Raw genomic sequence first — 55,812 nt, 5'->3', positions numbered from 1 at the left:
ACCGCAACCTGATGCTGCGCAGCGCGGTCATCGCCTCCATCCGGCGGCGGATGATCGAGCAGGGCTTCACCGAATTCCAGACCCCGATCCTGACGGCGTCGAGCCCGGAGGGCGCGCGGGACTTCCTGGTGCCGGCGCGCAACCATCCGGGCAAGTTCTACGCGCTGCCGCAGGCCCCGCAGCAGTTCAAGCAGCTCTGCATGGTGGCGGGCTTCGACCGCTACTTCCAGATCGCCCCCTGCTTCCGCGACGAGGCCAGCCGCGCCGACCGCAGCCCCGGCGAGTTCTACCAGCTCGACTTCGAGATGAGCTTCGTCACGCAGGAGGACGTCTTCGCCGCGATCGAGCCGGTGCTGGCCGGCGTGTTCGAGGAATTCGCCGACTTCTCCGGCACGCGCCGGTCCGTCACCCCCGCGCCCTTCCCCCGCATCCCCTTCGACCGGGCGATGCTGGAATTCGGCTCCGACAAGCCGGACCTGCGCAACCCGATCCGCATCGCCGACGTGACGCAGCACTTCGCGGGCGGCAGCTTCGGGCTGTTCGCGCGGATCGCGGCCTCGGGCGGGGTGGTGCGCGCCATCCCCGCGCCGGGCGCGGGCGCCAACCCGCGCAGCTTCTTCGACAAGATGAACGAATGGGCGCGTGAGGCGGGGGCGGGCGGGCTCGGCTACATCACCTTCCAGAAGGGTGAGGCCGGCGGCCCGATCGCGAAGAACCTGGAGCCGGACCGGGTGGCGGCGCTGCGGGCGGCCTGCGGGCTCGGCCCCGACGACGCGGTGTTCTTCGCCGCGGGCAAGGTGGAGGAGGCCGCGAAGCTCGCCGGCCAGGCGCGCACCCGGCTCGGCAACGAATTGGGCCTGGTCGAGAAGGACGCCTACCGCTTCTGCTGGGTGACCGACTTCCCGATGTACGAGCGCAACGAGGAGACCGGGCAGATCGACTTCAGCCACAACCCCTTCAGCATGCCGCAGGGCGAGCTGGAGGCGCTGAACACGATGGACCCGCTCGACATCAAGGCATACCAGTACGACATCGTCTGCAACGGGATCGAGCTGTCGTCGGGCGCCATCCGCAACCACCGCCCGGACATCATGCTCCGCGCCTTCGAGATCGCGGGCTATGGCGCGGATGTGGTGGAGCAGCGCTTCGGCGGCATGCTGAACGCCTTCCGCTACGGCGCGCCGCCGCATGGCGGCTCGGCGCCCGGGATCGACCGCATCGTGATGCTGCTGGCGGACGAGCCGAACATCCGGGAAGTGATCCTGTTCCCGATGAACCAGCAGGCCGAGGACCTGATGATGGGCGCCCCCGCCCCGGTGGAGCCCGCCCGCCTGAAGGAACTTTCGATCAGGCTCGATCTTCCGCCCGCCAAGGGTGCCGCGGCGGCGAAGGCGCCCTAAGTTACGCGGGCCGCCGCCGCGGCCGCAGGGCCGGGGCGGGACCGGCCCTGCCCTGTCCCGCCCCGTCGGAGAACCCGGACGACCATGCCGATCGCCCCCCCCACCCGCCGGCTGCTCGGCACCGTTGCGCTGCTCGCCCTCATGGCCGCCCCGGCGGCATCGCAGACCACGCCCGCCGCGCCGCAGCACGGGGTGGCGGCGGAGGCGATCGCCGCCGGCATCGGCCGCATGGCGGCCCACCGCGCCGCCTACCGGCTCGACCTCGGCGAGGCGCGGGGCTCCGGCATCAGCTCGGTCCGCGGCGCCATGATGTTCGAGGTGCAGGATGCCTGCGAGGGCTGGGCCACCCGCCAGCGCATGACGATGACCGTGGTGGACCGCGACGGGCAGGAGGTGGAGACAGTGTCTGACTACGCCACCTACGAGGCGAAGGACGGGTCGCGCCTGCGCTTCTCCCTCACCCAGACCAGCCAGGGCGCGGTCAGCCAGCGCGTCTCGGGCGAGGCGGAGCTGAAGCCGGACGGGTCCGGCCGCGTCCGCTACGCCGACCCGGCGGGGCGGGAGGAGGAGCTGCCCGCCGGCACCCTGCTGCCGATGCGCCACACCGTGCTGGCGGTGGAGGCGGCGCGCGCGGGCCGGCGGCTGCTGGCGGCGCCGCTGTTCGACGGCACGTCCGACGAAGGCGCGCAGGACACCACCACCATCGTCTCGGGCTGGGGCGCCACGCCGGGCCAGCCGCGCTTCCCCCTGCTGGCCGACCAGGCCTCCGGCCGCATGCGCATCGCCTTCTTCGAGCGCGGCGCGGCGACGACGGGCGCGAGCCAGCCGGAATACGAGGTGGGCCTGCGCTACTTCGAGAACGGCGTGGCGGACGAGCTGGCGATGGATTTCGGCGAATTCTCGGTCACTGGCCGGATGCTGGAACTCGCGCCCCTCCCGGGTGGCTGCTGAGGGAGGCGGCCGGCGCGGTCAGCGGACCGCGTCCCACATCCCGCCTTCGGGCGACCAGTCGCGCTTCGGCGGCGCGGCCCGCCGCTCCGGCGTCGGCAGGCGCCAGCCCGGCTGCGCCAGGCGCTTCTCCACCCGGCGCGCCAGGCGGCGCGACGGCGATTCCACCAGCAGGTTCATCGCCACCCCGGCCACCAGCGCCGCCCCCACGCCCAGCGCCGCGACCGCGACCGGGTGCAGGCTGTCGTGGAGCAGGTGCAGGCAGGCCACCAGCACCGGCACATGCACGAGGTAGAGGCTGTAGGAGATGCGGCCGAGCCCGGCCAGCAGCGGCACCCGCAGCGCCGTGCGGAAGCGGCCGGGCTGGCGCGCCAGCAGGATCAGCAGCACCGCGCCCCCGTAGACCGCGATGTCGGACGCCATCGAGAACAGCGCGAAGCAGGCGATGGCGGCGGCGAGGGTCTGCATCCGGTCGAGCCGCGGCAGTTCCGCCGGGAAGGCGAGCGCGAGCGCGACGCCCGCGCCGATGCCGCCCGCGAAATACATCGTCGCCATCACCGTGCTGTGGAACTGCGTGCCGAGCAGCACGCGGTTCTCCGCAGCCCCGCCCATGATGCCGAGCACGCTGACGGCCAGCACCAGCGCCAGGAACAGCGCGACGCGCCCGCGGAAGACCAGCAGCAGGGGCAGCAGCACCGTCAGGCGCCATTCGTGCACCAGCGACCACAGCACGATGTTCAGCCGCATCGTGTCGTTGTTCGCCACCAGCAGCGCGTTGGTCACCACCTGCTCCAGCGTCGGCGGCACCAGCCAGGTGAACAGGCTGTAAGGACGCCAGGCCTCCGGCAGGTCGGGGTCGGCGACCAGCCAGTAGAGCAGCACCGAGAGCAGGACGGAGACGACGACCGGCAGCCCCAGCCGGATGGTGCGCTGCGCCGCGAAGGCGGCGAGCCCCGGCGACCCGCTGGCCAGCAGCGCGCGCATCAGCACGTAGCCGGACAGCACGAAGAAGAACAGCACCGCGGGGCGGCCCACCTCCAGCATCCGCAGCGGCGTCAGGTTCAGCAGCGTGTAGCGCAGGAAGCCGATGCCCGGGATGTCCGGATGGGCGATCGGCGGCACCAGCTGGTGCGCGTGCTGGAGCAGCACCGCGAAGGCGGCAAGCCCGCGCAGCGCGTCGAGTTCGGTCAGGCGGTCGGCGGACGCTGCAACCCTGTCGCTGCTCATCTCGTGGCCGGGTGTGTCATGCACTGGCCACAAAGTATGCAGCGGACCGAGGTTGCAGCGTAACGGAGATACGATCAGTTCGTCGCGAACAGCCCCGCGATCTCCGCGCGGTCGCGCGTGACGGTGAGGGCGAGCATCAGCAGCACGCGCGCCTTCTGGGGGTTGAGGTTGTCGGCGTTCACGATGCCCTGCGCCTGGTAGCGCCGCGCCGGGAAGGTCCGCCCCGACCCCGCGCGCGACGACATCACGACCACGCAGCCGCCCGCCGCGGCCTCGGCCAGCGCCTCGCGCTCGGCAGGGCTGGTGAAGCCCGGCGCGAAGCCGGCGGCGACGATGCCCTGCGCGCCGGCCGCCAAGAAGGCGCGCGTCGCCACGCCGTCGCCGCCCGCAACCGAATAGGCGACATCGACGCGGGGCGGCGCCTCGATCCCGCGGATGTCGAACAGGCGTCCGGGCGGGTAGCGTTCCGGGCGCCGCCAGTAGGTGACGCCGTCGGCATCGACATGGCCGAGCACGCCGAGATCGGGGCTGCGGAAGGTCTGCAGCCGCCCGGTGGAGGTCTTCGTCACCTCCCTCGCGGCGTGGATCTCGTCGTTCAGCACGACCAGCACGCCCCGCCCGCGCGATGCCGGCGCCCCCGCGGCGCGCACCGCGGCCACCAGGTTCATGTGCCCGTCGGTGGACAGCCCCGTGAAGGGACGCTGCGCACCGGTCAGCACGACCGGCACGCCGTCATCGGGCAGGGTCAGGGACAGCAGGTAGGCCGTCTCCTCCAGCGTCGCGGTCCCGTGCGTGACGACGATGCCGGCCAGGTCCGGATGCGCCGCCTTCACCTCCGCCACCTTCGCGACCAGCGCGCGCCAGTCGGACCAGCCGACGGCGGTGGAGGGGATGGCGGAGAACAGCACCGGCACGACATCCGCCACGAGCTTCAGCGCCGGCACGCCGGCCACCAGCCCCTCCGCGTCCAGCAGCGGCAGGCCGGAGGAGGCGTAGTCCGCCACGTCGAGCGGTCCCACCCCCTGGGAGGCGATCGTGCCCCCGGTCCCGATCACCGCCACCTTCGGCTTCGTCATCTGCGTCATTCCCCCTTCGTGCCGAGCATCGGCCCGGCGTAGCCCAGCTCCGCCGCCTCGACCACCGTGCAGGTCAGGCGGGAGACGCAGGCCAGCCGCCCGTCCGCGCGGCGGATCTCGGTCTGCCAGACCTGCGTGCGCCGGCCGAGATGCAGCGGCCGGCATTCCGCCGTCACGGTCTGGCCGACCGGCACGCCGGCCAGGTGGTTCGCGTTCACCTCCAGCCCGACGGCGAGCTGCGTCTCCGGCAGGGTCAGGATGCAGCCGATGGAGCCGAGCGATTCGCTCAGCACGACGGACACGCCGCCATGCAGCAGGCCGAAGGGCTGGGCGTGGCGTTCGTCCACCGGCATCTCGGCGCGCAGGAAGTCCGGCCCGATCTCGGTGATGCGGATGCCGAGCAGGCCGGCCACGGTCCTTGCGCTGCGCGCATGGATGACATCGGGCGTCACCGCGCGCTTCCAGATGGCCATGCCGGGGCGGCTCCTGCCTGTTGCGGCGCGCAGTCAGGCGCCGAGACGCCTTGCGGTCAAGCCGCCGGTCGCCGACAGGCGCAGCCAGCGCGCCAGCATCAGCGCCGCCACCAGGAACAGCCCGGTCGCGAGGCCGAGCCAGATGCCCTGCGGCCCGAAGCCCAGGCGGAAGGCCAGCAGCAGCCCGACCGGCAGGCCCACCACCCAGTAGCCGAAGCCGGCCACCACCATCGGCACCCCCGTGTCCTTCAGCCCGCGCAGCGCCCCCGCCGCGACCGACTGCACCCCGTCCGCCAGCTGGAACAGCCCCGCGACGCCGAGCAGCACCGCCGCCAGCGCCGCCGTCTCCGCGGCACCCGGCTGGCGGGCATCGAGGAACAGCCACGCGATCGGCCCGGCGAAGGCGAGCAGCACGGCGGCCGAGCTGGCCATGAAGCCGGCGCCGAGCGCGACCGCGACATGCCCCGCCCGCATCGCCGCCAGCGGCCGCGCCGCGCCGGTCGCGAGCCCGACGCGCGCGGTCGCCGCCTGGGCGATGCCCATCGGCACCATGAAGGTCAGCGTGGCCACCTGCACCGCGATGGCATGCGCCGCGACCGCGACTGCGCCAAGCCAGCCCATCGCGATCGCCGCCGTGGCGAAGACCGCGATCTCGAGCGACATGGCGCCCGCGATCGGCAGGCCGATCGCCACCACCTCACGCAGCCGTGCGGGGTCGAAGCGCCAGAAGCGGCCGAGCAGCCGGTAGCGCCGCAGCCGCCGGTCCCGCGCGATCAGCACCAGCAGCCCCAGCAGCATGAAGACGTTGCAGAGCGCCGAGGCGAGGCCCGCGCCCACCACGCCGAGCGCGGGCAGCCCCGCCCCGCCATGGATCAGCCAGGCGTTCAGCGGGATGTTGAGCGCGATGCCGGCGAGGGAGACGTGCAGCGCCGCCGCCGGCCGCTCCTCGGCCGAGAGGAAGCCGCGCAGCACGACGAAGGCGCAGAAGGGGGGCAGCCCCCACATCAGCGCGCGGACATAGTCCTGCGCCAGCGCGGCCAGGGCGGGGTCCTGGCCCAGCGCCTCCAGCACCGGGGCGGTGTGCCACAGCAGCACCCAGACCGGCAGCACCGCCGCCCCGCAGGCCCAGAGCGCGGCCCGCACGTCCCGCCGCATGCCGCGCACGAAGCGCCGCCCGCGGCCGCGCGTCTGCGCGCACATCGGCGCCGCCGCCAGCGCCAGCCCGAAGCAGGGCGCGAAGGCGGCCCAGTAGAGATTGGCGCCGAGGGTGGAGGCCGCGAGCGCCTCGGTCCCCACGCGGCCGAGGAAGACGGCGTCCGTGATGGACAGGGCGAACTGGCTGAGATTGGTCAGCACCAGCGGCCAGGCCAGCGCCAGCGTCGCGCGCGCTTCCGCGCCCCAGCCGCGCCCATCCCCGTCCCGGTCTTCCATCCCCGGGCCTTACCCCGCCCGCCCCCGCCCGCGGAAGCCCCGAGCCAGCCCTTTGGCGCGCCGGCCCTGCCGGGTTAGCATCACGCGGGAAACGCCGGAGGCCCGCCCATGCAACGCCGATCCATCCTCGCCGCCCCCGCCCTGGCGGGCCTTGCCGCCCTGCCGGCCGCGGCGCAGGGGCCAGCGCGGATCGTGACGGAGGAATTCATGGTGCCGCTGCCCGATGGCGGCGGCGAGGTCTTCGTGCGTTCCAAGCGGCCCGAAGGGGCGCAGCCTTCCGCCGCGCGCACGCTGATCTTCTGCCACGGCGCCACCTATCCCGCGCACACCGCCTTCGACCTGCCGCTCGCCGGCGTGTCCTGGATGGACTACATCGCAGGCCGCGGCTTCGACGTGTGGTGCATGGACCTGCCGGGCTATGGCCGTTCCACCCGCCCCGCCGCCATGTCCCAGCCCGCCACGGCCGCGGCCCCGCTGGTGCGGGGCGACGAGGCGGTGCGCGCGATCGCCGCGGTCAGCGCCTTCGTGCGGAACCGCCGGGGCGTGCCGCGCACCGTGCTGATGGCGTGGTCCTGGGGCTGCTCGCTCGTCGCGCGCTATGCCACCGACAATCCCGGCATGGCGGAGCGCCTGGTGCTCTACGCGCCGCAATGGCTGCGCGAGGGGGCGAGCCCGGCGGGCGTCGGCGCCTCGGCCGATCTCGGCGCCTGGCGCAGCGTGACGCAGGCGCAGGCGCGGGAGCGGTGGATGGCGGGCGTGCCGGAGGCGGCGCGCGCCGGCCTCATCCCCCCCGGCTGGTTCGAGCACTGGGCCGGCGTGACCTGGGCGACCGACCCGGAGGGGATGCGGCAGAACCCCTCCGTCCTGCGGGCGCCGAACGGCGTGCTGCTCGACAGCCGCGAATACTGGCAGTCGGGCCGCCCCTACTGGGACCCTGCCAAGGTCACGGTGCCCACCCTGCTGGTGGTGGGCGAGTGGGACCGCGACACGCCCCCCACCATGGCGACCACCATCTTCCCGCTGCTGACCGCAAGCCCCGGCAAGCGCTGCATGCTGCTGGGCGAGGGGACGCACACGATGCTGATGGAGCGCAACCGCGGCGCGCTCTATCAGGCGGTGCAGGTGTTCCTGGAGGAGGCGGCCGCCTGACCGGGGAAGCCCCGCAGGCGGCTGAAATCTTCTCCATGTAGGCTCAACCCGCCGACGAAAGCTTGCGCAGCCCGCTCCACCCGCGAGAGAGTCGGTCGTCGCCGGAGGTGCCGGCCGACCTCTTCGGGAATTCGCGACCATGACCTTCCTGCGCCGCGGCCTGGCCGCCGCCGCCCTGCTTGCCGCCCTTGCCGCGCCCGCCATGGCGCAGGACCCGTCCTTCCGGGTCAACAACCGCAGCAACCAGGTCATCAACGAGATCTACGTCTCGTCCTCGAACGACAATTCCTGGGGCGCGGACCGGCTGGGCGCCAATGTGCTCCAGCCCGGACAGTTCCTGATGGTGACGCTGCCCGCGGCGCAGTGCATGAACGACATCCGCATCGTGCTGGCGGACGGCCAGGCGCTGGAGCGCCGCCGCGTCGATACCTGCCAGATCACCGACTACAACATCGAATAGGCCACGGCTTCCGCGCCCTTCCCCGCCGGCTTCCGGGGGAAGGGCGCTTCCGCCCCCGCCGGCCGGGCGCTACCCCGGCGGCAGCGGCAGGCGGACCACCAGCGTCGCGCCGCCGCCCGGCGTCTCCTCCACGCCGATGCTCCCGCCATGCGCCTTCGCGATGGTGCGGCAGAGCGCCAGGCCCACGCCGGTCCCCTCGCCCAGCGGCTTGGTGCTGAAGAAGGGATCGAAGACCCTCTCCCGCAGGGCTTCGGGGATGCCCGGCCCGTTGTCGGCCACCCGCAGCACGGCGAAGCCGCCGTCCCGCGCCAGCGTCACCGCGATGCGGCGCTGCGGCGGCGGCGCCTCCATGCCCGCCAGCGCCCCGCGCGCATTGCCGACCAGGTTGCCGACGAGATGCGCCAGCTGGTCGCGGTCGCCGCGCAGCGGCGGCAGGTCCCGCGCGACGTCGAGCTCCACGGCGATCCCCGCCCCGCGCGCCACCTCCGCCGTCAGGTCGAGCCCGGCTTCCACCGCGCGTGCCAGGTCCACCTCCTCCCGCCGCAGCGGCTTCGCGCGGGCGGAGGCGAGCAGGCTGGCGACGATCCGGCCGCACCGCTCGGCCGCCATCCGCACCTTCTCCGCCCGCTCGGCCAGCGGCGTGCCCTCCGCCTCCTCCGCCAGCAGCAACGACTGCGCGGCGACGACGGCGAGCGGGTTGTTGATCTCGTGCGCGACGCCGGCGAGCAGGCTGGCGATGGCGGAGAGCCTCTCGTTCCGGCGCAGCGCGTCGCGGCTGGCGCGGCGCGCGCGCTCCGCCTCGCGCCGGGCGGTGATGTCGGTGTAGGTGTTGACGAGCGTGCCGTCCGGCAGCCTTTCGCGCCGCAGCTCGATGATGCGGCCGTCGGGGCGCGTCTCCTCCTGCCGTCCGGGCGGGGCCGACATGAACTGCGCCACGCGGGCCAGCACCAGCTCCTCCTCCGGCCGGCACGGATCCTCGCCGGCGCGGAGGTCGCCGCGGCGCAGCCTGTCGCGCACGAAATCGCCGAGCGGCGTGCCCGGCTCGCCCAGCCGGTCGGGGTAGCCGTACATCCGCAGGAAGCCGGGATTGGCGAGCACCAGCCGCGCATCGGGCGCGACCACGTTCACCCCGTCGGCGATGCCTTCCAGGATGGCGCGCAGCTGCGCGCGCTGCGCGGCCGCCGCCTCCTCGCGCTCCTTCAGCTCGGTCAGGTCGCGCATGTAGTTGATGAAGGCGTCGCCCGGCCCGCCGCCGCGGGCGAAGGGGCTGAAGGTGTAGGCGATGTAGCGCCGGCCGTTGCGCCGGTAGTCCACCCAGCCCTCGAAGCTCACGATCTCCCCCGCCAGGGCGCGGTCGGCGATCGGGTCGAGCCGGGCGGCGAGGTCCGGGCCGATCAGCTGATGCGTCGTCAGCGTCAGGATCTCCTCGACCGGGCGGCCGGAGAATTCGGCGAAGTCGCGGTTGACGTAGAGGTAGCGGCGATCGCGCGAGACGACGCAGACCCGCGCCGGCGCCGCATCCAGGATGCCGCGCAGCAGCGACACGTCGGCCACCAGCTGCTCATGCGTCGCGCTGTCGAGCGGGGCGGGGCGGGGCGGCGCGGGCGTCCGGGCGCGCGGGGCGGCGCCGGGGGTCAGCGCGCCGCCGCCCGATTCGTGCCAGAGCTCCGCCCGGGCGGGCGGCGGCGCGGCGCGGCTACGCCTCGGCGCTCGGGTCGAAGACATAGCCGGCCCCACGCACGGTGCGGATCACCGCCGGGCGGTCCGGCACGGCTTCCACCTTGCGCCGGATGCGGGCGATGCGGACATCGATCGATCGGTCGAAATGCTCCTCCCCGCGCGGATGCGCGAGGTCGAGCAGCGTCTCCCGCGTCAGCACGCGGTTCGGGCGTTCCGCGAAGGCGCGGAGCAGGGCGAATTCGCTCGGGCCGAGCGGGATCTCCGCCCCGTCCGGCCCGGTCAGCCGCCGCTGGTCGAGGTCGAGCCAGGTGCGCCCCATCCGCACGCGCCGCGCCTCGGCCGCAGGGGCGGGGCGCGCGGCCGCGCCGGCCAGCGCGGCGAGGGCGGCCGCCGTCCCCTCCCGCCGCCGCAGCACGGCGCGCAGCCGCGCGAGCAGTTCGCGCAGGTCCACCGGCTTCGCGATGTAGTCGTCCGCGCCTACCTCCAGCCCCACGACGCGGTCCACCACATCCCCCGCGGCGGTCAGCATGACGATGCCGATGTCGGAGTCCGCCCGCAGGGCGCGCGCGACCGACAGCCCGTCCTCCCCCGGCATCGCGATGTCGAGGACGACGAGGTCCGCCGGGCGTTCCGCCAGCAGCCGGCGCAGCGCCGCCCCGTCCCCGGCGCCGCGCACCTCGAACCCGCGGCGGGTGAGGTATTCCGCCACCGCCTCGCGCAGGTCGGGTTCGTCGTCGCAGACGATGATGGCGGGGCTGTCCGCCATGGCCTGGTTCTCCCTCGCCCCTGCCGGCCGGGGCGTGGCGCCCGCCGGGGATGCGATGCAACATCCCCGGCGTCCGCGGCGCAATAGACGAGATGCGGGCCAGCCCGCCGCCCCTGCCCGCGCCGCCCGTCCTGTTCGCCGGCACGGCCGGCCGCGCGCCCCGGAACGGCCCGGCGCGCACGTTGACACGCCCCGCGCCCGGCGCCTCACTGCCCCCACGAACCGGGTCCGAGGAAGCGCGCGATGGACGACCACGACCAGACGAAGAAGCCCTTCAAGCTCCGCAGCCAGCGCTGGTTCGACGATCCCCAGGACCCCGGGATGACGTCGCTCTACACCGAGCGGCAGCTGAACTTCGGCATGACCTTCGACGAGCTGCAGTCGGGCCGCCCGATCATCGGCATCAGCCAGACCGGCAGCGACATCGCGCCCTGCAACCGCCACCACACCATCCTGGTCGACCGCATCAAGGAAGGCATCCGCGACGCCGGCGGCGTGCCGCTGGAATTCCCGGTCCATCCCATCCAGGAGACGCTGAAGCGCCCGACCGCGGCGCTCGACCGCAACCTGCAGTACCTGTCGCTGGTCGAGGTGATGCACGGCTACCCGCTCGACGGCGTCGTGGCGACGATCGGCTGCGACAAGACGCCGGGCGCCGCGCTGATGGCGGCGGCGACCGTGAACATCCCCGTCCTCGCCTTCTCCGGCGGGCCGATGCTGGATGGCTGGTACAAGGGCCGGCTGGTCGGGTCCGGCACGGTGGTGTGGGAGGCGCGCCGCCAGCTTGCAGCGGGCGAGATCGACAACCGGCAGTTCATGGAGGCCGTCGCCTCCTCCTCCACCTCCTGGGGGCATTGCTCGACCATGGGCACGGCGCTGTCCATGAATTCCCTCGTGGAGGCGGTGGGGATGAGCCTGCCGGGCTGCGCCGCCATCCCCGGGCCGCACCGCGAACGCGCGCAGATGGCCTACTGGACGGGGCGGCGCATCGTGGAGATGGTGCGGGAGAACCTCCGCCCCTCCGACGTGATGACGGCGAAGGCGTTCGAGAATGCGGTGTCGGTGGCGAGCGCGATCGGCGCCTCCTCAAACTGCCCGCCGCACATGATCGCCATCGCGCGGCACATGGGCGTGGACCACACGCTGGAGGACTGGCAGCGCGTCGGCGCCGACATCCCGCTGCTGGTGGACTGCCAGCCGGCAGGGCGCTTCCTGGGCGAGGCCTTCCACCGCGCGGGCGGCGTGCCCGCGGTGATGCGCGAATTGCTGGAGGCCGGGCGCCTGCATGGCGACGTGATGACGGTGACGGGCAGGACGGTGGCGGAGAACCTGGCCGACACCCCCCTCTCGCCCGACCGCGAGGTGATCCGCGCCTATGCGAAGCCGATGAAGGAGAAGGCCGGCTACCTGGTGCTGACCGGCAACCTGTTCGACAGCGCGGTCATCAAGGTCAGCGTCATCGACGAGGAGTTCCGCCGCCGCTTCTTCAGCGAGACGCCGGACGTCTTCGAAGGCAAGGCCGCGGTGTTCGAAGGGCCGGAGGACTACCACGCCCGGATCGAGGACCCCGCCCTCGGCATCGACCAGCACACGGTGCTGGTGGTCCGCAACTGCGGGCCGGTGGGCTATCCCGGCTCGGCGGAGGTGGTGAACATGCAGCCGCCCGCGGCGCTGCTGAAGCAGGGCATCAAGGCGCTGCCCACCATGGGGGACGGGCGGCAGAGCGGGACCTCGGGGTCCCCCTCCATCCTCAACGTCACGCCGGAGGCGGCGGTGGGCGGCGGGCTGGCGCTGCTGAAGCATGGCGACCGCATCCGCATCGACCTGAAGGCGCGCCGGGTGGACGTGCTGATCCCGGCGGAGGAGCTGGCCGCCCGCAGGGCCGCCTGGACGCCGCCGAAGCTGGTGAGCAAGACGCCGTGGGAGGAGATCTACCGCACCCATGTCGGCCAGCTCGGCACCGGCGCCTGCCTCGAGCCCGCGACGCTGTTCCTGAACATCCTGGAGACCCGGGGCGAGAGCCGCCACAACCACTGAGCGCGCGACGCGCCCCACCCCTCCCCCGCGGCCGGGGGAGGGGCTAGAGGGAAAGGGGCGCGGGCGCTCCGCCCCCGCGCCGGCCACGACAGGAACGGGAGGACCAAGCCGCCATGGCCAGCCGCCTTGCGGGAAAGCGCGCCCTGATCACCGCCGCGGCGCAGGGCATCGGCCGCGCCACCGCGCTGGCCTATGCGGCCGAGGGCGCCGAGGTGATCGCGACCGACCGGGACGCGGCGAGGCTCGCCGGGCTCGTCGCGCCGGGGATCACGACACGGGTGCTCGACGTGCTCGACCCCGCGGCGATCGGCGCGGTGGTGGGCGATGCGGGGCGGATCGACGTGCTGTTCAACTGTGCGGGCTTCGTCCACCAGAACACGGTGCTGACGGCGACCGACGCCGAATGGGACTTCGCCTTCGACCTGAACGTGCGCGCGATGTGGCGCATGATCCGCGCCGCGCTTCCGGGGATGCTGGAACGCGGGCGGGGGACGATCGTGAACATGTCCTCGGCCTGCTCCTCGATCAAAGGGGCGCCGAACCGCTTCCTCTACGGCACGACCAAGGCGGCGGTGATCGGGCTGACGAAGTCGGTGGCGACCGAATACGTGGCCCGCGGCATCCGCTGCAACGCGATCTGCCCGGGCACGGTGGATACCCCCTCCCTCGGCGAGCGGATCGCGGCCAATGCGGCGGCGGCGGGCGGCGTGGAGGCGGCGCGCGCCGCCTTCGTGGCCCGCCAGCAGATGGGCCGGCTGGCCACCGCGGAGGAGATCGCGGCGCTGGCGGTCTACCTGGCGGCCGACGAGAGCGCCTTCGTCACCGGCCAGGCGGTCACCATCGACGGTGGATGGACCCTGTAGCCCCTTCGCGTCCCACGAAACTTGTTCTAAAGGCAGGATCATCATGAAGCTCCTCCGCTACGGCCCCGCGGGCCAGGAAAAGCCCGGCATGCTGGACGCCTCGGGCGCCATCCGGGACCTCTCCGGCGTGATCGCCGACCTGGCGGGGGATGCGCTGTCGCCCGCCGGTCTCGCGAAGCTCGCCGGGCTCGACGCCGCTTCGCTGCCGGTGGTGGGCGGCCGCCCGCGGCTCGGCCCGCCGGTGGCGGGGATGCGGAACTTCGTCTGCATCGGGCTGAACTACGCCGACCACGCGGCGGAGACGGGGGCGGCCATCCCGAAGGAGCCGATCGTCTTCCTGAAGTCGCTCGGCGCGCTGTGCGGCCCGAATGACGACGTGATGATCCCGAAGAATTCCGTGAAGACCGACTGGGAGGTCGAGCTGGCCGTCATCATCGGCAGCACGGCGAAATGCGTGGACGAGGCGGCGGCGATGGACCACGTCGCGGGCTACGCCATCGCCAACGACGTGTCCGAGCGCGAATGGCAGATCGAGCGCGGCGGGTCCTGGGACAAGGGCAAGGGCTGCGACACCTTCGGCCCTCTCGGCCCCTGGCTGGTCACGAAGGACGAGGTCGCGGACCCGCAGGACCTGGCCATGACGCTCGACCTCGACGGGGTGCGGATGCAGGACGGCTCGACCCGCACGATGATCTTCGGCGTGCGCCACCTCGTCTCCTACGTGTCGCACTTCATCACGCTGCATCCGGGCGACGTGATCTCGACCGGCACGCCGCCGGGGGTGGGTCTCGGGAAGAAGCCGCCGGTCTTCCTGCGGGCGGGGCAGGAGATGCGGCTCTCGATCCAGGGGCTGGGCGAGCAGGTGCAGCGCACGGTCGCATATGGCTGAGTTCTTGATTCAACAGGGGGTTTGACGACAGATGGCCGACAGCAACGAGAACGGGCGCTACCAGGTGGTGGCCTGCCCGGTGGGAACGGGGATGTTCGTGGTGCTGGTGGACAGCACCAATGGCCGGTCCTGGAAGCTGAGCTTCGAGGCGAACAACGTCTCCGGCTGGCGTCCGCTGAAGTTCCTCGACCTCAACGCCCCGGCGGCCCCGCCGGCGCCCTGACCGGCTGCGGGAAGGGCCGGGCGGCGCAGTTGGCCCGGCCCCTCCCCCGCCATTCGCGCGGCCAGCCACGGCGTGCGGCGCGCACGCGGCTGTGTGGGCCGGGCGCCGCGTCGCGCTGGTCCGTTCCGTCTCCGGGGGCCTAGCATCCCGCTCCGCGACACGATGTCGCGGAGAATCGTCATGGACATCCTCGTCAGCCGTCACATGGCGGTGGGTGATGCCACGATCGGCACGCTCACCATCGGCAGCGACTTCACCTGCTTCACGCTGGAAGACGTGATCCGGGATAAGAAGATCCACGGCAAGACCGCGATCCCGGCCGGCACCTATCCCGTACGGCTCTGCGAAAGTCCGCGCTTCTCCGACAGCTACGAGAAGAAGGGGCTGGGGCGCATCGTCCCTCTGCTGGAAGGCGTGCCGGGCTACAGCGGCGTGCGCATCCATGTCGGCAACAACGCCGAGCACACGCATGGCTGCCTGCTGGTCGGCGATGCCTGGGACCGCAAGTCACCCGCCATCGGCGCCTCGGTCGCGGCCTTCATCCGGCTGATGAAGGTGCTGCGCGCCGCCAAGGGCGAGATCCGGGTGACGCTGCGGAACGACATCGGCGAACCCCAGGGCAAGCTGCGCCACCCGAACCGCGACCTGTTCGAGGCGCTGCGCGGCGGCAGCGCCATGGTGGCGTAGCCCGCCGCCAGACGGGCGCGCGCCCGCCACATCCGCGAACCATCCTCTGCCTTCGCGGAGGATGCCGGCGCGACGATCCCCCCTTCCGCCGCGGCCGGGCGCACCCCCGCCGGGGCGGGCCTGGCCTGTCTTGCCAAATCGGCGACACCGCGGTCTATTCTCCGCAAATGCGAATCAGTCGCATTTGCAGGAACGAGACCCCAGGCATGACCGAACGCAGCCGACACACCCGCGCCCCCGCCCAGGCCGCGCCCCGCCGCCGCGCTCGCCGGGCCGCCCGTGGCGTGGCGGCGCCGGTGCTCGCCCTCGTCATCGCGGCACCGGGCGCGGGCCTCGCGCAGACCACCTCCCCCGCCCCCGAGGCCGGCGCCATCGCCCTGCCCGAGATCGGCGTGGTCGGCGCGGCGGCGGGCTACGCGGCGGCGCGCACCGGCAGCGCGACCCGCACCGACACGCCGCTGCGCGACGTGCCGCAGAGCGTCACCGTGACGACCCAGCAGGCGATCCGCGACCTGTCGATGCAGAACCTGCAGGACGTGCTGCGCTACGTCCCCGGCGCGGGCTACGCGCTGGGCGAGGGCAACCGCGACACGCCTGTGCTGCGCGGACAGTCCACCACCGCCAGCCTGTTCGTCGACGGGCTGCGCGACGACGTGCAGTACATCCGCGACCTCTACAACATAGACCGCGTGGAGGTGCTGCTCGGCCCCAATGCGATGATCTTCGGCCGTGGCGGCGCGGGCGGCGTGATCAACCGCGTGACGCGCCAGGCCGACGGCGAACGCCGGCGGGAAGTGCGGCTGCAGGCCGGCTCCTACGGGCAGCTTCGCGGCAGCTTCGACATCGGCGACACGGTGGGCGGGGGCGCGGCGGTGCGCGTCATGGGCGTCTACGAACAGGCGGACAGCTACCGCCGGGGCGTCGACCTCGAACGCTACGGCATCAACCCGACCTTCTCCTACCGCCTCGGCGACAACACCACGATCCGCGGCGGCTACGAGTATTTCCGCGACGAGCGCACCGCCGACCGCGGCATCCCCTCCTTCAACGGCCGTCCGCTGGCGACCGGCGTCGACACCTTCTTCGGCGACCCGGACCTCAGCCGCACGCGCGCCGAGGTGCATGCCTTCAACCTCGGGCTCGACCACCGCATCATGGAGGGCGTGACGCTGCGCAACACGCTGCGCTTCGCCGACTACGACAAGTTCTACCAGAACGTCTTCCCCGGCGCCGTCTCGGCCAACGGGCAGGCGGTCTCCATCGCCGCCTACAACCACTCCACCCACCGGCAGAACCTGTTCAACCAGACCGACCTGGTGATGGACCTCGCCACCGGCCCCGTCCGCCACACGCTGCTCGCGGGCGTGGAACTCGGCCGGCAATGGACGGATTCGGTGCGGCTGACGGGCTACTTCACCTCCTTCGGGCCGAACGTCACCTCGGTCAGCGTGCCGGTCGCCTCGCCGCGCATCGGCCTGCCAGTCAGCTTCCGCGCCAGCGCGACGGACGCCAATACCAGCGGCACCGCCACCACCGCCGCGGCCTACATCCAGGACCAGATGCAGCTTCTGCCCGGGCTGCAGCTGATCGCGGGCCTGCGGCTGGACAATTTCGGCATGGACTTCCGCAACAACCGGACGGGTGAGCGGGTGGACCAGAACGACACCACCCTGTCGCCCCGCATCGGGCTGGTGTGGCAGCCGGTGCAGCCGCTGTCGCTCTATGCCAGCTACAGCACCTCCTACCTGCCGCGGGCGGGCGAGCAGCTCGGCTCCCTCACCCTGTCGAACCGGTCGCTGGAGCCGGAGGAGTTCACCAACCGCGAGATCGGCGCGAAGTGGGACTTGACGCCGGACCTGTCCGTCACCGCCGCGCTGTTCCAGTTGGACCGCACCAATGTCGCGGTGACCGACCCGGCGGATGTCACGCGGTCCATCCTGGTGGACGGCACGCGCACGCGCGGCTTCGAGCTGGGCGCGCGCGGCCGCGTGACGGAGGCCTGGAGCATGATGGCCGGCTGGGCGGTGCAGGAATCCGAATTCACCAGCGCGCAGTCCGCGACCGTGCAGCAGGGCAACACGGTGCCCTTCGTGCCGCGCAACACGCTGTCGCTGTGGAACCGCTACGACGTCTCCCCCCGCCTCGGCGTCGGGCTCGGCGTGGTCCACCAGTCGAGCTACGTGGCCGCGGCGGACAACCGCGCGCGCATCCCGGCCTTCACCCGGCTCGACGGCGCGCTGTACTGGAACGTGTCGGAGCGGGTGGAGCTGCAGGCGAATTTCGAGAACCTGCTGCGGACGAAATACTACCCGGTCGCGGACAACAACAACAACATCATGCCCGGCGCGCCCTTCTCGATGCGCTTCGCGCTGACCACTCGGTTCTGAACGGCGAAGCCCCCCGCCGCCGACGCGGCGGGGGGCGCATCACCCCCCCGCCACCTCCACCACCGCGGCGAGGCCGAGCGCCGCGGCCAGCGCGTCCAGCCGGCGCTGCACGCTTTCCCCCGCGAAGACGCCGCTGCCCTCCACCAGGCGCAGCCGCAATTCGCCGCCGTGGCGGGCCAGCGCGGTGCCGGCGAGCAGCACCGGCGTGCCGCCCGAGAGCGTGAAGGCGAGGCGCAGCGCGGCGCCGAGCTGTTCGGCGCGGCGCTGCGCATCGGCGTCCAGGAGCTGGCGCGCGCAGGCGAGGAAGGGGGCGCTGGCCTCCGCCTCGTAGCGCAGCGCCACGACGAGGGCGAGGAAGGCGCGCTGGTGGTGGTCGAGCCCGACGCCGGGCTGGCGCAGCACGCGGTAGAAGCCCTGTTCCGCGCGGTAGTCGGGGTGGTCGTGGCTGCCGATGTCGGCGATCCAGCAGGCGGCCTCGCGCAGCGCGGCCTGGTCCGGCGCCTCCCCCTCGAACAGCGGGTCGGTCCAGGCGCGCAGCGCGGGCGGCAGCTCGGGCTCGCGCCCGAAGCGGGCGGCGAGGTCGCGGCCGGCGCAGAGCAGCGGGTCGGCCCCCCGCACATCGGCCGGCAGCAGGCGCGCGTACCAGCCCTCCCGCAGGCCGTTGGCGCTGAACACGACGCGGCGCGCCCCGGTGGCGCGCAGCAGGCGGCGCAGCACGACGGCGGCGAAGGGCATGTCGCCGAGCCGCTTGGCCGGCGCGCCGGGCATCTTCTCGAGCGTCCGTCGCGGCGCCTGGGCGACGACGCCGGCGAGGTCGCGCGCCTCCTCCCGCGGGAGGACGTAGTGGTGGACGATGGACAGCGGGTAGCCGGTCTGCGCGATGTGCATCCGCGCGAGCGCTCGCCAGGCGCCGCCGACGAGGTAGAGGTCCCTGCCCGCCCCGCGCTTCAGCCAGGGCACGCGGGCGAGGTCGGCCTCCACGATGGCGCGGGCCTTCGCCACCTCGCCCGCCGCACGGTCGGCCAGGCGGATCGCGCCCATCGGCAGTGACGCCGCGGCGCCCGCGCGGCCCGCATCGAGCTCGACGAGTTCGAGCGAGCCGCCGCCGAGGTCGCCGAGGATGCCGTCCGCGCCCGGGAAGCCGAGCAGCACGCCATCGGCGGAATGCGCGCCCTCCTCCTCCCCGCTCAGCACGCGGATGGGGATGCCGGGAAGGCGGGCGCGGAGCGCGGCGATGAACTCCGCGCCATTCGCCGCATCCCGCGTGGCGGCGGTGGCGACGACCTCCACCGGGTCGGCGCCCATCGCCCGCGCCACGGCGAAGTAGCGCGACATGACGGTCAGCGCCGGGCCGATCGCCTCCTCGTTCAGGCGGCCGGTCATCTGCAACCCGCGCCCGAGGCCGAGCACCGCCTTCTCGTTGAAGATGGGCAGCGGGTTGCGGGACAGCCCCTCGAAGATCACCAGGCGGACGGAGTTGGAGCCGAGATCGACCACGCCGACGCGGCGGCGCGCATCGTCGGCGTTCCGGCCATGCGCCTCGGCGGGGGAGAGGAGGTCCATGCGTTCAGTCCTGCGCCACGCGGTCCTGCCGCGTGCGACGGGGTGTGCGGGCCGGCCGTTGCAGCGCGCTGCCGCGGCCGGAGAGGGAGGGGTTGGTCATGAAATACTCATGCGCGGAGACGGGCTTCGCCCCGGGCTCCAGCCGGCGATAGGCGCCGTCAGGGCCGAGCTGCCAGGATTGCCGCGTGTCCTGGAGGTTCACCACCATCACCTGGTCGAGGATCTGGGCATGCACGGTCGGGTTCTCGATCGGCACCATCGTCTCCACCCGCCAGTCCATGTTGCGGGCCATCAGGTCGGCGCTGCTGATGAAGACGCGCGCGCGCCGCGAGGGCAGGCGGTGGCCGTTGCCGAAGACGTAGACGCGCGAATGTTCGAGGAAGCGGCCGACGATGGACTTCACCCGGATGTTGTCCGACAGGCCCGGCACGCCGGGGCGCAGGCAGCAGATGCCGCGCACCACGCAATCCACCCCCACCCCGGCCTGGGAGGCGCGGTAGAGCGCATCGATCACCTGTTCGTCGACCAGGCTGTTCATCTTGAGCCAGATGGCCGCGGGCCGACCCTCGCGCGCGAAGGCGATCTCCCGCTCGATGAGGCCGAGCAGCGCGGGGCGGATGGTGAGCGGGGCGAAGGCCAGGCCCTCCATCGTCTCGGGCCGGGCGTAGCCGGTCATGTAGTTGAACAGCTTCGCGGCATCGCGCGTCAGCCCGGCATCGGCGGTGAAGAAGCTGAGGTCGGTGTAGATGCGCGCGGTGACGGGGTGGTAGTTGCCGGTGCCGAAATGGGCGTAGCTGCGCAGGCCCTCGCGTTCGCGGCGCACCACCAGCGACACCTTGGCGTGGGTCTTCAGCTCCACGAAGCCGAACACCACCTGCACGCCCGCGGCTTCCAGCTCGCGCGCCAGCGCGATGTTGCGCTCCTCGTCGAAGCGGGCCTTGATCTCGACGATGCCGGTGACGGACTTGCCGGATTCCGCGGCCTCGATCAGCGCCTTGGCAATCGGGCTGTCGCGGGTGGTGCGGTAGAGCGTCTGCTTGATGGCCACCACGTTGGGGTCGCGCGCGGCCTGCCGCAGGAACTGGACCACCACGTCGAAGGATTCGTAGGGGTGGTGGACGACGATGTCCTTCGCCGCGATGGCCGCGAAGCAGTCGCCGCCGAAGTCGAGGATGCGTTCGGGGAAACGCGGCGTGTAGGGCGTGAACAGCAGGTCCGGCCGGTCGTCCACGATCAGCTGCCGCAGGTCGGAGACGCCGAGGATGCCGTCCACGGTGATGACGCCGCCGCGGTCCGCGTCCAGCTCGTCCGCCACCAGGTCCACCATGTCCCCGGGCATCCGCGCATCGACCGAGAGGCGGATGGCGCGGCCACGCCGGCGGCGCTTCAGCGCCGTCTCGTAGCTGCGGACCAGGTCCTCGGCCTCCTCCTCGAATTCCACGTCGGTGTCGCGGATCAGGCGGAACAGGCCGCTTTCGGCCGGCAGGAAGCCGGGGAACAGGCGGCGGAGGAACAGGAGGATCAGGTCCTCCAGCATCAGGAAGCGGATGGTGCGCGGCTCATCGTGGCGGGCGGGCAGGCGGATGAAGCGGTCCACCTGCGGCGGCAGCGGCAGCAGCGCGCGCATCGTGCCGCCATCCTCCTCCCGCACCAGCTTCAGCACCATGCAGAGCGCGAGGTTGGCGATGAAGGGGAAGGGATGCGCCGGGTCCACCGCCAGCGGGGTCAGCACCGGGAAGACCCGGTCCATGAACCAGCCTTCCAGCCAGGCGCGGTCGGGCTCGGTCAGGTCGCCCGGCGCGCAGACATGCAGCCCCGCCTCCGCCAGCAGGCCGCGCAGTTCCCGCCAGCTGTCCTGCTGGGCGGTGATCAGGCGCTGCGTCTCGTCATGGATGGCGGCCAGCGCCTGCGCGGGCGTCAACCCGTCCGAGGACGGGGTCAGCACGCCGGCGCGTTCCTGCCCGATCAGCCCGGCGACGCGCACCGAATAGAACTCGTCGAGGTTGGAGGCGGAGATGGCGACGAAGCGCAGCCTCTCCAGCAGCGGGTGGCGCGGATTCGCCGCCTCCTCCAGCACGCGGCCGTTGAAGGCCAGCCAGGAGATCTCCCGGTTGATGAAGCGCGCGGGGCTGGCGGCCGGAAGGCCGGCGGCGGCGGGCGCGGCGGGGTTGGGCAGCGTGTCCATGGCGGCAGCCTAGCCCAACGCGCCACCGGGCGGCGAGGCGGCGGCCCCTCCCGTCATCGGATCGTCATCCTCCGGCGCGCCGAGCAGGGGGCCAAGCACGGCGCGGGCGAAGGGGCGGGTGATCGGCGCCTGGCCGGCCAGCGCCGCCGCATCCAGCGCCGCCACCGCGGCGGCGACCGAGGCGGCGTCGCGCGGCAGGCGAGCCAGCAGGAAGCCCTGCACCTCCGCACCCACGCGCAGCTGCCGGTCGGCCAGGTGCTTGGCCAGCAGCGCGGCCAGCAGCGCATCCGACGGCGCGCCGATCCCCACCGCGAGCGTGGCGCGCAGGCGCGAGGCGAGGTCCGGCAGCCGCACCGGCCAGCGCGCCGGCGGCGGGCGGGAGGCCAGCAGCAGCCGCGCCCCCGCCTCCGCGCTGCGGTTGATGAGGTGGAACAGCGCGGCTTCCGGCGCCGCCTCCGCGTCGTCGAGCGCGGTGCCGGCGGCGGGCGCGAGCGCCAGCGCCTCGGTCAGCGCCGCCCCGTGCAGCAGCCGCCAGCCATGGCCCGCCGCGGCGGCGCGCAGCATGTGGGACTTGCCGGTGCCCGCCGGGCCGAACAGCGCGAGCCGGCCGAGCGGCCAGTCCGCCGGCCGGTCGAGCCAGGCCAGCGCCTCGGCGTTGGAGGGATCGGCCACCAGGTCCGCCCGCGCATGGGACGGCCGCCCGGCGAGCGGCAGGGGAAGCTGGCGGTGGACGGGCGGGTCGGCCGGCATGGCAGGGGAATGCGCCAGCCCGCGCGGCCCTGCAACCGCCGGCGGCCGCGGGCTCAGCTGCCGGTGCGCGGCGGGTCGAGGTAGAGCGGGCTTTCCAGGTAGCGGCGCAGCCAGTAGCGCGCGACGACGCCGATCGCCGCGGCCATCGGCACCGCCAGCAGCACGCCGAGGAAGCCGAAGGCGACGCCGCCCGCGAACAGCGCGAAGATCACCCAGACCGCGTGCAGCTCCACCCGGTCGCCGAGCAGGCGGGGATAGATGACGTAGCCCTCCACCACCTGGCCGATCACGAAGACGGCGACCACCAGCCCCACGCCGTGCCAGGTGCCGAACTGCGCCGCCGCCAGCACCACCGCCGTGACGAAGCCGGTCAGCGAGCCGACATAGGGGATGAAGGACAGCACCCCCGCCATCAGCCCGACCGTCAGGCCGAGCTCCAGCCCGACGACCTGCAGGCCGACCGCGTAGAACACCGCGAGGATGAGGCAGCACAGCAGCTGCCCCCGCAGCCAGGCCGACAGCACGCGGTCGGTGTCGCGGGACAGCTGGCGCAGCACATGGGCGGACCGGCGCGGCAGCCAGCTTTCCACCCGCGCGATCAGCCGTGGCCAGTCGCGCAGCAGGTAGAAGCCCACCACCGGCGTCACCACCAGCAGCGTGAACACGTTGAACAGCGCGATGCCGCCGCCGATCAGCCGCCCGACCGCGGTGGCCAGGAAGGTCACCATCTGCCCCGCCTGCCCCACCACCAGGTCGCGCAGCTGCGCGTCCACCACCTCGGGCCCGAAGGTTTCCTGCGCGCGTTCCAGCGCCTCCCTCACCAGCGTGCCGATGCCGACGACATAGGCGGGCAGGCGCTGGATCAGCACGCCGATCTGCGCGACCAGCAGCGGATAGAGCAGCAGCACCGCCAGCAGCGCCGCCGCGGTGAGGCCGAGGATCAGCAGGAAGGCGCCGAACCCGCGCGGGATGCCGAAGCGCGCCAGCCGCGTCGCCGGCGGGTCGAGGAAATAGGCGATGCAGGCCGCCAGCACGAAGGGCGTCAGGATCGCGGAGAACAGCCACAGCGCGAACAGCAGCGCGGCGAGCGTGCCGAGCACGAGTGCCATGCGCTGCCCGCGCGTCGCGCTGCGCGCGCCAGGCGATGGCGGCCAGCCGGGCGGCCGTGGCGGGTCCGCCGCCGGCTTCGGGTCCGGCAGGCGGGCCGGATCGGCCGGGCGAAGCGCGGTGCCGGGGGGGCGGGCCGCCCCGCTCATCCCGCGCCCCGCTTCACGGCCTGCGCCACATAGGCGGCGCCGGAGGCGAAGGTGGCGGCGGCCGTCGCCCAGACCAGCATGTCCAGCGCCAGCCAGTCCGCCTGGCCGTAGCCCGCCGCCAGCAGGGCCGCCGCCGCCAGCAGGATCTGCAGCGCGGTGTTCACCTTGGAGATCATGAGCGGGCGGATATGCGGCGGCTGGTGCAGCACGTAGAGCAGCAGCACGCCGCCCACGATCAGCAGGTCTCGGAACACCACCAGGATGGCCAGCCAGTCCGGCAGCACCCCGATCGCGGCGAGGGTGACGTAGACCGACACCAGCAGCGCCTTGTCCGCCACCGGGTCCAGCACCGCGCCGAGCTTCGAGCGCGCGTTGCGCACCCGCGCCAGCCAGCCGTCGATCCCGTCCGACAGCCCGGCCGCGACGAACATCCAGAAGGCGAGGTCGAGGCGGTGGTTGACGATCAGCCAGACGGTGCCCGGCACGGCGCAGAGCCGGGCGAAGGTGATGGCGTTCGGGATGGTGAACAGGACCGCCGCCGGCTCCGGCTCGCCGGGCGGGGTGGCGTGGCCGGGCGCGCCGCCCCCGGCCGGGCGGTCCTCAGCGGCCGCCGGCAAGGCTCAGGCGCCATCCCTCGCCCGGCCGCGCGTCGATCGGCCCCGGATTGAGCTGCAGCCCGGCCGCGCCGAGTTCCGCCGCCGCCTCGGGCGGCTGACTGCGGAGCGCGAGGCGAAGCCGCGCCATGTCGCCCGACACCGTCACCACCTCCACCCGCGCCACCGGCCCCGCGGAGCCGAGGCGGCGCGTGATCTCGACCCATTCCGGAAAGGAGCGATAGCGCGCCACGGCATCGACCGTGGTCACCGCCGGGCCGCCGCGGCCGGGCTGGGCCGCTGGCGAGGGTGCCGCCGCGGCCGCGCTGCCGGAAGGGGCGCGGGCACCGACCCGGGACGGGTTGAAGTTCACGGTGATGCGCGCCGCATAGCCGCGCGGGGTGATCCGCTCGCTCTCGATCACCAGCGACTGCACCATGGATTCGATCTGGCTGTCGGAGGCGCCGGTGGACAGGCCGAGCTGGCCCGCCATGCGCTCATAGGCAAGCCGCTGCCCGGCCGCGAGGGCGCGGTCCCGCGCGACCACGGCATTCTCCGCCGTGGCCTCGGCCGGGACGTTGCGCTGGACCAGCGGGTTCTCCTCCGGCGCCGTCTGGGCCGCGGCGGGTGCGGGCACGAAGACGGGGCCCAGCCCGGACGCGGCGAGGACGAGGCCCAGAAGCGCCGCGCGCAGGGCCGGCGCGGTTGCGGCAGCAGCGCCCGCGTGGTTCCTTCCGCCGCGACCGGGGACGCCGCCGGCGATCCCGGGGCCGGTTTCGAAGCCGATGTCGAACCGGGTGACCGGCATCGTTCCATCCTTGCCTGTTCCAAGCCGCATACCCGATCGGGGGCCGCCATGACCAGCCTGACCTACAGAGACGCGGGCGTTGACATCGAAGCCGGCGACGCGCTGGTGGATGCGATCAAGCCGCTGGCGCGCGCCACCGACAGGCCTGGAACGATGGGCGGCCTCGGCGGGTTCGGCGCGCTGTTCGACCTGCGCGCGGCGGGCTTCGCGGACCCCGTGCTGGTCTCCTCCACCGACGGGGTCGGCACCAAGCTGAAGATCGCGATCGAGGCCGGGATTCACGGCTTCGTCGGCCAGGACCTGGTGGCGATGTGCGTCAACGACCTGGTGGTGCAGGGGGCGGAGCCGCTGTTCTTCCTGGACTACTTCGCGACCGGCCGGCTCGAGGTCGCGCAGGCGCGGGAGGTGGTGGCCGGCATCGCCGAGGGCTGCCGCATCGCCGGCTGCGCCCTGGTGGGCGGCGAGACGGCGGAGATGCCGGGGCTCTACCGGTCGGGCGACTACGACCTGGCCGGCTTCTCCGTCGGCGCGGCGGAACGCGGCGCGCTGCTGCCGCGCGGCGATGTCGGGCCGGGGGACGTGCTGCTCGGCCTGTCCAGCTCCGGCGTGCATTCCAACGGCTTCTCCCTGGTGCGGCGGGTGCTGGAGGCGGCGGGGCTCGCCCTCGACGCCCCCGCCCCCTTCGCGCCGGGGACGAGCCTGGGGCGGGCGCTGCTCGCCCCCACGCGCATCTACGTGAAGCCGCTGCTGGCGCTGCACCGGGCGGGGCTGCTGAAGGCGGCGGCGCACATCACCGGTGGCGGCCTTCCGGGCAACGTCCCGCGCGTGCTGCCCGACGGCGTGGTGGCGGCGATCGATGCGCGGTCCTGGCCCGTGCCGCCCGTCTTCGCCTGGCTCGCCCGCGCCGGGGGCGTCGCGCCGGGGGAGATGGCGCGCGTCTTCAACTGCGGCATCGGCATGGTGGCGGCGGTGGCGGCGGCGGATGCGGAGCGTGCGGCGGCGATGCTGCGCGGGGCGGGCGAATCCGTCCACCGCATCGGCGTGGTGGAGGCCGGCGCGGGCAAGGCGTCGGTGCGGCTCGACAACCTCGCGGCCGGCTGGCCGGGCTGATGGCGCGGCGGCGCACCGCGGTCCTCGTCTCGGGCCGCGGCAGCAACATGGCGGCGCTGCTGGAGGCGGCCGCCGACCCCGCCTACCCGGCGGAGATCGTGCTGGTGCTGTCGAACCGCGCCGATGCGGGCGGGCTGGCGCGCGCGCGGGCGGCGGGCATCCCGACCGCGGTGGTGGAAAGCCGCCCCTTCCGCGGCGACCGCGCCGCCTTCGAGCACGCGATGGAGGCGGAACTCCTCGGGCACGGGGTGGAGCTGGTGGCGCTGGCGGGCTTTATGAGGGTGCTGACGGAAGGCTTCGTCGCGCGCTGGGGGGGACGGCTGGTGAACATCCACCCCTCCCTGCTGCCGAGCTTCCGGGGCGTGGACACCCATGCGCGCGCGCTGGCGGCCGGCGTCAGGCTGCATGGCTGCACGGTGCACCTGGTGAGCGCGGGCGTGGACGAGGGCCCGATCCTGGCTCAGGCCGCGGTGCCGGTGCTGCCGGACGACACCGAATCGACGCTCGCCGCCCGCGTGCTGGCGCAGGAGCACCGGATCTACCCCGCCGCGCTGGCCTGGCTGGCGGCGGGGCGGGTGCGGGTGGAGGGCGGGATCGCGCGCGTCGCGGCGCCGGTGGCGGAAGGCGCCCTGGCCAGCCCCTTGCCCGACGCCCCCGCGCTTCCTACAAACCGGGCCGAGGGTTGAACGGATCGATGGGCATCATGGCGGATCACGCGGACGCGGGCTACGAGATGGTCGAGGTGAAGGCCGAGGATCTCATGGCGGAACGCCAGGGCTTCTACGACGCCTTCATGAAGGGCTCGACCTGGTCGATCGGCGCGGTGGTGGTCGTGCTGATCCTGATGGCGATCTTCCTGGTTTAGACCGAAGGCGGCCCGTCACCGCCGGCCGCGGGCGGGACGAACCCGCGGCGGGCGGCGCGGCCGGGGCGCGGGCCCCGGCCCCCCGGCTTCAGCCGACGATGTCGGTGCCGGCGAAGAAGTAGGCGATCTCGGTCGCCGCGTTCTCGGCGCTGTCGGAGCCGTGGACCGAATTGGCCTCGATGCTCTCGGCGAACAGCTTGCGGATGGTGCCCTCGGCCGCGTTGGCGGGGTTGGTGGCGCCCATCAGCTCGCGGTTCTTCGCGACGGCGTCCTCGCCCTCCAGCACCTGCACCACGACGGGGCCGGACACCATGAAGTCCACCAGGTCGTTGTAGAAGGGCCGCGCGGCGTGGACCTTGTAGAACTCCTTCGCCTGGGCGCGGCTCATCCAGATGCGCTTCTGGGCGACGATGCGCAGGCCGTTCCCCTCGAAGACGGCGTTGATCTTGCCGGTGAGGTTCCGGCGGGTGGCGTCCGGCTTGATGATGGAGAAGGTGCGCTCGATGGCCATGGGGGCGTTCCTTGTTGCGGCTGCGAAGGTGCGGCCGGCGCATAGGCGGGGAACGGGCCCGGCGCAAGCCCCGGCATCCCCGGCGCCTCTCCGCGCGTTGGCGCGTCACCGCAGGGAGGCCGCGATGCCGGACGACACGCCACGGAAGACCGAGGTCGGGCGCAGCCCCGGCTACATCCCCCGCCCGCCCTCGAAGGAGGACGTGGAGAAGGTGAGCGAGCAGCAGGGGATGATCACCGACGAATGGGCCCCCGCCCCGACGGAGGGGACGAAGGCCGAGGGGGACACGGAAGGCCAGCCCGGATAGGGGGGCGCCCCGCCCGGCCCTCCCCCCGGGACGGGGGAGGGTATATGAGGCGGCGCCATGACCGTCCTGTCCATCCGCAACCTGGTGATCCGCCTTGGCGGCCGCGCGCTGATCGAGGGCGCGGACCTCACGCTCGACACCGGGCGGAAGCTCGGCCTGGTCGGGCGCAACGGCGCGGGCAAGTCCACGCTGCTGAAGGCCGTGACCGGGCAATTGCAGCCGGATGGCGGGGACATCCGGCTGGCCGCCCGCGCGCGGCTCGGCCATGTCGCGCAGGAGGCGCCGGGGGGCGAGGGCAGCCTGCTGGAGGCCGTGCTGGCGGCCGACACCGAACGCGCCGCCCTGCTGGCCGAGTTGGACGGCCACCCCGATCCGCACCGCGCGGCCGAGATCCACGAACGCCTGATCGCCATCCGCGCCGACAGCGCGCCGGCGCGGGCGGCGACCGTTCTCGCCGGCCTCGGCTTCGACGCGGAGGCGCAGGCGCGGCCGCTCTCCTCCTATTCCGGCGGCTGGCGGATGCGGGTCGCGCTGGCGCGCGCGCTGTTCCTGGAGCCCGACCTGCTGCTGCTGGACGAGCCGACCAACCACCTCGACCTGGAAGCGACGATGTGGCTGGAGGGATGGCTGGCGCGCTTCCCGGGCGCGGCCATCGTGGTCAGCCACGACCGCGGGCTGCTGGACCGCGCGGTGGATGTCATCGCGCATCTCGACCGCGGGAAGATCACCACCTATCCGGGCAACTACGAGGCCTTCGTGCGCATCCGCACGGAACGCGCGGCGCAGCAGGAAGCCGCACGGGCGAAGATCGCGCAGCAGCGCGCGCACATGCAGGCCTTCGTGGACCGCTTCCGCTACAAGGCGTCGAAGGCGCGGCAGGCGCAGTCCCGGCTGAAGGCGCTGGAGAAGCTGCCCGCCCTCGACGCCGTGGTGGAGGACCACGCGAGCAGCTTCGCCTTCCCCGAGCCCGAGGCGCTGTCGCCCCCGATCGTCGCGATCGAGCGCGCGGAGGTCGGCTATGGCGGGGCGCCGGTGCTGCGCGGGCTCGACCTGCGGATCGACCAGGACGACCGCATCGCGCTGCTCGGCGCCAACGGCAACGGCAAGTCCACGCTGGCGAAGCTGCTGGCCGGGCGGCTCGGCGCCGCGCGGGGCGAGGTGAAGCGGGCGGCGCGGCTGCGCGTGGGCTTCTTCGCGCAGCACCAGTCCGAGGACCTGGACATGGACGGCACGCCGCTGTCGCACATGCGCGCCGCCCTGCCGCGCGCGACGGACGCGCAGTGCCGCAGCCAGCTCGCCCGCTTCGGGCTGACGGCGGAGAAGGCGGAAACCCAGCTCGCCAAGTGCTCGGGCGGGGAGAAGGCGCGGCTGCTGCTCGCGCTCTGCACGCGCGATGCGCCGCAGCTGCTGATCCTGGACGAGCCGACCAACCACCTCGACATCGATGCGCGGGAGGCGCTGGTGCGCGCGCTGGCGGAATTCGGCGGGGCGGTGCTGCTGATCACCCATGACCCGCATCTCGTGGAGCTGGTGGCGGACCGGCTGTGGCTGGTGGCCGACGGCACGGTGAAGCCCTTCGACGGCGACCTCGACGAGTACCGCGCGCTGCTGGCCGAACGCGCGCGCGGCCCGGGCCGGGCGGAGGCCGCGGGCGGGGCGCGCGGCGCGCAGGAACGGCGCGAGCGGGCGGAGAACCGGGCGCAGCAGGCGCCGCTGCGCCAGCGGCTGCGGGAAGTCGAGAAGCTGCTGGAACGGCTCGGGCTCGAAGCCGGGCTGATCGAGAAGCGGCTGGCCGACCCCGACACCTATGCGAAGCGCAAGGCCGAGGACATCGCCTGGGCCACCACGCGCCGCGCGGCCATCGCGAAGGAGGTGGCCGCGCTGGAGGAAGAATGGCTGACGCTGTCGGAAAGGCTCGACGCTGCGTGATCACGAAATTGTGAATATGGAACGCGTGCGGTTCTGCACCGTCCCGTCAGTAGCTATTGCTTCCAGTAATCCCCATCCCGACAGGCTCCCCCGCCAATTGCCCAATGACCGCATCCGACTGCTGATCCTCTCCGCCGTGCTGTTCGTGCTGGCGGCGATGGTCGGCCTGCGCGCATCCTTTCTGATGGAGGAACGCGAGACGGTCCTGCTCCGCGCGGAATCCGCGTTGCGCGACATGGCGCGGGTGACCGAGGAACATGTCAGCCGCGTCTTCGAGACGTCGGACCTCGTGGCGGACTACATCGCGGACCGCGTCGCGCAGGCGGGCGGCGCGGCGCGCATCCATGGCGACCCCGCGATGCACCACTGGCTGCGCGACCTGTCGCAGCGCATGGCCGGCGACTACCTGATGATCGTCGATGCCGCCGGCCGCCCGGTGTCGCTGACGGCGCAGAACCCGCCGCCGGCGGTGGACCTGTCCGACCGCCGCTGGTTCCGCATCCATGCCGCGGGCGAGGAGCGGCATGTGGGGGAGGCGCTGCACAGCCGCATCACCGACGAGGTACTGTTCACCTACAGCCGCGCCCTGCGCGGCGGGGTTGGCTTCGACGGCGCCGTGCAGGTCGCGATGCGGACCGGCTTCTTCCAGCGCGAGGCGCTGCTGGCCGAACTCGGCAGCGGCACCGCGCTCGGCCTGTTCGACGCGGAGGGTCGGGTTCTGGCCCGGACGGGGCTGCGCCCGGACCAGCTCGACACGCGGCTGCCGGCGCAGGTGCTCCGGGCGGCGCCGGGGCCGGGCGGGGTCGCCATCGCCACCTTCGTCTCGCCCTTCGACGGGGTGGAACGGCTGGCGGCGACGCGGCGGCTGGAGGACTGGCCGGTGCTGGTCAGTGCCAGCATCCCGAAGGCGGCGGTGCTGGCGGGCTGGTGGCGCGCCGTTTGGTGGTCCGTCGCGCTGCTCGGTGGCATCGCGACGGCCGCGCTGCTGGCGACCTTCCAGGCGCTCCGCATGATGCGGCGGGAGGCAGGGGTGCGGGCGGAGCTTGCGGCCGCCAACTCGGCGCTGCGCGCGGGCGCCGCCGCGCTCGAGACGCGGGTGGCGGAGCGCACGCGCGACCTGGCGGCGGCGCGCGACGAGCTGGCCGAGCGGGAGCGGCGCTTCCGCGCCATCTTCGACAGCACCTTCCAGTTCGTCGGCCTGCTGGCGCCCGACGGCACGCTGCTGGAGGCGAACGAGACCGCGCTCGCCTTCGGCGGCTTCGGGCGGGAGGAGGTGATCGGCCGCCCCTTCTGGGAGGCGCGCTGGTGGGACACCGACGAGGCGACGCGCCAGCGCCTGCGGGACGCCATCGCCGCCGCCGCCGCCGGCCGGCCGCAACGCTACGAGGTGGTGGTGCGCGGCGCGGGGGACGTGCTGGCGACGATCGACTTCTCCCTGAAGCCGATCCGCGACGCCGACGGGCGCGTGGTGCTGCTGGTGCCCGAGGGCCACGACGTGACCGACCTGAAGGCGGCCGAGGCCCGCCTGCGCGAGGCGCAGAAGACCGAGATGCTGGGCCAGCTGACCGGCGGCGTCGCGCATGACTTCAACAACCTGCTGATGGCCGTGCTCGGCAACCTCGCCCTGCTGCGAAAGCGCATGCCGGAGGACCCGCGCCTGCTGCGCCTGCTCGACGGCGCGCAGCAGGGCGCCGAACGCGGCGCGGCGCTGACCCAGCGCCTGCTGGCCTTCGCCCGCCGGCAGGAACTGCGGCCCGAGCCGGTGGACCTGCCCGGCCTGCTGGATGGCGTACGGTCGCTGCTGGAACGCTCGGCCGGGGCGGGCATCCGCCTGCGCTTCGACCTGCCGGCGGGGCTCGCCCCCGCGATGGCGGATGCGAACCAGCTGGAGCTGGCGCTGCTGAACCTGGTGGTGAACGCCCGCGACGCCATGCCGGACGGGGGGGAGGTCGCGATCACGGTCGCCGAACGGCTCTCATCCTGCCCCGGGGCGCCGCCGGGGCTGCTGCCGGGCCCCTACCTGGTGCTGTCGGTCCGCGACAGCGGCACCGGGATGGACGAGGCGACGCTGGCGCGGGCGACGGAGCCCTTCTTCACCACCAAGGGGCCGGGGCGCGGGTCGGGGCTCGGCTTGTCGATGGTGCAGGGCCTGGCGCAGCAGTCGGGCGGCGGCCTCGCGCTCCGCAGCACCCCTGGGGAGGGCACGGTCGTCGAGATCTGGCTGCCGCGCGCCGCGGGCCGGCCGGTCGGCGCCGCGCCTGCGGCCGCGCCGGAGCCGCCGCGGCCGCAGGCGCCGCCGCGGCGCGTGCTGGTGGTGGATGACGACCCGCTGGTGGCCGCCGGGACCGCGCTGATGCTGGAGGATCTGGGCCACCGCCCCGTGGTCGTGGCCAGCGCGGCCGAGGCGTTGCTGACGCTGGCGGGCGACCCGCGGATCGACATGGTGCTGACCGACCATGCGATGCCGGGGATGACGGGGCTGGAACTGGCCGAGCGTCTGCGGCGGGAACGGCCGGACCTGCCGGTCGCGCTGGCGACGGGCTATGCGGACCTCGCGGCCGGGACCTCGTCCTGGCTGCCCCGGCTCAACAAGCCCTATAGGCAGGAGGATCTGGCAGGGATGATCGCGCGGCTGTCGCGGCAGGATGCCGCGGGGGTCCCCGCCAAGGCTCAATGATGCGGTCGGGCCGGCAGGGCCGCGTCGCGCAGCGCCTCCTCGGCGAGGGTGCGGCGGAGGAAGGTGGGCCAAAGCGCACGCGGCGTCGCGGGTTCCGGCGCCGCGCGGCGCTCCGCCTCCCCCCGGCTGGTGTCCCTGGCCTCCGCGGCCGGGGTCGCGCGACGTGCCTCCGCGTCCATCCCGAAGCCCTCCCGCCGGCCGCGGCTCCCTTGGGGGCAGCGTGGCGTCGTGCCGATCCAGTTGCGTGCGTCGCCCTGCGGCGACACGGCATTGCTGCACGATCGCCGGACCGTTCTGCAACGGCAGGTTGCGGAATGACGCGGACTTGACCGCCGCCCCCACCCGCGCGAGACGCGACCGAACCAAGGGAGGACCCGCCATGCCGATCCGCCGCCGCAGCCTTGCCATCGGCGCCCTCGCGCCGGTCGCCGCATCCGCGCTCGCCCTGCCCGCCCTGGCGCAGTCCGACCGGCCGGTGCGGCTGATCGTGCCGGCGCCGCCGGGCGGGCCGACCGACATCCTCGCCCGCGTCACGGCGGAACGCGCGGCCGTGCTGCTCGGCCAGCCCGTGGTGGTGGACAACCGCGCCGGCGCCGGCGGCGTGATCGGGGCGGAAGCGACCTTCCGCGCCCCGGCCGACGGGCTGACGCTGATGGTCGGCCACAACCAGACCCATGCCTCGAACCAGCACATGATGGCGCGCCTGCCCTTCCATGTGGTGGACGGCTTCACGCCCGTGGCGGGGCTGGCCACGGTGCACCACGCGACGGTGGTGGCGGCGGGGCACCGCGCGCGGTCCATGTCGGACCTGATCGCCATGGGACGCAACGGCGGGCGCGTGACCTACGCCTCCTCCCAGGCGGGATCGGCGAGCCATGTGATCGCGGAGACCTTCGTGCGCCGGTCGGGGATGGAGGCGACGCATGTGCCCTATCGCGGCGCGGCGCCGGCGGCGACCGACACGGTGGCGGGGGTGGTGGATTTCTACGTCGCGACCTTCCCGACTGTCTCCGCCCTGGTGCGGGAAGGGCGGCTGCGCGCGCTGTCCATCGGCGCGGCGGCGCGCGTGCCGGACTTCCCCGAGATCCCGACCACGGCCGAGGCCGGCGTGCCCTTCATGGCGGTGGATGCCTGGTTCGGCCTGTTCGCGCCCGCCGGCCTGCCCGCAGCCGCGACGGAACGGCTGGCGCGCGCCTTCCTCGCCCCGCTGGAGGAGGCGGAGGTGCAGCGCCGCCTGGCCGCCGCCGGCTTCACCCTGATGCCGATGCAGCCCCCCGCCTTCGCCGCCTTCCAGCGCGCCGAGGTCGCGCGCTGGGCGGAGATGGTGCAGCTGACCGGCGTGCGGCTGGAGGACTGACCGGGGCCGGACCGGTTCCCGTTCCTGGCTCGGAAAAAAACGAGGCTCACGCGACCGCGAGTTGCAGTCGCGCGCGCGACGCGCCAAAGCCTGCTGACAGGGATGTGAGGGAAAGACGAAGCGTTGGACGGCGGGCTGACGCGGACCGCGAAGGGCGATCGCCGCGCCGCGCGTGCGCCAAGCCTGCGGCGCCGCATGCTTGTGCTCGTCACCACGCTGACCGCCGCGCTGCTGTCGCTGGCGGGACTTGCGGTCTGGGAAGCGCATGAGACGTCGCGCCAGCGGGCGGCGGAGCAGATGCTCGGCACCGCGCGGGCGATGGCGCTGCTGGTGGACCAGGAATTCGCCCGCGCCGAGGCGCTGCTGCAGGGGGTCGCGGCCGATCCGGACGTGGCGGCGGGCGATGCGCAGGCCTTCCTCAACAGCGCCACGCGGCTGGGCCGCGCGCTGGACGGGCTGGTGATGGCGATGGCGGAGGCGCCGGGCTTCCAGCTTGCCAACACGCTGCGCGGCACCCTGCCCCCCGGGCACCCGATGGCGCCGGGGCTGGACGCGGTGTTCGGGACGGGCCGCACCACCATCAGCAACCTCTATTCCGGCACGGTCACCGGCCGGCCGGCCGTGTCCATCGCCGTGCCGATCCCGCGCGAGGAGGGGCCGCCGCGATACGCCATCGGCATCACGCTGAACCGCGCGCGGCTGACCGAGGCGCTGACCCGCCAGCACCTGCCGCCCGGCGCCGTGGCCGCGGTGCTGGACGGACGGCACGTCGTCGTCGCCCGCACCCGGCGCGAGGAGGAGGTGGTGGGCCTTCCCGCCACCCCCGCCGTCGCCCGCGGCCTGGCGGAACGCGGCGAGGGCGTGGTGGAGAAGCTGGTCAACCAGGATGGCGAGGTCTCGGTCGTCGCCTATGCCCGCGCGCCGACGAGCGGCTACGCGGTGGCGCTGGCCGTGCCGGAGGCGCTGTTCGCGCAGGCGCGCAACGCATCCCTGACGCAGCTTGCCACCCAGGCGCTGCCGGTGGCGGCGGGGGGGCTGCTGCTGGCCTTCCTGCTCGGCCTGCGGCTGCGCGGGGCGCTGGCGGCGCTGCCGGGCGGCGGGGCGGGCCCGCGCATCGCCGAGGTCGAGGAGCTGGCGCGCGCGCTGTCGGCCGCGAATGCCGCCCGCGCGGGCAGCGAGGCCGCGCTGCGCGACCGCACCGCCTGGCTGGAGGCGACGCAGCGGGCGGCGCAGGTGGGCACCTGGGACCACGACCTCCGCACGCGGGAGGTCCGCTGGTCGGAGACGATGTGGACGCTCTACGGCCTAGACCCCGCGGGGGCAGGGCCGCTGACCCCGCGCTTCTTCCGTTCGCTGGTGCTGGAGGAGGACCTGCCGGCGGTGGATGCGGGGATGGCGGAGGCGCTGCGCAGCGGCACCTATGCGCTGGAATTCCGCATTCGCCGCGGCGACGGCGCGGTGCGCTGGATGCGCGCGCAGGGCGTGCTGGAACGGGCGGAGGACGGCACGCCGCTGCGCCTGCTCGGCGCCAATCTCGACATCACGGAACGGCGGGAACTGGCAGCGGAGCGCGAGGCGCTGCTGGCGCAGAAGGACCTGCTGGTGCAGGAGATGCACCACCGCGTGAAGAACAGCCTCCAGCTCGTGCAGGGGCTGCTGCTGCTGCAGGCGCGCGGGGCGGAGCCGGGGCTGGCCGCGCGGCTGCGGGAGGCGGCGGGGCGGATCGTCTCCATCGCCTCGGTCCACCGGCGGCTCTACGAAGGCGGGCCGGGGCCGCAGCAGGACGCGGCCGACCACCTGGCGGGGCTGGTCGAGGACCTGAGCCGGTCGGTCGGCCATGCGGCGCGGGAGATCCGGCTGGAAGCCGCGCCGGGGCTGCGCCTGTCGCCGGAACGCATGGCCGCGCTCGGCCTGCTCGCGACGGAGCTGGTGACCAATGCGCTGAAGCACGGGGCGGGGTGCATCACGCTGCGGCTGGCCCATGACGCGGAGCAGGCGGAGCTGGTGGTGCAGGACGAGGGCCCGGGCTTCCCGCCCGGCTTCGATCCGGCCCGGTCGCAGGGCCTCGGGATGCGGGTGGCGCTGGCCATGGCGCGGCAGCTGCGCGGGACGCTGCGGGTGGCCGAAGGGCCGGGCGGGCGCGTGACGGCGATGCTGCCTATCCTCCCCCCTTCCTCTCCCACCCCCGCGGACCCTGCTGCCAGTAGGTGAGCGCGTGGCCCGCGGCCTTGGCCGCGCGCCAGCGCAGCCGCGCCGCGGCGACCGCGGCCTCGTCCCCGCCGTCGAACAGGTCGAGGATGCGGTCGAAGGCATCCGCCCGCGCGATGGCGGCGCCGTCGAGCAGGAACAGGAAGCGCGCGCCGTTCGGCGCACCGGATGCCGGCGCGTCCTCCGCCGTCAGCCAGATCGGCTGGAGTTCCGCATGGCCGGTGCGGGGGGTGCCGTGCGGCAGCCAGTCCGGATCGGCGCAGGTCCAGAGTGCGGCGTCGAGCGCATCGAGCCGTTCCTGGCCGCCGCAGAGCACCATCGCCCGCCCGCCGCCCGCCAGCACCCGGCCGAGCAGCTTCGGCAGCGCCTGGTCCAGCGGCGTGCGGGTCAGGTGGTAGAAGCCGTAATCCGCCATGCCGGCGCGGTCTACACGGCCGCGCCGCGGCGGGCCACCGGCGGGTGGTGGTCCTCGTCCTCGAACCGCGCCGCCACCAGCGCATCCAGCAGCCGCACGCCGAAGCCCGTGGGCCCGGCGGGGCCGAGCGGGTGCGGCGCGTCCTGCGTGTCCACCCCCGCGATGTCGAGATGCGCCCAGGGAATGCCGGCGGTGAATTCGCGGAGGAAGGCGGCGGCATGGCTGGCATCGGGGATGAAGCGCGCGGGCCACCCCCCCTCCCCGCGCGCCGGGGGCACGCATTGGCGCAGGTCGGCGATGGCGGAGGCGAGGTCGGCGCGGTGCCCCTCCCCGATCGGCAGCGGCCACAGCGGCTCTCCCACCGCTTCCCCGGCGGCGGCGAGGGAGGACAGCAGCGCGGCGTCGGTGCCGAACAGCCCGGCGCGGTGATGGCCGAGCGCGGAGACGACGGCGCCGGTCAGGGTCGCGAGGTCGACCATCGCGCGCGGGCGGAAGCGGCGGGCCGCGTGGTGCAGCGCATCGGCCAGCACCAGCCGGCCCTCGGCGTCGGTGTCCACCACCTCCACCGTCGTCCCCGCCGCCATCCGCAGCACGTCGCCAGGGCGGTAGCTGGTGGCGCCGGTCGCGTTCTCCGCGATCGCCAGCACGGCGACCGTGGGCGCGGGGGAACGGCGGAGCGCGAGCGCCAGCATCGCGCCGGCGCAGGCCGCGGCGCCGGCCATGTCGGCGCGCATCGCCTCCATCCCCTGCGCGGGCTTGATGGAGATGCCGCCGGTGTCGAAGACGATGCCCTTGCCGATGAAGGCGACCGGCCGCGCCGCGATGCGGCCCCGCCAGCGCAGCACGACGAGGCGCGGCGGCTCCTCCGCCCCCGCCCCCACCGCGAGAAGCCCGCCGAAGCCGCCGCGCAGCAGGCGCCGGCGGCCCAGCACCTCCACCTCGATCCCGTGGGCGGCCAGCGCGCGCAGCCGCTTCGCGAAGCGGCGGGGGGTCAGGCGGTTCGCCGGCTCCGCCACCAGATCCCGCGCGAGGAGGCAGCCGCGCACCGCGGCGGACCGCTCCTCCCACGCCGTGCGGACGGCGGCGGGCGAATCGGCCAGCAGGCTGAGCCGCGACAGCCCCGGCGCGACATCGCGCGTGCGGAGCGCATCGAAGCGCCAGGCGCGCAGGCAGGCGCCGGCCGCGAACGCGGCGGCGGCATCGGGCGCGAGGCCGCGCGCATCGAGCACGAGATGGGGAATGGCGGCGAAGCGGGCGGCGGCCGCGGCGCCGGCCGTCTCATGGTCCAGCGCGCGCGGGGCGGCACCGAGCCCGACAAGGGCGAAGCGCACCGGGGCGCCCTCGACGCCCAGCGGCGGCGCGGCGAGTTCCAGCACCTGCCCCGCTTCCGCCCGGAAGCCGGCGGCCCCGGCGATGGCGGGCAGCGCCGCGCCGGCCGCGACCGGCACCGCGCGGGGCAGCGCGGCGTCGGGCGGGGTGCGGCGGATGTCGAGATCCAGCACGGAAGGCCTCAGCCTTCCTCGGCCATCTCCGCCACCAGCCGGTCCAGCATCCGCACGCCATAGGCGGTGGCGCCCTTCGGCGCGGTCGGCAGGTCCTTCGCGCTCCAGGCCGTGCCGGCGATGTCGAGATGCGCCCAGGGGACGTGGCCGCCCCTGGTGTCGACGAAGCGCTGGAGGAACTGCGCCGCGGTGATCGACCCGCCCGGCCGCCCGCCGACATTCTTCATGTCCGCGATGTCGGACTTGATCTGCTTGTCGTAGGCATCGCCGAGCGGCATGCGCCAGGCCTGTTCGCCCACCGCCTTGCCCGCGGCGGCGATGCGGGCGGCGAGGTCGTCGTCGTTGCTGAACAGGCCGGCATGTTCGTGGCCGAGCGCGATGATGATGGCGCCGGTCAGGGTGGCGAGGTCCACCATGCAGCGCGGCTCGAACCTCTCCCGGCAGTACCAGAGCACGTCGGCGAGGACGAGGCGGCCCTCGGCGTCGGTGTTGATGACCTCCACCGTCTGGCCGGAATAGGTCTTCACCACGTCGCCCGGCCGCTGCGCGGTGCCGGAGGGCATGTTCTCCACCAGGCCCACCAGGCCGACCACGTCTGCCCTGGCGCGGCGGCCGGCGAGCGCGGCCATGAGGCCGACGACGGTGCCGGCGCCGGCCATGTCCCACTTCATGTCCTCCATCCCCGCGGCGGGCTTGATGGAGATGCCGCCGGTGTCGAAGGTGACGCCCTTGCCGATGAAGGCCATCGGCTTCGCCGCCGGCTTCTTCCCCCCGCGCGGCGCGCCCTTCCACTGCATGACGACCAGCCGCGGCTCGTGCTGGCTGCCCTGCGCGACGCCGATCATCGCGCCGAAGCCGAGGCGCTTCAGCTCCTTCAGCCCCATCACCTCCACCTCGACGCCGAGCTTCTGGAGCGCGAGGCAACGATCGGCGAATTCGACGGGGTGCAGCACGTTGGGCGGTTCGCTGACCAGTTCGCGCGTCAGGAACACGCCATCCGCCACCGCGCGCATCGGCGCGAAGGCGGCCTTCGCTGCGGTGGCCGAGGAGGTGGCGATGGACAGGCGTTCGAGCTTCGGCTTGTCCTCCTCCTTCTCCTTCGTGCGGTAGCGGTCGAAGCGCCAGGCGCGCAGCAGCGCGCCCATCGCGACGCCCGCCGCCAGCGCCGGGGACAGCGCATCGGCCGCGACGCAGGCTTCCCGGTCGGAGGCGGTGGCGAGGGCGACGGCGCCGCCCGCGGCTTCCGCCGCCGGGGCATCGACCTCGCCGGACTTGCCGAGGCCGACGGCGACGACCTTGGCATAGGGCCCGACCGCCCAGAGCGTGGTGGACTGCCCCTTGCGGCCCTTGAAGTTCGCCGCCTCCAGCGCGCGGGCGAGCAGGCCGGAGGTGGCGGCATCGGCCTCCGCGGCGAGGCCGGCCGGGGGCTCGCCCTCCGGCAGCAGCAGCACCAGCGTGCCGCCCCGCGGCAGGGCGGCCTTGACGAAGGCGATGTCGGGCATGGGCGTCCGTTCTTCCCCGGGGTGGTGTCGTTCGGGGCCAACCTAGCACCCGCCCCCGCGGGGGCGGCAAGGCGGCACCGGGCCGGCTTGTCGCCCCCGCGGGGGCGGGGGTAAGGGCCAGCGCATGGATGACAGTGACCTGCTGGACCTTGCCGCGCGGCTCGCGCAGCGGGCGGCCGACGCGATCATGGCGGTGCGCGCCGCGGGCTTCGCGGTGGAGGCGAAGCGCGACCTCTCCCCCGTGACGGCGGCCGACCGCATCGCCGAGGCGCTGATCGTCGACGGGTTGCGGGAGGCCACCCCCGGCATCCCGGTTGTGGCGGAGGAGGCGGTGGAGGCCGGCCTGGCCGGCGGCCCGGCGGCCCGCTTCTGGCTGGTGGACCCGCTGGACGGCACGCGCGAATTCGCCGCCGGGGAGACGAGCTTCGCCGTGAATGTCGGGCTGGTGGTGGCGGGGCGCCCGCATCTCGGCGCCGTCGCGCTGCCGGCGCATGGCGAGGTGTTCGGTGGCATCGCCGGGCTTGGCGCCTGGAAGCGCGACGCCGGCGGGCAACGCCCGGTCCGTGCCCGCCGCGCCCCGGCGGAAGGGCCGGTGGTGATGGCCAGCCGCCACTATGCCGACGACCCGCGCATCGCCGATTTCGCGCGGGCGCGGGGGGCGGCGCGGGTGGTGCATATCGGCTCGGCCGAGAAGTTCTGCCGGCTGGCGGAAGGCGCGGCCGATCTCTACCCGCGCTTCGGCACCACCATGGAATGGGACACCGCCGCGCCCGAGGCGGTGCTGCGCGCGGCGGGCGGCGAGGTCGCGCAATGGGACGGCACGCCGCTGCGCTACGGCAAGGACGACTGGCGCAACCCGCCCTTCCTGGCGCGCGGCCTGGCATGACGCGGCTGGTCGCCGATGCCGCGGAAGCCGCCGCCCTGCTCCGCGCGGGCGCGCTGGTGGCGTTCCCGACCGAGACGGTCTACGGGCTCGGCGCCGATGCGCGCGACGGGCGCGCGGTGGCGGCGGTCTTCGCGGCGAAGGGACGGCCGCAGTTCAACCCGCTGATCTGCCACTACGCGGATGCCGAGGCCGCCTTCGGCGATGTGCTGGCCGATGACCGCGCGCGGGCGCTGGCCGCGCGCTTCTGGCCGGGCCCGCTGACCCTGGTGCTGCCGCGCCGGCCGGGCTGCAAGGTGGACCTGCTGGCCGGCGCGGGGCTGGAGACGCTGGCGGTGCGCGTGCCCGCGCACCCCGTCGCGCTCGACCTGCTGCGGCAGGTGGGCGGGCCGGTCGCCGCGCCTTCCGCCAACCGCTCGGGCCAGGTCAGCCCGACCACGGCCGCGCATGTGCTGGCGGGGCTGTCGGGCCGCATCGCGGCGGTGCTGGATGGCGGCGCCTGCGCGGTGGGGGTGGAGAGCACGGTGCTCGACCTCGCGGGTGGGGGCGCGGCGCTGCTGCGGCCGGGCGGGGTCACGGCGGAGGCGATCGAGGCGGTGATCGGCCCGGTCGGCCGGCAGCTGCCGGTGACGGCAGCGGCGGCGACGCGCAGCCTGCGGAGCCCGGGGATGCTGCTGTCGCACTATGCGCCTTCGCTGCCGGTGCGGCTGGGTGCGGGACAGGTGGCGGGGGACGAGGCGCTGCTCGCCTTCGGCCCGGTCGTGCCGGCCGGCGCGGGCGCGATGTGGAACCTCTCGCCCGGGGGTGACATGGAGGAAGCCGCGGCGCGGCTGTTCGCAGGGCTGCGCTGGCTGGACGCGCAGGGCGCGCGCTGCGGATTGAAGGGCATCGCCGCGATGCCGGTGCCCGAGGCCGGGCTGGGTGCCGCGATCAACGACCGGCTGGCGCGGGCGGCGGCGCCAAGGGGGTAGGCGGGGCGCCGCGCAAGGCGATGCGGGCCAGTATCAGCCGGGCGCGGGTCCGCCGCCCTCGCCGGACAGATACGCCGCGGCCGCCGCCGCCACGGCGGGGTTGCCCAGCGCCTCGGGGCGGACGAACAGGGCGTTGAACTGCCATTCGCGCTGGATGTCGGCCAGGACCGGCACCAGCCCTGCCGCGGTCAGGACCGGCAGGATGTCATGCGCGAGCGACTGGCCGGGCCAGCGGGCCACCGTCTCAAGCTCCATGAACAGGGCAACGCAGCGCCGCAGCGTCGCCCTGCCACCCGCGAGGACCTGCGCGACCGCGCCCTCGACGTCGATCCAGATCGCGACGTCGCCCTCCCCCGCCGCCAGGAAGCCGTCGAGCGTGACGGCCGGGACGGTGTAGTGCGCATGCTCGGAGGCGCGGGAATCGAGCAGCACGCTGCCCATCGTGGCCTTCATGGCGTTCTGCCGGATGGGCACGTTGAAGGTCAGTTCCCCCGCGCGGTCCGACACGCATTGCTGCAGGTATTCGACGCCCGCCGCCGCCATCGCCTCGGCATGGCGCCCATGGACCACCGGGTTGGCCTCGAAGGCGACGACGCGCGCGGCCGGCAGAAGGGACTTGATCCCCTTCGAGAAGCTGCCCTCATGCGCGCCGACCTCGAGCACCGTGGCGGGGGCGAGGGCCTGCACCACCCCGGCGACGGCCTGCGTCAGCCGCTGCGCGCCGGCGGCGCGCCCGGCCACCGCGCCGGCCGGGTCGGCGGGCAGGAGGCGCCGCAGCAGCCGCCGCTGGGCATCGATGCCGAAGGCCGCGAGCGCGGCGCCGTCGGCCGCGGCGATCGGCACCTCCGGATGGGCGGGGCGCTGCCGGGCAAGGGCGCGCGCGCGCCAGATCCATTCCAGCGCGAAATCGGCGCAGAATGCCGGCGTGACCGCGGTGGCGCCGCGCGTGACGAGCCGCGCGGTCCGCAGCGCGACGCGGTCGACCCCGTCCGGTGCGGACGCATGGGCGACGAGTTGGATGCAGCAGGGGAAATCCACCTCCTGCAACGGCCGGCCGGCGGCTTCCGCGGTGGCGGCCCAGCGCGGCTGCTGGCGGAAGGCATCGAAATACGGGCTTCCGGCCCCGTCGGCGGGCGGGTCGAAATCCGTGGGTTCCAGCCAGATCGCGGCGCCGCCGTCATCGGCCGGACGGCCGGGCACCGCCTCGGCCGGGGCGATGTCGAAGCGGTGGTCCTCCATCAGCCAGGCGGGGGCATAGCGGTAGCCGTGCGGCGCATCGGCCGCGCGCATGTGCTCGACCAGGCGGCGGTGCAGGATGCCGCCGGGAAGCTGGTGCACCAGGAAGCAGGGCGCGCGCGCCCGCGCCACCTTGCCGAGCGCGCGGCGCTTGCGCAGCAGGTCGAGTGGCGCCCGCGCGGCATCCGTCACCCGTTCGCCCCGGTACGGCACGAACTCGACGCGCGGGTCGTCCATCTCCTCGCAGTCGGGCTTCTCGTGGCCGGTGACCAGCACCGCGAGGTCGGGGTCGGTCTGGCGCAGAATGGAGCGCAGGGTCCAGGCGAAGGCACGGTCCGCCGCGCGGGCCGCCGCATCATCCGGGGCCGCCGCCAGCGGGATGGCGAACACGACAGGCTTCTTCGACGTCATCGGCTGGGTTTCCGTCTGTGATCCGGCGCGGTCGCCGGGCGCCCTTCCCGGGCGGGGCGGGCGGGGCGGGTCACGCCCCGCGCCCGGCATCCCCGGCGCGGCCGGACGTGCCCAGGGCACGCTGCCACGACTTGCTGGTCTTCTTGTAGGAGGCGCCGAAATTCGTCGCCAGCCGGCGATGGAGTTCGGTGAGCGAGACCGAGGTGGAGCGCAGCAGGACCGCGGCGCCGTCGCGGTCGCGCAGCATCTGGTCGATCATCGCGCTGAGTGCCGCCGGGCCGGTCGCCTGCAGCGGGTTGCGCAGGTTCTCGTCGAGGATGTTGCGGACGCAGCGTTCCAGGAAGCGCGCCATCAGCGGGTGGTTCGGCCGCGCATGCATCACGCAGTTGGTCACGCCGCAGGTGGGGCGGTGGGTCTGCACGGTCAGCTGCAGCGGCGTGTTCATCGCGGCGACGAATTCCGCCGTCCGCTCCACCTGGCGCATGTCGCAGTCCATGTAGAGCCCGCCATGGTCGAGCAGGTAGGCGATGCGGAACAGGTCCGACTTCATCGCCGCGTGCCACGCCGCATCATAGGCGCGCACCAGTTCCGCGCCGTGGCGGTCGGCGAGGTACTGGCGCGCCTCCGCCTCGTCGAAGCGGCGGTAGGAGCGGAGCGTGGGCACGCGCGACCACTTCTCCATCTCCGCCGCGACATCGGGCGGGGGGTCGCGGTCCCAGTACTGGAACAGGTCGACCTCGGGCGCGGGCGGGGCGGGCTGGCGCAGCCGGTTCTCCCGCGTCTCCAGGAACATGTGCCAGAAGACGACCTTCCGGCCGGGGTTGCGCCGTTCCCGGCACGCGCGCAGCGCGGCGAGCCCGCCGGCGGTGTCGCCGGTGACGTAGCGGTGCAGCGCACCGTCCACCTCGTCGAGGTCGAGGCCGAGCTGCCGGATCACCTCCTCCCCGCGGTCGAGCCAGCGGTCGCCGTCGCGCACCAGCAGCATGCTGATGACCTCGTAGAAGGCCGGCAGCGCCGGCAGCCCGACCTCGCGCCAGACGCCGAGGAGGGTCGCGAGCTGGGCGTCGTCGGCGCTGACGAGGTGCCGCCAGAGCGCGCGGCGGAAGCGGCCGGTGTCAGGCTTGGGCTGCATGCGGCGCTCCATGGTCGGGTACGGCCCGCCCCCGCGCGGCGGGCCGGCACGGGCGCCGGCCGCGGGGATGCGCCCCGCGCCACGGCATCGACGCCGGTGCGCTGGGGGCGAGGCTCGATGGATGGGGCATGCGGAGTTCCACGATCCCTGCATACACCATCGATGCCCGCCATCAAGCTTGCGCGCCGGCCGCCAGCCGCGGGGCGGGGCGGCCGGCCCGGACCGGCCCGTGGCCGTCAGTCCACCGTGATGCTGGCCTGGCGCACCACTTGCGCCCAGCGTTCGCGCTCCCAGCGGATCAGGCGGGCGAAGCCGGGGCCGTCGAGGGTGGAGGGCTCGGCGCCCTCGTCGCGCAGGCGGCGGATCACCTCGGGGTTGGCCAGCGCCTCGCGCATCGCCGCGAAGAGCCGCGCCTTCACCGGCTCCGGCGTGCCCTTCGGCACCAGGATGCCGTACCAGGCGGTCGCCTTGTAGTCGGGGATGGTCTCGGCGACCGTCGGGATCTCGGGGAACAGCGTCATGCGCGTGTCGCCGGTGACCGCGAGCGGCCGGACGGAGTTCGACTGGATCAGCCCGACCACCGAGGGCAGCGTCGTGATCATGAAGTGCAGATGGCCGGCGACCACGTCGGTCAGCGCCGGGGCGGCGCCGCGGAAGGGGACGTGTTCCGCCTGCAGCCCCGCCATCTGCAGCATCAGCGCCGCCGCGAGGTGGCTGGCCGAGCCGTTGGAGGCGCTGCCATAGGTGATGTCGCCGCGCGCGGCGCGGATCTCGTCCAGCAGCTCGCGCATGTTGCGGGCGCGGGACTTCGGGCCGACCACGACGATCAGCGGCGCGTCGGCGACCAGGCCGATCGGCTCCAGCGCCTGTTCGGGGTCGATCCGCATGTTGCGGAACAGCGACACGTTGACCGACATCGGGCCGTGGTTGCCCATCAGCATCGTGTAGCCGTCGGGACGCGCGGTCGCGACCTGTTCGGTGGCGATGTTGCCGCCCGCGCCGGGCCGGTTCTCCACCACCACGGGCTGGCCGAGGGCGGGGCCCATCGCATTGGCGAGCGTGCGCGCGATGAGGTCGGTGCCGCCGCCGGGCGCGAAGGCCAGCAGGATGCGCAGCGGGCGGTTCGGGAAGGCGGCGTCCTGGGCCATCGCCGGCGCGGCGAAGGGCGCGGCGAGGCTGGTGGCGAGGAGGGTCCGGCGAAGCATGGTGTTGGTCCTTGTTGCGTTGGTCATTCGGCCGCGGCGGCAAGCCGGGCGTGCCCCGGCCAGACGGCGCGGGGGATGAGCAGCGTGCCTTCGAAGATGCGGCGCGCGGTGCGGAGCGTGCCGGCCCAGGCGACCTCGCCCGCCTCGACGCCGATCGGCACCTCCATCACGCCGGAGGGGTGGGCGATGCGCACCACCTCGCCGGGATCGGCCCCGGCAGCCTCCGCCACCACGGTCCCCGCGGTGCGCGACGCGGCGGCGAGCGTGATGCCGCCGGTCACCGCCATGGCGCGGTGGCAGTCATGCGGGGTGAAGTAGCGGGCCGCGAGATGCGCGCCGGCCGGGCCGGGGCCGACCAGGCAGGGCTTCGGCAGCACGCTGTCGGCCACGTCGCCGAAGCCCATGCGGCGGCCGGCCTCCAGGCGCAGCGCCTCGATCCGCGCCATCAGCGCCCGGTCGGCGTCCAGCGCCTCGGGCGGCGCGCCGACATCCGCGCCGAGGGCGGCGGCGGGGACCATCATCATCGGCATCGCGCCGTCGATCAGCGTGACGCGGACGCCGCCGATCTCCTCCGCGCGGTGGCCGGAGGGGAACATCGTGCCGGTCTTGCTGCCGGCGACGTCGCGGAAGCGCAGCATGACGGGGGCGGCGGTGCCGGCGACGCCGGGGATCTCCGCCATGCCCTCATAGGTGACGGCGCCGCCCGGGGTCTGGACCACGGCATCCACGCGGGTCTGCGTGTTGACGTTCAGGATGCGGACCACCGTCTCCCCCTCCCGCGCGGGGACGAGTCCGGCCTCGATCGCGAAGGGGCCGACGCCGGCCAGCATGTTCCCGCAGTTCGGGCGGGTGTCGACGATGGCGCGTTCCACGTCCACCTGCGCGAACAGGTAGTCCACGTCGATCCCCGGCGCGGCGGAGCGGGAGACGATGGCGACCTTGCTGGTCAGCGTCCGCGCGCCCCCGATGCCGTCCACCTGCATCGGGTGCGGCGAGCCCATGGCGGCGAGCAGCACGGCATCGCGCAGCGCCGGGTCGGCCGGCAGGTCGGACGCCAGGAAATAGGGGCCGCGGCTGGTGCCGCCGCGCATCAGGACGCAGGGGATGCGGGTCTGCATGGGGGGCCTCCGGTTCCGGGCGCTATGTGGCGCAGGGCCGGGGCGGGGAAAAGGGCGGCGGGCGCATGGCCGGGTGGCGCCGGGATGTGCCCCCCTCCCCCGGCGGGTGGCGGGAGAGGGGGGCGGCGAGGTCAGGGGGCCACGGCCGCGTCCCAGTTGCCGCTGGCGTCGAGGCCGAAGCGGACCGCGCCGGACAGCTTCGCCTCGCCCAGGAAGGCCTCCACGAAGGCATGGGCGATGGCGCGGCCGCGGGGGACGGCCATCGCCTGCTCGATCCGCATGAAGCCGCCGGGCAGCACGCGGAAGCCGGGATGGGCGGCGGCATGGGCTTCCAGCGGCTGGCGGACGCCGGCCAGCATGTCGAGCCCCTGGTCGAGGAACAGCGCCAGCGCATCCTCCCCGGTCGTGCCGTGGACCAGCCGCGCATGCTTCAGGCTGCGCGAGAGGTGCAGGTCATAGGCGGAGTTCCGGCCGGCCGCGATGCGGAGCCCGGGCGCGTCGATCGCCGCGACATCGACGATCGGGCTGTCGGCGCGGACCAGGCAGGTGCCCTCGATCACCACATAGGGGGTGGTGAACATCACCTCCTCCGCCCGCTTCGGGTCGCGCGCCAGGAAGCCGATGTCGCAGGCCCCGGAGGCGAGCGCGGCGAAGGCCCCGCCCGCAGTGTCGAAGGGGTGGAGATCCACCGGCAGGCCGAGCCGCCGGCCGAGCGCGTGGGCGAGCGCGGCGGAGACGCCGCCGATGCGCCCGTCCGGCGTCCGCAGCGCCAGCACCGGGTTGCCGAGGTTGATGGTGGCCCTCAGCCGGCCCGTCGGCGCGACCTCCGCGGCGATCGACATGCACGTCCCCTTCCCTGTCCGAATCCGGCGCGCAGTCTGGCGCGGCCGGGGCGGCGCGGACAGACGGGCGACGACATGGACGGCAGTTGACAGGCGGGTGACGCCGCCGCCACAAGCGCGCCGCCTGCATGGGAGACCCCGCCATGACGCCCCGCCTGCCGAAGCGCGCCCTTCTCGCCGGGGGTGGCGCCATGCTCGCCGCCGCCGCCCTGCCCGGCGCCCGCCACGCCGCGGCGCAGACGCCGCGCAGCGCGCTGGTGATCGCCGCCCAGATCGACGACCTGGTCGCGATCGACCCGCACCATTCCTTCGAGGTGACGGGCAGCGACCTGCTGAAGAATGTCTACGACCAGCTCTTCACGCTGGACCCGGCGAAGGACAGCGCGGAGCTGCAGCCGGCGCTCGCCGAGGGGTTCACGGTGTCGGAGGACGGGCGGACCTTCACCTTCCGCATCCGCCAGGGCGTGCGCTTCCATTCGGGCAACGCGCTGACGGCGGCGGATGTCGTCTTCTCGCTGCGGCGGCCGCTGCTGATCAACCGCACGCCGGCCTTCATGTACCGATCCGTCGGGCTGACGCGGGAGAACATCGAGCAGACGGTGCGCCAGACCGGCGAGTTCGAGGTGCAGGTCACCTTCGACCAGCCCTATGCGCCGAGCCTGATCCAGAACCTGTTCACCGCCACCATCGCCAGCGTGGTGGACATGCGGCTGGTGCAGCAGAATGCCGGGGATGACCTGGGCAATGCCTGGCTGAACCGCAACTCCGCCGGATCGGGCGCCTATCGCCTGACGCGCCACCAGCCGAACGAGAGCTACACGCTGGACCGCAACGACGCATGGTGGCGCGGGCGGGCGAACCTGCAGCGGGTGATCGTGCGGCACGTCCCGGAAGCGGCGACGCAGCGGCTGCTGCTGGAACGCGGCGATGTGGACGTGGCGCGCAACCTGACGCCGACCGACATCGCGGCGCTGCGCGGCCGGCCGAACATCGGCATCGCCGAATGGCCGCGCGGCACCATCCAGTATGTCTGCGCCAATCTCGGCGACCCGGTGCTGTCCAACCCGAAGGTGGTCGAGGCGCTGAAGTGCCTGATCGACTACGAGGGGATCGCGACGAACCTGCTGCCGGGCCAGGTCTTCCCGCACCAGTCCTTCATCCCCCGCGCGATCCTGGGCGAGGTGGACAGCCGCCCCTGGCGCTTCGAGCCCGACCGTGCGCGGCGCCTGCTGGCGGAAGCCGGCCATGCGAACGGCATCCGCCTGACGCTCGACACCGCGAACACCTTCCCCTCCCTCGACGTGGCGCAGGCGCTGCAGGCGAGCTTCGCGCGCGGCGGCGTGACGCTGGAGGTGCTGCCGGCGACGGGGGCGCAGGTGCTGGCGAAGTTCAGGGCGCGCAACCACCAGCTTTTCATCGGCATCTGGGGGCTGGGCTACCCGGACCCGCACTACAACGCCGACAGCTTCGCCCACAACCCGCCGGGCGGGAACAACCCGGGCAAGCTGACCTGGCGCAACAACTGGTCCATCCCGGAGATGACGGCACGCACCGAGGCCGCCATGCGCGAGCGCGACGAGGCCGCGCGCGCCGCGGTGTACCGCCAGATCCAGGAAGAGTTCATCGGCACCTCCCCCTTCGCGATCTTCGCGCAGCAACAGGTGCAGGTGGCGCTGCGGACGAATCTGCGCGGCTACCTCGCGAGCTCGCCGGGTCTGTCGGCGATCTACTGGCTGGCGAACAAGGGCTGAGGCGGGTGGCGGGGGCGGGAGCCGGGGCGGCGTGACCTCCGCCATGCGCCAGCTTCCGGGCTTCGCGCTGCAGGTCGCGCTGACGCTGCTCGGCCTGCTCGCGGTCACCTTCCTCATCGGCCGGGTCGTGCCGATCGACCCGGTGCTGGCCGTGGTCGGCGACCAGGCGCCGCGCGACGTGTACGAGGCGGTGCGGCGGGAACTCGGGCTCGACCAGCCGCTGGCAGTGCAGTTCGGCATCTATGTCCGCAGCGTGCTGGCGGGCGAGTTCGGGCAGTCCCTCGTCACCAACCGCCCGGTGATGGAGGACATCGCGCGCGTCTTCCCCGCGACGCTGGAGCTGGCGACCTTCGCCACCGTCATCGGCGTCGCGCTCGGCGTGCCGATGGGGGTGGCGGGCGCGGTGTGGCAGGACCGCTGGCCGGACCAGCTGGTGCGGGTGATCGGGCTGGTCGGCTATTCGGTGCCGATCTTCTGGCTGGGCATCGTGGGGCTGCTGGTCTTCTACGGCATCCTCGGCTGGGTGGAGGGGCCCGGGCGGCTCGGCGTCTTCTACGAGGACCTGGTGCCGGCGGTGACCGGCGTGATCCTGCTGGATGCCGCCATCGCGCGCGAGTGGGAGGTGTTCCGCAACGCGCTCGGCCACGTCGTCCTGCCTTCCGCCGTGCTCGGCTACTTCTCGGTCGCCTACATCGCGCGCATGACGCGGGCCTTCATGCTGGAGCAGCTGAGCCAGGAATACGTCGTCACCGCCCGCGCCAAGGGCGTGTCGGAAGCACGGATCGTCTGGCTGCATGCGGGGCGCAACATCGCGGTGCAGCTGGTGACCGTGATCGCGCTGTCCTATGCGCGGCTGCTGGAGGGCGCGGTGCTGACCGAGACGGTCTTCGCCTGGCCGGGGCTCGGCCGCTACCTGACGACCGCGCTGCTCGCGGCCGACATGAACGCGGTGCTGGGGGCGACCATCGTGGTGGGCCTCGTCTTCGTCGGCATCAACCTGCTGTCCGACCTGCTGTACCGCCTGCTGGACCCGAGGGCACGATGAGCGGCTGGCGCGACGCGCTGCTGACGGACACGCCGGCTTCGCGGGGGCAGGCGCGGCTTGGCGCCTTCTACCGCGGCTGGCTGCGCTTCCGGCGCAACCGGCTGGCGGTGCTGGGGCTGCTGATCGTGGTCGCGCTGGTGCTGGCCGCGGCCTTCGCGCCGGCGATCGCGACGCACGACCCCCATGCGCAGGACCTGGCGCGGCGGCTGCTGGCACCGGGCGCGGGGGGGCACCTGCTCGGCACGGACGAGTTCGGGCGCGACATCTTCTCCCGCCTCGTGCACGGGGCGCGCATCACGCTCTACATCGTCGTCCTCGTCGCGCTGATCGCGGCGCCTATCGGGCTGCTGGTCGGCACCGCGGCGGGCTACATGGGCGGCTGGGTGGATGCGGCGCTGATGCGGGTGACGGACGTGTTCCTCGCCTTTCCCAGCCTGATCCTGGCGCTGGCCTTCGTCGCCGCGCTGGGGCCGGGGATCGAGAACGCGATCATCGCCATCGCGCTCACCTCCTGGCCGCCCTATGCGCGCATCGCGCGGGCCGAGACGCTGACCATCCGCGGCAGCGACTACATCGCGGCCGCGCGGGTGCAGGGGGCGGGCACGGGGCGCATCCTGTTCGGCCATGTCATGCCGCTCTGCGTCTCCTCCCTCACCGTCCGCGTCACGCTCGACATGGCGGGGATCATCCTGACGGCGGCGGGGCTCGGCTTCCTCGGGCTCGGGGCGCAGCCACCGATGGCGGAATGGGGGGCGATGGTGTCGGCCGGGCGGCGCTACATCCTGGACCAGTGGTGGGTGGCGACCATCCCGGGGCTCGCGATCTTCGTCGTCAGCCTCGCCTTCAACCTGCTGGGCGACGGGCTGCGCGACGTGCTGGACCCGAGGGCGGCGAAGTGACGCCGCTGCTGGAGGTCGAGGACCTGCGCATCACCTTCCCGACGCCGACCGGCCCCTTCCAGGCGGTGCGCGGCGTGTCCTTCGCGCTGGGGCGCGAGAGGCTGGGCATCGTGGGGGAGAGCGGGTCGGGCAAGTCGCTGACCGGGCGCGCCATCCTGCGGCTGCTGCCGCCTTCCGCGCGGCTGGAGGCGAAGCGCCTGGCCTTCGCGGGCACGGACCTGCTCACCGCCTCCCCGCGCGCGCTGCGCGGCATCAGGGGCGCGCGCATCTCGCTGGTGCTGCAGGACCCGAAATACTCGCTGAACCCGGTGATGACCGTCGGCGCGCAGATCGCCGAGGCCGCGCGCATCCATGGCCGGCTTTCCGCGCGGGAGGCGCGGGAGAGGGCGCTGGCGATGCTGGAGGCGGTGCGCATCCGCGACCCCGCGCGGGTCTTCGGCCTGTACCCGCACGAGGTGTCGGGCGGGATGGGCCAGCGCATCATGATCGCGATGATGCTGGTGCCGGAGCCCGACCTGCTGATCGCGGACGAGCCGACCAGCGCGCTCGACGTCACGGTGCAGATGCAGGTGCTGGCGATCCTCGACGACCTGGTGGCGCGGCGGGGGATGGGGCTGATCTTCATCAGCCACGACCTCGACCTCGTCGCGTCCTTCTGCGACCGCGTGCTGGTGATGTATGCCGGCCGCGTCGTGGAGGAGCGCGCGGCGCGGGACCTGGCGGGGGCGACGCATCCCTACACGCAGGGGCTGCTGCGGAGCCTGCCGCGGCTCGACGACGACAGGGCGGAACTGCCGGTGCTGTCGCGCGACCCTGCCTGGCGGGAAGGCCCCGCGCCGTGATCTCGGTGCGCGACCTGTCGGTGAGCTTCGGGCGCGGCGCGGGCGCGACGCATGCCGTGCGCGGCGTGTCCTTCGAGGTGGCGGAGGGCGAGAGCTTCGGCCTGGTGGGGGAGAGCGGCAGCGGCAAGTCCACCGTGCTGCGGGTGCTGGCGGGGCTGAACCGGGACTGGGCCGGGCGGGCGGCGGTCGCGGGGGTGGATGTCGCGTCGCGCGACCGGCGGCTGCCGCGCATCGCGCAGATGGTGTTCCAGGACCCCTACGCCTCGCTCCATCCCCGCCACACGGTGGACCGCGCGCTGTCCGAGCCGCTGGCGATCCACGGCATCGGCGACGCGGGCGCGCGGGTGGAACGCGCGCTGGCGGATGTGGGGCTCGGCCCCGCCTTCCGCTTCCGCTACCCGAACCAGCTGTCCGGCGGGCAGCGGCAGCGGGTCGCGATCGCGCGCGCGCTGATGCTGGAGCCGCGGGTGCTTCTGCTGGACGAGCCGACCAGCGCGCTCGACGTCAGCGTGCAGGCGGAGATCCTGAACCTGCTGAAGCGCCTGCGCGCGGCGCGGGGGATCACGCTGCTGCTGGTCAGCCACAACCTGGCGGTGGTCGGCCACATGTGCGACCGCCTGGCGGTGATGAACCGCGGCCTGGTGGTGGAGGAGATGGACGTGGCGACCCTGCGCCGCGCCGCGCCGCGCGAGGCCTATACGCGGCAGCTCCTGCTGGCCAGCCGCGGCTACGACCGGGCGGTGGCGGCGGCGATGGTGAGCTTCGACTGACGCCCGGGCCGGGCTTCAGCGAAAGCCGAGGAAGCCCAGGATCGCCAGCACGATCACCACCAGGCCGACGATGTAGATGATGTTGTTCATGGCGGGCGTCCTCCTTTATGCCGCCGCAACAACGCGGCCCGGGGCCGCGTGGTTGCCGGGGCGGCGGCGGACGGTCCGCCGGCCTGTCAATCAAAAAGCAAGCGATGCGGCGCTTCCCTTTCCCGGACCGAACGGGCAGGGTGCCCACAAACAAGGGGGCTCGCCTTGGCGGAGTTCTGGGAAGAATGGGGGGCGCTGGCCTATGTCGCGGCCGCGATGTGGGCCTTTTTCGAGGGCGAGACCTTCGTGCTGGTCGCCGCCGCCGCAGGCGCGACGACGGGGCTTATCGACCCCTGGGTGCTGATGGTGTCGGTCTGGCTCGGCTCCTTCGCGGGCGACCAGACCTGGTTCACGCTCGGCCGGCGCTTCGGCCCGGCGGCGGTGAAGCGCATCCCGGGCGCCGAGAGACGGGTGGCGCAGGCCTCCGCCCTGCTCGAGAAATACGGCACGCTGTTCGTGCTGACCTTCCGCTTCCTCTACGGCATCCGCAACGTGGCCTCCGCCGCCTGCGGCATCGCGCGGATGGACTGGGGCCGCTTCGCCGTCCTGAACTTCATCGCGGCCGGCATCTGGGCCGCGAGCTTCACCTGGGCGGGCTGGTTCCTCGGCGCGCTGCTGGGGCCGGAGCGGCTGCTCTGGGGTCTCGCCGGGGTCGCGGTGGCGGTCATCACCGTCTTCGTCCTGCGCCGCCTGCTGAAGCGCCGGCGCGCCGTGGTGGCCAGCGGATAGGCCGGCTCGGGCCTGGCCGGGCGCCGCCGCGCGCCCTCGTCACATCCGCGCATCCCGGGAGAACCCGGAACGGTCGCCGGACGCTTCACTCAGGCCGGCAGCCCGCGGCGCCCCCGCCCGGCCCGGCCGGGAGGATCGCGGCCGATGACCGAGCGCAAGCCCCTGTCGCTCCATGTGCCCGCCCCACCCGGGCGGCCGGGGGACAAGCCGGATTTCAGCCACATCGCCATCCCCCGCGCGGGCGAGGTGCGGCGCCCGCCGGTGGATGCGGACGCCCATGCGATCCATGACCTGGCCTATTCCATCATCCGCGTCCTGAACCGCGAGGGCGAGGCGGTCGGGCCCTGGGCGCCGGGGCTGGGGGCGGAGGCTCTGAAGGACGGGCTGCGCGCGATGATGCGGACCCGCGCCTTCGACGCGCGGATGATGATGGCGCAGCGCCAGGGCAAGACCTCCTTCTACATGCAGTGCACGGGGGAGGAGGCGGTGGCCTGCGCCTTCCAGGCGGCGCTGTCCCGCGGCGACATGAACTTCCCCACCTACCGCCAGCCCGGCCTGCTGATCGCCCAGGACTGGCCGCTGGTGGAGATGATGTGCGAGATCTTCGGCAACGAGCGCGACCCGCTGCGGGGGCGGCAGATGCCGGTGCTGTATTCGGTGAAGGAGGCGGGGTTCTTCTCGGTCTCCGGCAATCTCGGCACGCAGTATGTCCAGGCGGTCGGCTGGGCGATGGCATCCGCCATCAGCGGCGACACGCGGGTGGCCGCGGGCTGGATCGGCGAGGGGTCGACCGCCGAGAGCGACTTCCACGCGGCGCTCGTCTTCGCCTCCGTCTTCCGCCCGCCGGTGGTGCTGAACATCGTCAACAACCAGTGGGCCATCTCCTCCTACCAGTTCGTGGCGGGCGGGGAGGGCGCGACCTTCGCCTCCCGCGCGCATGGCTACGGCATCCCCGCGCTGCGCGTGGACGGGAACGACTACCTGGCCGTGCATGCGGTGGCGTGCTGGGCGGTGGAACGCGCGCGGCGCAACCTCGGCCCGACGCTGATCGAGCATGTCACCTACCGCGCCGGGCCGCATTCCAGCTCCGACGACCCGTCCCGCTACCGGCCGAAGGAGGAGAGCGACGCCTGGCCGCTCGGCGACCCGATCGAGCGGCTGAAGAAGCACCTCCTCGTCCTCGGCGCCTGGAGCGAGGAGCGCCACACGCAGCTGCGCGCCGAGATCGAGGAGGAGGTGCTGGCGGCGCAGCGGGAGGCGGAGCGCCACGGCACGCTGCAGACCGGCCCGCACGCCCCGGCCGCCACCATCTTCGAGGACGTCTACAAGGAGATGCCCCGCCACCTGCGCGAGCAGCGCCAGGAGATGGAGGCCTGACATGCCCCGCATGACGATGACCGAGGCGATCCGCGACGCGATGGACGTGGCCATGGAGCGGGACCGCCGCGTCGTCGTCTTCGGCGAGGATGTCGGCTATTTCGGCGGCGTCTTCCGCTGCACGGACGGGCTGCAGCGCCGGCACGGCGCCCATCGCTGCTTCGACACCCCGATCTCGGAGACGGGGATCGTCGGCGTGGCGGTGGGCATGGCGGCCTATGGGCTGCGGCCGGTGGCCGAGATCCAGTTCGCCGACTACATGTATCCCGGCTACGACCAGCTGGTGTCGGAGGCCGCGCGGCTGCGCTACCGCTCGGCCGGGGACTTCACCGCGCCGATGGTGGTGCGGATGCCCTGCGGTGGCGGCATCTTCGGCGGCCAGACGCACAGCCAGAGCCCGGAGGCGCTGTTCACCCATGTCTGCGGGCTCAAGACCGTCATCCCGTCCAACCCGCATGACGCGAAAGGGCTGCTGATCGCGGCGATCGAGGACGACGACCCGGTCATCTTCCTGGAGCCGAAGCGCATCTACAACGGCCCCTTCAGCGGCCACCACGACCGCCCTTCCGTACCCTGGGCACGGGACCCGCGGTCCGAGACGCCGGAGGGGCACTACACCGTCCCGCTCGGCCGCGCCGCGGTGGCGCGCGCGGGAACGGAGGTGACGGTGCTGGCCTACGGCACGATGGTGCATGTCGCGGAGGCGGCGGCGGAGGAGGCGGGCGTGGATGCCGAGATCATCGACCTGCGCACGCTGGTGCCGCTCGACACCGAGGCGATCGAGGTGTCGGTCCGCCGGACCGGGCGCTGCGTGATCCTGCACGAGGCGACGCGGACCTCGGGCTTCGGGGCGGAGTTGTCGGCGCAGGTGCAGGAACGCTGCTTCCGCCACCTGGAGGCGCCGATCCTGCGCGTGACGGGCTGGGACACGCCCTATCCGCATGCGCAGGAATGGGACTACTTCCCCGGCCCCGCGCGGGTCGGCCGCGCGCTGCGGCGCGTGCTGGCGGAGGGCGGCTGAGATGGGCGCGACCTTCGTCGTCAAGGTCCCCGATATCGGGGAGGGCGTGGTGGAGGCGGAGCTGGTGGGCTGGCACGTCAAGCCCGGCGACCTGGTGCGCGAGGACCAGATCCTGGCCGAGGTGATGACCGACAAGGCGACGGTCGAGATCCCCGCGCCCTGCGCCGGCACCGTGACCGCGCTTGGGGGCGAGGTGGGCGCGAGGCTCGCTGTCGGCGGCGAGTTGCTGCGGCTGGAGGCGCTGGGCACGGCGCCG

51 protein-coding genes (1 of these 51 only partly in view) are annotated in these 55,812 nt (G+C 73.8%); 29 read left to right on the top strand and 22 right to left on the bottom strand.

Features of this window, described 5'->3' with window-relative positions:
- Window positions 1-1,400, top strand: the 3' portion of a protein-coding gene (gene aspS, locus ACK8OX_RS20210) for an aspartate--tRNA ligase (protein ID WP_430666047.1). The gene continues 415 nt to the left of window position 1, outside the view; only the last 1,400 of its 1,815 coding nucleotides appear in the window; its start codon lies off the left edge, out of view; it ends in the stop codon at window positions 1,398-1,400.
- 84 nt (window positions 1,401-1,484) lie between these two features.
- Window positions 1,485-2,351: a cell envelope integrity EipB family protein gene (locus ACK8OX_RS20205; protein WP_430666046.1), complete on the top strand. Its 867-nt coding sequence runs from the start codon at window positions 1,485-1,487 to the stop codon at window positions 2,349-2,351.
- An 18-nt stretch (window positions 2,352-2,369) separates the two neighbouring features.
- On the opposite strand, the gene ACK8OX_RS20200 is transcribed toward ACK8OX_RS20205, so the two are convergent.
- Genes ACK8OX_RS20200 through ACK8OX_RS20185 form a run of 4 tightly spaced genes read right to left on the bottom strand, consistent with a single transcriptional unit; the run spans window position 2,370 to window position 6,555 of the window.
- Window positions 2,370-3,599, bottom strand: a complete 1,230-nt coding sequence (locus ACK8OX_RS20200; protein WP_430666045.1) for an acyltransferase family protein — start codon at window positions 3,597-3,599, stop codon at window positions 2,370-2,372.
- Window positions 3,600-3,649: 50 nt separating this feature from the next.
- Window positions 3,650-4,651 (bottom strand): asparaginase, encoded by a 1,002-nt coding sequence (locus ACK8OX_RS20195; protein WP_430666044.1) that lies wholly within the window; start codon window positions 4,649-4,651, stop codon window positions 3,650-3,652.
- Between the two features lie 5 nt (window positions 4,652-4,656).
- Window positions 4,657-5,124, bottom strand: coding sequence for a hotdog fold thioesterase (locus ACK8OX_RS20190; RefSeq protein ID WP_430666043.1), 468 nt, complete (start codon window positions 5,122-5,124; stop codon window positions 4,657-4,659).
- A gap of 33 nt (window positions 5,125-5,157) precedes the next feature.
- The gene (locus ACK8OX_RS20185) at window positions 5,158-6,555 is read right to left on the bottom strand and encodes an MATE family efflux transporter (protein WP_430666042.1); all 1,398 of its coding nucleotides are present in this window, start codon (window positions 6,553-6,555) and stop codon (window positions 5,158-5,160) included.
- 108 nt (window positions 6,556-6,663) lie between these two features.
- Here ACK8OX_RS20185 and ACK8OX_RS20180 point away from each other — a divergent pair, with 108 nt between their 5' ends.
- Window positions 6,664-7,704, top strand: coding sequence for an alpha/beta hydrolase (locus ACK8OX_RS20180; protein ID WP_430666041.1), 1,041 nt, complete (start codon window positions 6,664-6,666; stop codon window positions 7,702-7,704).
- Between the two features lie 139 nt (window positions 7,705-7,843).
- Complete coding sequence (locus ACK8OX_RS20175; protein ID WP_430666040.1) at window positions 7,844-8,164, top strand: hypothetical protein; 321 nt, start codon at window positions 7,844-7,846, stop codon at window positions 8,162-8,164.
- A gap of 69 nt (window positions 8,165-8,233) precedes the next feature.
- Here the strand turns inward: ACK8OX_RS20175 and ACK8OX_RS20170 are convergent, their stop codons facing one another.
- The gene (locus tag ACK8OX_RS20170; protein ID WP_430666039.1) at window positions 8,234-9,889 is read right to left on the bottom strand and encodes a PAS-domain containing protein; all 1,656 of its coding nucleotides are present in this window, start codon (window positions 9,887-9,889) and stop codon (window positions 8,234-8,236) included.
- Window positions 9,861-10,610 carry a response regulator gene (locus tag ACK8OX_RS20165; protein WP_430666038.1) on the bottom strand — a complete coding sequence of 250 codons (750 nt, stop codon included), beginning with the start codon at window positions 10,608-10,610 and terminating at the stop codon, window positions 9,861-9,863. The genes ACK8OX_RS20170 and ACK8OX_RS20165 overlap by 29 nt, the downstream gene beginning before the upstream one ends.
- Before the next feature lie 243 nt (window positions 10,611-10,853).
- Between ACK8OX_RS20165 and ACK8OX_RS20160 the strand changes: the two genes are divergently transcribed.
- From ACK8OX_RS20160 to ACK8OX_RS20135, 6 genes are all read left to right on the top strand, one after another.
- Entirely contained in the window at window positions 10,854-12,647 is a 1,794-nt protein-coding gene (locus ACK8OX_RS20160) for an IlvD/Edd family dehydratase (RefSeq protein ID WP_430666037.1), read from the top strand.
- Between the two features lie 113 nt (window positions 12,648-12,760).
- Window positions 12,761-13,510, top strand: a complete 750-nt coding sequence (locus tag ACK8OX_RS20155) for an SDR family oxidoreductase (RefSeq protein WP_430666036.1) — start codon at window positions 12,761-12,763, stop codon at window positions 13,508-13,510.
- Between the two features lie 43 nt (window positions 13,511-13,553).
- A complete protein-coding gene (locus ACK8OX_RS20150; protein ID WP_430666035.1) occupies window positions 13,554-14,399 on the top strand; it encodes a fumarylacetoacetate hydrolase family protein in 846 nt (281 codons plus the stop codon).
- Window positions 14,400-14,430: 31 nt separating this feature from the next.
- Complete coding sequence (locus ACK8OX_RS20145) at window positions 14,431-14,622, top strand: hypothetical protein (RefSeq protein WP_430666034.1); 192 nt, start codon at window positions 14,431-14,433, stop codon at window positions 14,620-14,622.
- A gap of 180 nt (window positions 14,623-14,802) precedes the next feature.
- Window positions 14,803-15,309 carry a DUF5675 family protein gene (locus ACK8OX_RS20140; RefSeq protein ID WP_430666033.1) on the top strand — a complete coding sequence of 169 codons (507 nt, stop codon included), beginning with the start codon at window positions 14,803-14,805 and terminating at the stop codon, window positions 15,307-15,309.
- 206 nt (window positions 15,310-15,515) lie between these two features.
- Complete coding sequence (locus ACK8OX_RS20135; RefSeq protein WP_430666032.1) at window positions 15,516-17,696, top strand: TonB-dependent receptor; 2,181 nt, start codon at window positions 15,516-15,518, stop codon at window positions 17,694-17,696.
- Between the two features lie 39 nt (window positions 17,697-17,735).
- On the opposite strand, the gene ACK8OX_RS20130 is transcribed toward ACK8OX_RS20135, so the two are convergent.
- The 6 genes from ACK8OX_RS20130 to ACK8OX_RS20105 are packed head-to-tail and all read right to left on the bottom strand — an operon-like array spanning window position 17,736 to window position 24,851.
- Window positions 17,736-19,259, bottom strand: coding sequence for a Ppx/GppA family phosphatase (locus ACK8OX_RS20130; protein WP_430666031.1), 1,524 nt, complete (start codon window positions 19,257-19,259; stop codon window positions 17,736-17,738).
- A gap of 4 nt (window positions 19,260-19,263) precedes the next feature.
- Window positions 19,264-21,444, bottom strand: a complete 2,181-nt coding sequence (locus tag ACK8OX_RS20125) for an RNA degradosome polyphosphate kinase (protein ID WP_430666030.1) — start codon at window positions 21,442-21,444, stop codon at window positions 19,264-19,266.
- Between the two features lie 9 nt (window positions 21,445-21,453).
- Window positions 21,454-22,194, bottom strand: a complete 741-nt coding sequence (locus ACK8OX_RS20120; protein ID WP_430666029.1) for an HdaA/DnaA family protein — start codon at window positions 22,192-22,194, stop codon at window positions 21,454-21,456.
- Between the two features lie 53 nt (window positions 22,195-22,247).
- Window positions 22,248-23,450 (bottom strand): AI-2E family transporter, encoded by a 1,203-nt coding sequence (locus ACK8OX_RS20115; protein WP_430666028.1) that lies wholly within the window; start codon window positions 23,448-23,450, stop codon window positions 22,248-22,250.
- Entirely contained in the window at window positions 23,447-24,067 is a 621-nt protein-coding gene (locus tag ACK8OX_RS20110; RefSeq protein WP_430666027.1) for a CDP-alcohol phosphatidyltransferase family protein, read from the bottom strand. Before ACK8OX_RS20110 ends, ACK8OX_RS20115 begins: the two co-directional genes overlap by 4 nt.
- The gene (locus ACK8OX_RS20105) at window positions 24,051-24,851 is read right to left on the bottom strand and encodes a hypothetical protein (RefSeq protein WP_430666026.1); all 801 of its coding nucleotides are present in this window, start codon (window positions 24,849-24,851) and stop codon (window positions 24,051-24,053) included. Before ACK8OX_RS20105 ends, ACK8OX_RS20110 begins: the two co-directional genes overlap by 17 nt.
- Before the next feature lie 48 nt (window positions 24,852-24,899).
- Between ACK8OX_RS20105 and purM the strand changes: the two genes are divergently transcribed.
- From purM to ACK8OX_RS20090, 3 genes are read left to right on the top strand one after another with little or no spacing between them, the layout of a single operon-like run.
- A complete protein-coding gene (gene purM / locus ACK8OX_RS20100) occupies window positions 24,900-25,961 on the top strand; it encodes a phosphoribosylformylglycinamidine cyclo-ligase (protein ID WP_430666025.1) in 1,062 nt (353 codons plus the stop codon).
- Entirely contained in the window at window positions 25,961-26,647 is a 687-nt protein-coding gene (gene purN, locus ACK8OX_RS20095) for a phosphoribosylglycinamide formyltransferase (protein ID WP_430666024.1), read from the top strand. Before purM ends, purN begins: the two co-directional genes overlap by 1 nt.
- A gap of 17 nt (window positions 26,648-26,664) precedes the next feature.
- Complete coding sequence (locus tag ACK8OX_RS20090) at window positions 26,665-26,826, top strand: aa3-type cytochrome c oxidase subunit IV (protein WP_430666023.1); 162 nt, start codon at window positions 26,665-26,667, stop codon at window positions 26,824-26,826.
- 88 nt (window positions 26,827-26,914) lie between these two features.
- On the opposite strand, the gene ndk is transcribed toward ACK8OX_RS20090, so the two are convergent.
- Window positions 26,915-27,337, bottom strand: coding sequence for a nucleoside-diphosphate kinase (gene ndk / locus ACK8OX_RS20085; protein WP_430666022.1), 423 nt, complete (start codon window positions 27,335-27,337; stop codon window positions 26,915-26,917).
- Between the two features lie 124 nt (window positions 27,338-27,461).
- Here ndk and ACK8OX_RS20080 point away from each other — a divergent pair, with 124 nt between their 5' ends.
- From ACK8OX_RS20080 to ACK8OX_RS20070, 3 genes are all read left to right on the top strand, one after another.
- On the top strand, window positions 27,462-27,644 hold the full coding sequence (locus ACK8OX_RS20080; RefSeq protein WP_430666021.1) for a hypothetical protein: 183 nt from the start codon (window positions 27,462-27,464) through the stop codon (window positions 27,642-27,644).
- Between the two features lie 57 nt (window positions 27,645-27,701).
- Window positions 27,702-29,573, top strand: coding sequence for an ABC-F family ATP-binding cassette domain-containing protein (locus ACK8OX_RS20075; RefSeq protein ID WP_430666020.1), 1,872 nt, complete (start codon window positions 27,702-27,704; stop codon window positions 29,571-29,573).
- 97 nt (window positions 29,574-29,670) lie between these two features.
- The gene (locus ACK8OX_RS20070; protein WP_430666019.1) at window positions 29,671-32,250 is read left to right on the top strand and encodes an ATP-binding protein; all 2,580 of its coding nucleotides are present in this window, start codon (window positions 29,671-29,673) and stop codon (window positions 32,248-32,250) included.
- Here ACK8OX_RS20070 and ACK8OX_RS20065 read toward each other — a convergent pair.
- Complete coding sequence (locus ACK8OX_RS20065) at window positions 32,244-32,429, bottom strand: hypothetical protein (RefSeq protein ID WP_430666018.1); 186 nt, start codon at window positions 32,427-32,429, stop codon at window positions 32,244-32,246. The genes ACK8OX_RS20070 and ACK8OX_RS20065 overlap by 7 nt on opposite strands.
- 200 nt (window positions 32,430-32,629) lie before the next feature.
- Between ACK8OX_RS20065 and ACK8OX_RS20060 the strand changes: the two genes are divergently transcribed.
- Window positions 32,630-33,607 (top strand): Bug family tripartite tricarboxylate transporter substrate binding protein, encoded by a 978-nt coding sequence (locus ACK8OX_RS20060; RefSeq protein WP_430666017.1) that lies wholly within the window; start codon window positions 32,630-32,632, stop codon window positions 33,605-33,607.
- A gap of 195 nt (window positions 33,608-33,802) precedes the next feature.
- Complete coding sequence (locus ACK8OX_RS20055) at window positions 33,803-35,818, top strand: sensor histidine kinase (protein ID WP_430666016.1); 2,016 nt, start codon at window positions 33,803-33,805, stop codon at window positions 35,816-35,818.
- Here the strand turns inward: ACK8OX_RS20055 and ACK8OX_RS20050 are convergent.
- The 3 genes from ACK8OX_RS20050 to ACK8OX_RS20040 are packed head-to-tail and all read right to left on the bottom strand — an operon-like array spanning window position 35,766 to window position 39,234.
- Window positions 35,766-36,230: a DNA polymerase III subunit chi gene (locus ACK8OX_RS20050; protein WP_430666015.1), complete on the bottom strand. Its 465-nt coding sequence runs from the start codon at window positions 36,228-36,230 to the stop codon at window positions 35,766-35,768. The genes ACK8OX_RS20055 and ACK8OX_RS20050 overlap by 53 nt on opposite strands.
- An 11-nt stretch (window positions 36,231-36,241) precedes the next feature.
- Window positions 36,242-37,732 carry a leucyl aminopeptidase family protein gene (locus tag ACK8OX_RS20045; RefSeq protein ID WP_430666014.1) on the bottom strand — a complete coding sequence of 497 codons (1,491 nt, stop codon included), beginning with the start codon at window positions 37,730-37,732 and terminating at the stop codon, window positions 36,242-36,244.
- An 8-nt stretch (window positions 37,733-37,740) separates the two neighbouring features.
- Window positions 37,741-39,234 carry a leucyl aminopeptidase gene (locus ACK8OX_RS20040; RefSeq protein ID WP_430666013.1) on the bottom strand — a complete coding sequence of 498 codons (1,494 nt, stop codon included), beginning with the start codon at window positions 39,232-39,234 and terminating at the stop codon, window positions 37,741-37,743.
- Between the two features lie 124 nt (window positions 39,235-39,358).
- On the opposite strand from ACK8OX_RS20040, the gene cysQ reads away from it, so the two are divergent.
- Window positions 39,359-40,120: a 3'(2'),5'-bisphosphate nucleotidase CysQ gene (gene cysQ, locus ACK8OX_RS20035; RefSeq protein WP_430666012.1), complete on the top strand. Its 762-nt coding sequence runs from the start codon at window positions 39,359-39,361 to the stop codon at window positions 40,118-40,120.
- Window positions 40,117-41,088 (top strand): L-threonylcarbamoyladenylate synthase, encoded by a 972-nt coding sequence (locus ACK8OX_RS20030; RefSeq protein WP_430666011.1) that lies wholly within the window; start codon window positions 40,117-40,119, stop codon window positions 41,086-41,088. Before cysQ ends, ACK8OX_RS20030 begins: the two co-directional genes overlap by 4 nt.
- A gap of 33 nt (window positions 41,089-41,121) precedes the next feature.
- Here the strand turns inward: ACK8OX_RS20030 and ACK8OX_RS20025 are convergent, their stop codons facing one another.
- The 5 genes from ACK8OX_RS20025 to ACK8OX_RS20005 form a co-directional block, all read right to left on the bottom strand.
- The gene (locus ACK8OX_RS20025) at window positions 41,122-42,735 is read right to left on the bottom strand and encodes an FkbM family methyltransferase (protein WP_430666010.1); all 1,614 of its coding nucleotides are present in this window, start codon (window positions 42,733-42,735) and stop codon (window positions 41,122-41,124) included.
- Window positions 42,736-42,805: 70 nt separating this feature from the next.
- Window positions 42,806-43,867 (bottom strand): glycosyltransferase family 32 protein, encoded by a 1,062-nt coding sequence (locus ACK8OX_RS20020; protein WP_430666009.1) that lies wholly within the window; start codon window positions 43,865-43,867, stop codon window positions 42,806-42,808.
- 236 nt (window positions 43,868-44,103) lie between these two features.
- On the bottom strand, window positions 44,104-45,072 hold the full coding sequence (locus ACK8OX_RS20015) for a Bug family tripartite tricarboxylate transporter substrate binding protein (RefSeq protein ID WP_430666008.1): 969 nt from the start codon (window positions 45,070-45,072) through the stop codon (window positions 44,104-44,106).
- A 23-nt stretch (window positions 45,073-45,095) separates the two neighbouring features.
- Entirely contained in the window at window positions 45,096-46,190 is a 1,095-nt protein-coding gene (locus tag ACK8OX_RS20010) for a 4-oxalomesaconate tautomerase (protein WP_430666007.1), read from the bottom strand.
- 131 nt (window positions 46,191-46,321) lie between these two features.
- Window positions 46,322-47,032 carry a transporter substrate-binding domain-containing protein gene (locus tag ACK8OX_RS20005; protein ID WP_430666006.1) on the bottom strand — a complete coding sequence of 237 codons (711 nt, stop codon included), beginning with the start codon at window positions 47,030-47,032 and terminating at the stop codon, window positions 46,322-46,324.
- Between the two features lie 143 nt (window positions 47,033-47,175).
- Between ACK8OX_RS20005 and ACK8OX_RS20000 the strand changes: the two genes are divergently transcribed.
- From ACK8OX_RS20000 to ACK8OX_RS19960, 9 genes are all read left to right on the top strand, one after another.
- Window positions 47,176-48,783 (top strand): ABC transporter substrate-binding protein, encoded by a 1,608-nt coding sequence (locus ACK8OX_RS20000; RefSeq protein WP_430666005.1) that lies wholly within the window; start codon window positions 47,176-47,178, stop codon window positions 48,781-48,783.
- Between the two features lie 31 nt (window positions 48,784-48,814).
- Window positions 48,815-49,828 (top strand): ABC transporter permease, encoded by a 1,014-nt coding sequence (locus tag ACK8OX_RS19995; protein ID WP_430666004.1) that lies wholly within the window; start codon window positions 48,815-48,817, stop codon window positions 49,826-49,828.
- Entirely contained in the window at window positions 49,825-50,727 is a 903-nt protein-coding gene (locus ACK8OX_RS19990; protein WP_430666003.1) for an ABC transporter permease, read from the top strand. The genes ACK8OX_RS19995 and ACK8OX_RS19990 overlap by 4 nt, the downstream gene beginning before the upstream one ends.
- Window positions 50,724-51,569 (top strand): ABC transporter ATP-binding protein, encoded by an 846-nt coding sequence (locus ACK8OX_RS19985; protein ID WP_430666002.1) that lies wholly within the window; start codon window positions 50,724-50,726, stop codon window positions 51,567-51,569. Before ACK8OX_RS19990 ends, ACK8OX_RS19985 begins: the two co-directional genes overlap by 4 nt.
- Window positions 51,566-52,339 (top strand): ABC transporter ATP-binding protein, encoded by a 774-nt coding sequence (locus ACK8OX_RS19980; RefSeq protein WP_430666001.1) that lies wholly within the window; start codon window positions 51,566-51,568, stop codon window positions 52,337-52,339. The genes ACK8OX_RS19985 and ACK8OX_RS19980 overlap by 4 nt, the downstream gene beginning before the upstream one ends.
- Before the next feature lie 255 nt (window positions 52,340-52,594).
- Complete coding sequence (locus ACK8OX_RS19975; RefSeq protein ID WP_430666000.1) at window positions 52,595-53,158, top strand: DedA family protein; 564 nt, start codon at window positions 52,595-52,597, stop codon at window positions 53,156-53,158.
- A gap of 144 nt (window positions 53,159-53,302) precedes the next feature.
- Window positions 53,303-54,535, top strand: coding sequence for a 3-methyl-2-oxobutanoate dehydrogenase (2-methylpropanoyl-transferring) subunit alpha (locus tag ACK8OX_RS19970; protein WP_430665999.1), 1,233 nt, complete (start codon window positions 53,303-53,305; stop codon window positions 54,533-54,535).
- 1 nt (window position 54,536) lies between these two features.
- Window positions 54,537-55,556, top strand: coding sequence for an alpha-ketoacid dehydrogenase subunit beta (locus ACK8OX_RS19965; RefSeq protein ID WP_430665998.1), 1,020 nt, complete (start codon window positions 54,537-54,539; stop codon window positions 55,554-55,556).
- A gap of 1 nt (window position 55,557) precedes the next feature.
- Window positions 55,558-55,812: biotin/lipoyl-containing protein (locus tag ACK8OX_RS19960; RefSeq protein ID WP_430665997.1), on the top strand; the 255-nt coding region annotated here is incomplete at its 3' end.

Origin of the sequence: Falsiroseomonas sp. CW058, assembly GCF_050563535.1 — a bacterium.
Taxonomy (GTDB): domain Bacteria; phylum Pseudomonadota; class Alphaproteobacteria; order Acetobacterales; family Acetobacteraceae; genus Falsiroseomonas.
The sequence above is the reverse complement of the archived record's forward strand: the minus strand, read 5'-3'. Positions and strand labels throughout refer to the sequence as shown.

Bases quoted from the DNA above. Each gene is read 5' to 3' on its own strand.
- ACK8OX_RS20205 (WP_430666046.1), top strand. From the start codon at position 1,485: ATGCCGATCGCCCCCCCCACCCGCCGGCTGCTCGGCACCGTTGCGCTG.
- ACK8OX_RS20195 (WP_430666044.1), bottom strand. From the start codon at position 4,651: ATGACGAAGCCGAAGGTGGCGGTGATCGGGACCGGGGGCACGATCGCC.
- ACK8OX_RS20190 (WP_430666043.1), bottom strand. From the start codon at position 5,124: ATGGCCATCTGGAAGCGCGCGGTGACGCCCGATGTCATCCATGCGCGC.
- ACK8OX_RS20185 (WP_430666042.1), bottom strand. From the start codon at position 6,555: ATGGAAGACCGGGACGGGGATGGGCGCGGCTGGGGCGCGGAAGCGCGC.
- ACK8OX_RS20180 (WP_430666041.1), top strand. From the start codon at position 6,664: ATGCAACGCCGATCCATCCTCGCCGCCCCCGCCCTGGCGGGCCTTGCC.
- ACK8OX_RS20175 (WP_430666040.1), top strand. From the start codon at position 7,844: ATGACCTTCCTGCGCCGCGGCCTGGCCGCCGCCGCCCTGCTTGCCGCC.
- ACK8OX_RS20170 (WP_430666039.1), bottom strand. From the start codon at position 9,889: ATGTCTTCGACCCGAGCGCCGAGGCGTAGCCGCGCCGCGCCGCCGCCC.
- ACK8OX_RS20165 (WP_430666038.1), bottom strand. From the start codon at position 10,610: ATGGCGGACAGCCCCGCCATCATCGTCTGCGACGACGAACCCGACCTG.
- ACK8OX_RS20160 (WP_430666037.1), top strand. From the start codon at position 10,854: ATGGACGACCACGACCAGACGAAGAAGCCCTTCAAGCTCCGCAGCCAG.
- ACK8OX_RS20155 (WP_430666036.1), top strand. From the start codon at position 12,761: ATGGCCAGCCGCCTTGCGGGAAAGCGCGCCCTGATCACCGCCGCGGCG.
- ACK8OX_RS20150 (WP_430666035.1), top strand. From the start codon at position 13,554: ATGAAGCTCCTCCGCTACGGCCCCGCGGGCCAGGAAAAGCCCGGCATG.
- ACK8OX_RS20145 (WP_430666034.1), top strand. From the start codon at position 14,431: ATGGCCGACAGCAACGAGAACGGGCGCTACCAGGTGGTGGCCTGCCCG.
- ACK8OX_RS20140 (WP_430666033.1), top strand. From the start codon at position 14,803: ATGGACATCCTCGTCAGCCGTCACATGGCGGTGGGTGATGCCACGATC.
- ACK8OX_RS20135 (WP_430666032.1), top strand. From the start codon at position 15,516: ATGACCGAACGCAGCCGACACACCCGCGCCCCCGCCCAGGCCGCGCCC.
- ACK8OX_RS20130 (WP_430666031.1), bottom strand. From the start codon at position 19,259: ATGGACCTCCTCTCCCCCGCCGAGGCGCATGGCCGGAACGCCGACGAT.
- ACK8OX_RS20125 (WP_430666030.1), bottom strand. From the start codon at position 21,444: ATGGACACGCTGCCCAACCCCGCCGCGCCCGCCGCCGCCGGCCTTCCG.
- ACK8OX_RS20120 (WP_430666029.1), bottom strand. From the start codon at position 22,194: ATGCCGGCCGACCCGCCCGTCCACCGCCAGCTTCCCCTGCCGCTCGCC.
- ACK8OX_RS20115 (WP_430666028.1), bottom strand. From the start codon at position 23,450: ATGAGCGGGGCGGCCCGCCCCCCCGGCACCGCGCTTCGCCCGGCCGAT.
- ACK8OX_RS20105 (WP_430666026.1), bottom strand. From the start codon at position 24,851: ATGCCGGTCACCCGGTTCGACATCGGCTTCGAAACCGGCCCCGGGATC.
- purM (WP_430666025.1), top strand. From the start codon at position 24,900: ATGACCAGCCTGACCTACAGAGACGCGGGCGTTGACATCGAAGCCGGC.
- purN (WP_430666024.1), top strand. From the start codon at position 25,961: ATGGCGCGGCGGCGCACCGCGGTCCTCGTCTCGGGCCGCGGCAGCAAC.
- ACK8OX_RS20090 (WP_430666023.1), top strand. From the start codon at position 26,665: ATGGCGGATCACGCGGACGCGGGCTACGAGATGGTCGAGGTGAAGGCC.
- ndk (WP_430666022.1), bottom strand. From the start codon at position 27,337: ATGGCCATCGAGCGCACCTTCTCCATCATCAAGCCGGACGCCACCCGC.
- ACK8OX_RS20080 (WP_430666021.1), top strand. From the start codon at position 27,462: ATGCCGGACGACACGCCACGGAAGACCGAGGTCGGGCGCAGCCCCGGC.
- ACK8OX_RS20075 (WP_430666020.1), top strand. From the start codon at position 27,702: ATGACCGTCCTGTCCATCCGCAACCTGGTGATCCGCCTTGGCGGCCGC.
- ACK8OX_RS20065 (WP_430666018.1), bottom strand. From the start codon at position 32,429: ATGGACGCGGAGGCACGTCGCGCGACCCCGGCCGCGGAGGCCAGGGAC.
- ACK8OX_RS20060 (WP_430666017.1), top strand. From the start codon at position 32,630: ATGCCGATCCGCCGCCGCAGCCTTGCCATCGGCGCCCTCGCGCCGGTC.
- ACK8OX_RS20055 (WP_430666016.1), top strand. From the start codon at position 33,803: ATGCTTGTGCTCGTCACCACGCTGACCGCCGCGCTGCTGTCGCTGGCG.
- ACK8OX_RS20050 (WP_430666015.1), bottom strand. From the start codon at position 36,230: ATGGCGGATTACGGCTTCTACCACCTGACCCGCACGCCGCTGGACCAG.
- ACK8OX_RS20040 (WP_430666013.1), bottom strand. From the start codon at position 39,234: ATGCCCGACATCGCCTTCGTCAAGGCCGCCCTGCCGCGGGGCGGCACG.
- cysQ (WP_430666012.1), top strand. From the start codon at position 39,359: ATGGATGACAGTGACCTGCTGGACCTTGCCGCGCGGCTCGCGCAGCGG.
- ACK8OX_RS20030 (WP_430666011.1), top strand. From the start codon at position 40,117: ATGACGCGGCTGGTCGCCGATGCCGCGGAAGCCGCCGCCCTGCTCCGC.
- ACK8OX_RS20025 (WP_430666010.1), bottom strand. From the start codon at position 42,735: ATGACGTCGAAGAAGCCTGTCGTGTTCGCCATCCCGCTGGCGGCGGCC.
- ACK8OX_RS20020 (WP_430666009.1), bottom strand. From the start codon at position 43,867: ATGCAGCCCAAGCCTGACACCGGCCGCTTCCGCCGCGCGCTCTGGCGG.
- ACK8OX_RS20015 (WP_430666008.1), bottom strand. From the start codon at position 45,072: ATGCTTCGCCGGACCCTCCTCGCCACCAGCCTCGCCGCGCCCTTCGCC.
- ACK8OX_RS20010 (WP_430666007.1), bottom strand. From the start codon at position 46,190: ATGCAGACCCGCATCCCCTGCGTCCTGATGCGCGGCGGCACCAGCCGC.
- ACK8OX_RS20005 (WP_430666006.1), bottom strand. From the start codon at position 47,032: ATGTCGATCGCCGCGGAGGTCGCGCCGACGGGCCGGCTGAGGGCCACC.
- ACK8OX_RS20000 (WP_430666005.1), top strand. From the start codon at position 47,176: ATGACGCCCCGCCTGCCGAAGCGCGCCCTTCTCGCCGGGGGTGGCGCC.
- ACK8OX_RS19990 (WP_430666003.1), top strand. From the start codon at position 49,825: ATGAGCGGCTGGCGCGACGCGCTGCTGACGGACACGCCGGCTTCGCGG.
- ACK8OX_RS19970 (WP_430665999.1), top strand. From the start codon at position 53,303: ATGACCGAGCGCAAGCCCCTGTCGCTCCATGTGCCCGCCCCACCCGGG.
- ACK8OX_RS19965 (WP_430665998.1), top strand. From the start codon at position 54,537: ATGCCCCGCATGACGATGACCGAGGCGATCCGCGACGCGATGGACGTG.